Below are 56867 nucleotides of genomic sequence, written 5' to 3' on the forward strand. Positions count from 1 at the left end.
CGACCACCCGACGAGCCACGGCGTCGGCAGGCCGCGGTCGACGACCTCGGTGACGGCGGCGCGCAGGTCGAAGCCCTCGGAGACGCCGTCGCCGAAGGTCCCCTCGGAGGTGCCGCGCGGGGACGTCACCGACCGGAAGTTGAAGCGCAGGACGGCGATGTCCGCGAGGGCGGGCAGCCGGGCTGCGGCCTTCTTCAGCACGTGCGAGTCCATGAACCCGTGCGCCGTGGGCAGTGGGTGCAGCGTCACGATCGTGCCGCGGGCCGGACGGTCGAGGGGCTCGGCCAGTTCGCCGACCAGGGTGAGGTGGTCGTCGGTGACGAGTTCGACGTCGGTGCGCAGCGCCGGTAACTCGGTGGCGGAGCGGATCTCGGTGTCGGTCATGCGATGCTCCAGCAGTGGTTGTGCCAGTGCCGGCGGGACGCCAGGTCGGCGGCGTCGCCGAGGACGCCGTCGGTCCGCCACACCACCACGTGGGCGGTCCCGGGCAGGACCGTCCCGCCGCAGCCCGGGCAGACGTACTCCTTCTGCGCCGACGCGGCCGAGATCGGCTGCACCTGGTACTCGCGCCCCCGACGCACCTCGGTGCGCCGCCAGGAGCTCATCAGGCGGTCGAGACCGGACTCCTCGTCAGGCACGACCTCGCGGCCACGGGGACGCCGCGGCCGGTTGCTGCGCGGCACCCGAACTGCCGATCAGTACCAGTTGACGGCCTGGCTGTGACCCCAGGCAGCACACGGGGTGCCGTAGACACCCGCGATGTAGTTGAGACCCCAGGTGATCTGCGTGGCGGGGTTGGTCTGCCAGTCGGCACCGGCCGTCGCCATCTTGCTGCCGGGCAGCGCCTGCGGGATGCCGTAGGCACCGCTCGGGTTGTAGGCGTTGACCCGCCAGCCCGACTCCTTGTTCCACAGGGAGACGAGGCAGTTGTACTGGTCGGTGCCCCACCCGCGTGCGGTGACCTGCTCGAGGGCGATGGCCTGCGCGCTGCCCGGGTCGGGCGTCGCGGCGACCGCGGCCAGGGTGTTGCCGGCGGAGACGGGCTCGTCGGCGGTCTCGGCCGGGGCGTCCGTCGTGGCCTCGGCGTCGTCCGTCTCCTCGGCGTCTTCCGCCGGAGCCGGCTTGACGACCTTCGGTGCGGGGACGGTCACGCCGTAGCCGTCGCGGTCGGCGACCACGGCGTCCGCGCCGTTCGCCGTGTACTGCTGCGGCGAGGGGGTCTTGACGAGCACCGGGGTGTCGACGGCCGCACGGGCGACGTCGGCCTGGAGCGGGTTGAAGAGCGAGGCACCGACGAACAGGAACACGCCGACGAACGCGAAGGTCGGCACCGAAGCGCGCTTGCGGGCGAAGGTGTTCACCGCGGCGACCCCGCCGAGCGCCTTCGGTTCCACCGTCGCACGGCGCTGCTGCACGGCGCGGGGGGCGACCGGTGCGCTCGGGACGTCGTGCGCGTAGGCCGCGACGCGTTCGTCCGAGACGCGGTTCGCCGCGACCGACTTCGGCATGGCGACCGGACCGGTGGTCACGGCCGGAGCCTGCTCGTCCGCCCGGATCACCGACGTCGCCGTCGTGCGGGTTCGCTGCATTGCCGCGCGACGCTCACCGGCAGCCTGGAGGCCGAGGTGCTCGCGGGATGCGCGGTCGGAGCTGATGTCTGCCGTGTGCCTGCCCATGAGTAGGACCAGGGTAACGGAACGATCACGGAAAGCGAAGCACCTCGTGCCCGCGCGTCGTCTAGCGGACGGCGAGCATGACCTCGACGACCGCGTCGAGCAGGGCGTCGACCTGTGCCTCGCGGTAGCCGCCGTGCTTCGGACGGAACACGATCGAGCGCACCTCGGTCAGGCTGAGCGGCTTGCCCTCGCGGAAGTAGCCGGCGAGCCGGGTCGCGAAGGCGTCGACGTCCTTCGGGTGGTACCCGGTGCCGAGCACGCTGACCCGGCTGAAGCGCTGACCGTCCGGCCGCTCGAGTCGAGCCACGACGTCCGACGCCTTCGTGCGTGCCTCGGCGTACCAGGCCTTCTTGCCGACCTCGCTCATCTCACGCTCGCGCTCACGGGCTGCGAAGGCGTCCTCCAGCCGTTCGAGCGCCGCGTCGACGTGCGACGTGGAGTAGCCGCCCTTGCGCATCGAGAACGCGGTGGCGCGGATCTTCGCCGCCTCGATGCCGGGGGCGCTGTCGTCGGCCGAGTACGCGCGACGGGCGTCCTCGAGGAAACGCTCGACCTCGTCGACGTCGTATCCGAGGGCGGAACGGGCTGCGGTCGGGAAGGTGGTGGCCACGGCGTCATTCTGCCAGTCCCGCACCATGGCACAACCTGGACGCGCTGCGGACCTGCGGCCTCCCGTTCCCGCTCCTGCGCGGACGGGCGTCAGTGGTGGACGATCAGGTACAGCACGTAGGCGACGGCCGCCGACGGCAGGATGCTGTCGATGCGGTCGAGCAGCCCGCCGTGCCCGGGCAGGAACGACGAGATGTCCTTGATGCCGAGGTCGCGCTTGATCATCGACTCGGTCAGGTCGCCGAGGGTGGCGGACCCGGAGATGAGCACACCGAGCACGATGCCGGTCCACCAGGGCAGGCCGAGCATGAGCCAGGTCACCAGGATGCCGACCAGGATGCTCGCCGCGACGGACCCGGCGAAGCCCTCCCAGGTCTTCTTCGGGCTGATGCGCGGCGCCATCGGGTGCTTGCCGAGGTTGAGCCCCGTCGCGTACGCCCCGGTGTCCACCGCGACCACCACCAGGATGAACCCGATGACCCACAGCTGCCCGTCCGGCTGTGCTGACAACAGCACCACGCAGGCGCCGAGCAGCGAGACGTAGGCCTGGGCGAACAGGCCGTTCGTCAGGTCGCGGACGACGTTGCCCGCCGGCGGACGCTGCCGCGACAGTCCGACCTCGACCAGGCGCCACGCGCTGACGACCACGATCCCGCCGAGCAGCGTGAACAGCGCCGCTGCCTGACCGACCAGGAACGCCGCGGGCACGATCGCGATCGCCACCGCGACGCTCGGGATCCGCGGGACGTCGCGCCCGGCGAAGCGCATCGCGCTCGTGAGCTCGTACACACCCACCCCGAGCAGGAACGCCGCCACGACCATGAACGACGGCGTCCAGATGAGCAGCGTGCCGAGCATGACGACGGCGAACGCGAGCGCGATCCCGATCGCCGCCGGCAGGTTGCGGCCGGTGCGGGCGGTCAGGGCCTGGTTCCGCGCGCCGAGGTCGGCCTTGCGCTGCCGGAGCTGCGCCTCGAAGTCGACGCGGGCCGCTCGGGCGCGCGCGTCGAAGTCCTGGCGGAGCCCCTTCTTCACGGGCCCGCTCGACGCGGGCCCGTGCTCTGCTGTGGGGCGGTCACCGCCCTGGTCGGGACGACGCATCAGACCTCGAGGAGTTCGGCTTCCTTCTTCTTCAGCGCGTCGTCGATCTGGTCGACGTGCTTCTTCGTCAGGGACTCCAGGTCCTTGTCGCCGCGCGAGATCTCGTCGTCCGAGATCTCACCCTTGAGTGCGTCGAGGTCGTCCTTGGCCTTGCGGCGGATGTTGCGGATGACGACCTTGTGGTCCTCGCCCTTGCCGCGCACGAGCTTCACGAACTCCTTGCGGCGGTCCTGGGTGAGCTCCGGGATCGTCACACGGACGATCTCGCCGTCGTTCGACGGGCTGGCGCCGAGGTTCGGGAACGTCGCGATGGAGCGTTCGATCTCCTTGAGCGCCGACTTGTCGTACGGCGTGACGATGAGCGTGCGTGCCTCGGGCGTCTGCAGGGACGCCAGCTGCGCGAGCGGCGTCGGCGTGCCGTAGTAGTCGACCGGGATCTTCTGGAAGAGCGCGGCGTTGATCCGGCCGGTGCGGACGGTCGAGAAGTCGTCCTTGGCGACCTCCACGGCCTTCGCCATCTTCTCGGTGGCTTCGGTCAGGACATCACTGATCACGGTGTTACTCCTTCGGTACTGGCGTCGAGTCTAGTCAGCGCCGGGGGTCAGTTGCTGACCACCGTGCCGATGCGCTCCCCGCGGATGGCGGCCTGGACGTTGCCCTCACCCTCCATCCCGAAGACGTGCATCGGCATGCCGTTGTCCATGCAGAGCGAGAACGCGGTGGCATCGACGACCTTGAGCCCCTGCAGCAGCGCGTCCTGGTAGGTCACGTGGTGCAGCTTCTCGGCGGTGGCGTCCTTCTTCGGGTCGGCGGTGTAGACCCCGTCGACGCCGTTCTTGGCGACGAGGACCTCGTCGGCCTTGATCTCGAGCGCGCGCTGCGCGGCGACCGTGTCGGTGGAGAAGTACGGCAGACCCGCACCGGCGCCGAAGATGACGACCCGGCCCTTCTCGAGGTGCCGCTCGGCGCGCCGCGGGATGTACGGCTCGGCGACCTGGGTCATCGCGATCGCGGACTGCACGCGCGTGGCGGCACCGGCCTGCTCGAGGAAGTCCTGCAGCGCCAGGGCGTTCATCACCGTGCCGAGCATGCCCATGTAGTCGGCCCGTCCGCGGTCCATGCCACGCTGCGAGAGCTCGGCGCCGCGGAAGAAGTTCCCGCCGCCGACCACGATCGCGATCTCGACGTCCTGGGCAGCCACCGCGATCTCCTTGGCGATGGTGCCGATCACGTCGGGGTTCACCCCGAGGGAGCCGGCGCCGAACGCCTCTCCCGACAGCTTCAGCAGGACGCGGCGTCGTCCGGTCTTCTCGTCGGTCATCTGGTCCGCACCCTTCGTCGAATGTCTCGTGGGAATCTACCCGGCCGCAGCCGGTCCGGCGGAGGCGGGTCGCGCCTCCGGTCCGTCGTCACGCGCCGCAGCGCGCGAAAACGGGGCCAGGAACCGTATGGTCCCTGGCCCCGTCACGGGTTCGTTACGCGCCGACCTTGACGCGGGCGAAGCCCTGGATGGTGATGCCGGCGTTCTCGGCGGCCTTCGCGACGGAGATCTTGTTGTCCTTCGCGTAGTCCTGGTCGAGGAGCGACACCTGCTTGATGAAGGCGTTGACACGGCCCTCGACGATCTTCGGCAGGGCGGCCTCGGGCTTGCCCTCCTCGCGCGTGATCGCCTCGACGGTCGCGCGCTCCTTCTCGATCGCGTCGGCCGGGACCTCGTCACGCGTCAGGTACGACGGGTTCGCGAACGCGACGTGCTGCGCGATCGAGCGGGCCTCGGCGGCGTTGTCACCCTCGTAGGCGACGACGACGGCGATCTGCGGCGGCAGGTCCTGGCTCGTCTTGTGCAGGTAGATCTCGAAGGCCGAGCCCTCGACACGGCGGACCGTGCGGACCTCGAGCTTCTCGCCCAGCGCGGCGGCAGCCTCGTTGACGACGTCGAGGACGGTCTTGCCGTCCAGCGGCGCGGCGTTGGCGGACGCGACGTCGGTCGCACCGGCGGCGGCGACGGCCCCGAGCACCTTGTCGGCGAGGGTGGTGAACTTCTCGTTCTTCGCGACGAAGTCGGTCTCGCTCGCGAGCTCGACGACCGTGGCGGCGCCGTTCTCGGCGGTCGCGACGACGACGCCCTCGGAGGTGGCGCGGTCGTCGCGCTTGGCGACGGCCTTCGCACCCTTGATGCGGAGCAGCTCGACGGCCTTGTCGTAGTCGCCGTCGGCCTCGACGAGCGCGTTCTTCGCGTCCATCATGCCGGCGCCGAGGTCCTCGCGGAGCTTCTTCACGTCAGCAGCGGTGAAGTTTGCCATTGACTGGAGTCCTTTCTGGACTGTACGTGTGTGGAGAGTGGAGTCGCAGGCGCCGGACCCTGTCGGATCCGGCGCCTGCAGACGGTCACTCGGCGGGGGTGGTCTCCGCGGCCGCGGCGGCCTCGGCCGTCGGCTCCGCGTTCTTGGCCTCGTCGGCGATCGGCTCGCCGATCTCCTTCGCGGCGACCTGCGCATCAGCGTCATTCTCTTCGACGGTGCTGCCCTCGACCGGGGCAGCAGCCTCGGTCGTGGCGGCGGCATCGCCACCGAGGAGCTCCTGCTCCCACTCGGCGAGCGGCTCGGCCGGCTCGTCGTCGCCACCGTTGTGGCGGGTCTTCAGGCCCTCGGCCGCGGCGTCGGCGACGATGCGGGTGAGGAGACCGACGGAGCGGATCGCGTCGTCGTTGCCCGGGATCGGGTAGGTGATCTCGTCCGGGTCGCAGTTGGTGTCGAGGATGCCGATGATCGGGATACCGAGCTTCTGCGCCTCGTCGACGGCGAGGTGCTCCTTCTTGGTGTCGACGATCCAGAGCGCGCTCGGGGTCCGCGTGAGGTTGCGGATACCACCGAGGGTCTTGTGGAGCTTGTCCAGCTCGCGCTTCTTGATGAGGAGCTCCTTCTTGGTGAAGCCCTTCGTCGTGTCGTCGAAGTCGATCTCCTCGAGCTCCTTCATGCGCGCGAGGCGCTTGGAGACCGTCTGGAAGTTCGTGAGCAGACCGCCGAGCCAACGCTGGTTGACGTACGGCTGGCCGACGCGAGTCGCCTGCTCGGCGATGGAGCCCTGCGCCTGCTTCTTGGTGCCCACGAAGAGGATCGTGCCACCGTGCGCGACCGTCTCCTTGACGAAGTCGTACGCGCGGTCGATGAAGGCCAGCGACTGCTGCAGGTCGATGATGTGGATGCCCGAGCGCTCGGCGAGGATGAAGCGCTTCACCTTCGGGTTCCACCGACGGGTCTGGTGTCCGAAGTGGACGCCGCTGTCGAGCAGCTGGCGGATGGTGACGACGGCCATGTGCCGTCCTCCTTCTGTGTTCTCGGCGCGCAGCCGTGCTCTCGCACGTCGCTGCGGACCTGTTGCGGTTGTGTCGACCGCGACCGGAGGTCGTGGTCCCTGGTGTCCTGGCGCACGACCGCCCGCTCGTACGAGCGGGACCGGTGGTCGGACGCCGGGCCGGTGACGGCCTGGTGGACACGCGAAGTCAGCGCGCATCAGCGCGCTGCTGGATAGATGCTAACAGAAGGGAGGCCCGGATCACGCGCGCCTCGCGGCTTGCGTGATCCGGGCCTCCCGTCCGGCGATCCGTGTGGACGGACGCGGAGTGCGGCGGGCCGATCAGGCCTTGGCGTCCGCCGTGTCGCCGTCGGCGGAGATGCCCATCTCCTCGAGCGAGCGCCCCTTGGTCTCCGGGATCTTGGCGATGACGAAGAACAGCGACAGCAGCGCGAACAGCGCGTAGATGCCGTACGTGACGGTCAGGTTGAAGCCGGAGAGCACCGGGAACGAGATCGTGACGATGAAGTTCGCGACCCAGTTGGCAGCCGAGCCGACGCCGAGCGCGGTGGCGCGGATGCGGTTCGGGAACATCTCGCCGAGCAGCACCCACATGAGCGGGCCCCACGTGGCACCGAACGACACCACGAACAGGTTGGCGAAGACGAGGGCGATGATGCCCCACGCGCCGGGCAGGCTCGGGTTGCCGTCGACGATCGTCGCCTGCGAGAACGCGATGGCGACCATGGTGAGCGAGACGAACATGCCCGCGGACCCGGCGACGAGCAGCGGCTTGCGGCCGACCTTGTCGACCAGGAAGATCGCGACGAAGGTGACGGCGACGTTGACCACCGAGGTGATCGTGGAGATGAGGAACGAGTCCTCCTCCTTGAAGCCGACGGCCTGCCAGAGCGTCGTCGAGTAGTAGAAGATCACGTTGATGCCGACGAACTGCTGCAGCACGGCCAGGATGATGCCGACCCAGACGATGGGCTGGAGCCCGAAGCGGTTGCCCCGGATGGAGCCCTTCTTCTCGTTGGCTTCCTTCTTGATGCCGTCCTGGATCTCCTCCAGGCTCGTGTTCACGGTGTCGCGCGGCACGATCTTGCCCATGACCTCGCGGGCGTCGTCGTTGCGACCCTTCGTGAGCAGGTATCGCGGCGACTCCGGCAGGGTGACCGCCAGGATGCCGTAGACCACCGACGGCACGACACCGACCAGGAACATCCAACGCCATGCAGCCAGGCCCCAGATCTCGGCCGAGGCGCTGCCCGCGGTCACGGCGAACAGCTGGTCGGACAGGAGCGCGGCGAAGATACCGAGCGTGATGGCGAGCTGCTGGAACGACGCCAGACGACCACGGATGGCCTTCGGCGAGACCTCGGAGATGTAGGCCGGCGCGATGACGGACGCCGTACCGATGCCGAGTCCGCCGACGAGGCGCCAGATGACGAGGTCCCACGTGGCGAACGCGAAGGCCGAGCCGATCGAGCTCACGAAGAACAGGACGGCGGCCCAGAACATGATCCGGGTGCGGCCGAAGCGGTCAGCGAGGCGACCGGCGAAGTAGGCGCCGAACGCACAGCCGATCAGGGCCGAGGCGACCGCGAAGCCGCTGGCGGCGTCGGAGAGGTCGAACTCGCCCTTGATCGCGTCGACTGCGCCGTTGATGACGGACGAGTCGAAGCCGAACAGGAAGCCACCGACAGCCGCCGCGATGGCGAACAGGGTGACCTTCCCCTTGAAGGCACGGTCTTCGCCGTGCCCGGTGTTCGTGGTGGACACGATGCTCCTGGGTTCTGCCGCCGTGCAGTCGTGCAGCACGGTGCCCCGGCGGTCGGCTGGTTCGCCGTCCGAGCGGCGTTGCGGGGTCCGGAGCGGCCCCGACTGTACTCCTCGACGGGCGGGTGGTCATAACCGGGGTTCGCTCGGGTGGACACGGTGCGCGGGTGGTGTCGCTCGTGTGCGACGCTCGTGTCCGACGCGGAACGACGGTGTCGGTGTCGTGCGACACCGGTTCTGTCGCGGCGGGGCGGGGCGCGGGCGTGCGCGCCGTCGTGGACGCGGTCGCGGGCGCGGTCGTGCGCACCGGTGCGACAGCGTCGACGTCGTGCGACACCGGTTCTGTCGCGGCGGTCGCGCGCCGTTCCTCCCCAGCCTGGAGGCGCGGCTCCCCCTCCACAGGCCGCCCTTCCCCCGCCCCGTGGCCTCGCTCCGGAGCAAAGGCTGGGGGCATGCGATCGACTCCCTGCCCTGGACCCGTGGTCCTGCTGCTGACGGTGGTCATGGCCGTACTCGGGTCGGCACCCGTGGCGGGCTCGGCGCCGGCGTCGGCGTCGGCGTCGGCGTCGGCGTCGGGATCAGCTTCGAGGTTGGTGTCGGTGTGGGCGGCCGGGTCGGGGTCAGCGGCGGCTGGCTCGGGGTCGGGGGCGGGGTCGGCGTCAGCGCGGCCGGACCGTGCCGAGGCCCGGTGGGTCTGGCCGACCGGGTCGCGCGTGGTCGAGCGCGCGTGGGAGGCCCCGTCCTCCGACTACTCGGCAGGGCACCGCGGGCTCGACGTCCCCGCTCCCCTCGGAGCCACGGCCGTCGCGGTGGCGGACGGCACGGTCGCGTTCGCCGGCGCCGTGGGTGGTCGGAGCGTCGTCACGATCGACCACGGCGGCGGGCTGGTCAGCACTCTGGACTCGGTGGAGCCCCTGGTGTCCGCCGGTGACGAGGTCGGGCAGGGCGACGCCGTCGGTCGCGTCGCGGTCGGGCACTGTCCGGCGTCGGCACCCTGCCTGCACCTCGGCGCCCGGGTCGACGGTCGCTACGTCGATCCGATGCCGTACCTGCCCCCGGCGGAGTGGCCGGTGCTGCTGCCCGAGTCGGCGTGGCCCGACTGACCCGGGACCTGCCGTGCGGGTCGACAGCCGGGGAGGCCGGTCACCGAGGCCGCACGGGAGTCAGCCGCTCGGAGTCCGGTCCCGCCGAGGCCACTCGCGGAGTCGGCAGTCGGGGAGCAGGTCCCGCCGAGGCCGCTCGCGGTCAGGCGCGCGGGTGGGCCGTGCGGTAGACCTCGCGCAGGCGCGCCGAGGACACGTGCGTGTAGATCTGCGTCGTGCCGAGGCTCGCGTGTCCGAGGAGCTCCTGCACCGCACGCAGGTCGGCTCCCCCGTCGAGCAGGTGGGTGGCCGCGGTGTGTCGGAAGGTGTGCGGGCCGCTCGGCCCCTCTCCGGGCAGGTCGCCGAGCAGGCGAGCGACGACCCGGTACGCGCTGCGCACGCCGAGCCGCGCACCCCGGTCGCCGAGGAACAACGCCGTACTGGCCGCACCCTCCGCCCGGGCGGCGAGCGCGGGGCGTCCGCGTTCCAGCCACGCCTCGAGCGCGTCGCGTGCCGGCACCCCGAACGGCACGACCCGCTCCTTGCCGCCCTTGCCGAGCACCCGCACGGTCAACCGCCCGCGGTCGAGGTCGGTGACGTCGATCCCGACGAGCTCACTGACCCGGATCGCCGCCGCGTACAGGAGTTCGACGAGTGCCAGGTCCCGGAGCGCCGAGGGGTCGTCCGTGGCCGCGCGGGCACCGAGCCCGTCCAGCATTGCGCGGACCTGGTCGGCGGAGACCACCCGGGGCAGGTGTGCGCCACCCTTCGGTGCCCGCAGGCGGACCCCCGCGTCGGTCGGCGTCACCCCGGTCTCGCTCGCCCACCGGGTGAAGGCCCGCACCGACGCGGACCGCCGAGCGATCGTCGAGCGGGCGAGGCCGCGCTGGTCGGCCTCCCAGAGCCAGTCGCGCAGGAGTTCGAGGCCGACGTCGCCGACGTGCTCGACACCGTGACGGGCGGCGAACTCCACGAACTGGTCGAGGTCGTTGGCGTACGCACGCACGGTCTGCTCGCTGAGTCCGCGAGCACTCCGGGCATGTGTGAGGAACGCGTCCACCGAGGCCACGAGCCGTCGGTCGGTCCGCGATGCCTGGTCCGCCTGGTCCGCCACGACGTCAGCGTACGGCCGCCGACCCTCATGCCCGCGCCCACCCGCCGTTGCCCACCACGACGAGCCCCTGCAACTGCGCCAGGGCGAGCGCGTCGGTCACGTCGGCGACGGACATCCCGGAGCGCCGGGCGATCTCGCTCTCGGGCAGCGCCCGCCTGCCGAGAGCGTCGAGCACGCGCAGCACCTCGGGGTCCTCCCGGCCGGACAGCAGCGGAGTGTCCGCCGCTCCCGCCCGTCCGTCCGTGACGTCGGGGCGCGCGGCCGCGACCGGGTCCGCGGGGTGGACGACGATCTGCGCCCGCCCCTGCGCGATGAGGCGATGGCACCCGACCGAGGCCGAGGACGCGAACGCTCCCGGTACGGCGAAGACCGGACGGCCGAGCTGCGCGGCGTGGTGGGCGGTGTTGAGCGCACCGGATCGTGCACCGGCCTCGACCACGACCGTCACGTCGGCCAGCGCGGCGATCAGCCGGTTGCGGGCCAGAAACGAGGGAATGTATGCGTGAAGACTGAGACTCTGCCTGCCAGACACGTAGAACAGGACATGACCCCGAGAGCCGCCCTGTACCTCCGCCAGTCGGTGGAGCACGCCGAAGGCATCGACCGCCAGGACGCCCGCACCCGATCCATGGCCGCATCTCGTGGCTGGACGGTGGCGGGCGTCTTCGCGGATGACGGGCAGTCGGCCTCGAAGGACCGTGGTCCCAAGAGTGCGTGGCGTCAGATGCTGGCTGCCGCTGAGCGGGGCGACATCACCCACGTGGTTGCCGTGGACCTGGACCGCCTTCTCCGCTCACAGAAGGACTTGCTGACCTTAATTGAGTCCGGTCTGGCCGTGGTGACGGTCGATGGGGAGATTGACCTCGCGTCGGCGGACGGCGAGTTCCGCGCGTCAATGATGGCGGCAATGGCTCGCTTCGAGGTCAGGCGGAAGAGCGAGCGGCAGAAGCGGGCGAACGAGTACCGGGCATCCCAGGGCCGTCCTGTGCCAGGGCGTCGTCGCTACGGCTATGAGCGGGACAACATCACACCGAGACCCGATGAGGCAGCCGTGGTCCAGTACATCTTCCAGAGCTTCGTGGAGACAGCTTCGGTCCGTGGGGTCGCGCAGACCCTCAACGCCGAAGGCCGCTACCCCACTACCGGCACGCAGCTTTGGACGCCCCGTCGCATCCGGGACACGATCATGAGTCGCGCCTACATCGGAGAGGTCCCACACCTGGGCACCTGGACCAAGAGCGAGGCCCTGGTCCCCCTGGTGGGGCTACCCCTCTATAGGCGCGCAAACGAGATGCTTGCCGATCCCACTCGGAAGACCAGCCCCGGCGCGGAGGTCAGGCACCTTCTGTCCGGCATCACCTACTGCGGTGTCTGTGGCTCGCGCATGACCTTCATGCGGGACTATCGGTGCCGCGCCGACTCCAAGCACCCCGTCATCAAGAAGGAGAAGTTGGAGGGCATCGTCATGCGAGCCGTGACCTCAGCGCTCCTCCTGGGACCGTCCGCGATTCTCCCGGCGACGAGTGACGAGCAGGACACGTTGGAGGCTCTGGACGCCGCCCTGAGCCGCGTCCAGAAGCAGCGTGAGGGAATCATGGCTCTGGTCCGTGAAGGCCTCACAGACGCCGCAGCAGAACGCCCGACGCTCACCCGCTTGAAGGACGAAGAGCGCCGCCTCGTGGCACGCCGTGACCAGCTCGCGCAGTCAAGCGTGGCAGCGGAGGTCCTGGCTGGCATCAAGAGCCACTTGTTCGACGGACACCGCGTGAGCATCGAGAAGGCCGTGGAAGCCCGTCAGGCGATCCAGGAGCGTGTGGAGAGTCTGAGCCTCGCGAGGCACCGTGAGCTGGTCCAGCTCCTCGTGCATGTGACGGTGAACCCCGGTCGCTCTGAGGACCGCGTGGTCGTCGCTCACCGAGTCGTGGACTCCCTCAACGAGGATGCCGCGTGAGGGGCGACGTCGCGCCCGGTGACCTCGTGCACGGCTTCCGCGTCACGCGCAGCGAGCGGCCCCTTTACGGGACGAAGAGAGGTGTCTGGGTCGAGTGCCCATCGTGCGGCAAGGAGTTCAAGAGCATGCCGTCCAACCTCCGCCGTGTGAAGGGGTGCGGCTGCAAGCAGGGCAAGAACAAGTTCCCGAACAAGTACCCCATCGGGACGAAGCTCGGAGAGTTTGTCGTCATGTCTGGGCGGCGTGAATCCGTCCCGTACTCGGCAGCGCTCACCGTGCGTGTTCGGTGCCCATGGTGCAAGCAGCCATGGGATGCGCTTCCGGTCTCCATTCGGAAGGCCAGGTCATGCGGCTGCGCTCGTGGAAAGCTCCGCCGATATGACCGCCTCACAGCGGAGTTCTCGAAGGCACTGGCGATGGACTTCCGGTACGCGGAGCGAATGGCCCGTGAGGCAAATGACCTCATTAATGGCACGGGAGTCTACAAGTCGAAGCGAAATCAGGTAGAGTGAACACGTTGCTTCTGTTGGCTTTGAGACGTTGACTGAAAGTGCGAACACAGGCCCCCCGGCTCGTCACCGGGGGGCCACTTCTTTGTCCTAGTGAGGCTCAAAAGAAGTTCTTCACTCTGCTAGCTACCTGAGAATCGGACTTCCTGGCCGTCGAAACCAAGCGAAGGAAGCCTCAGGTATCGAAGATGTAGAAGACGTCTCAGTCATACCTAGAAAGAAGCACCGTGGCACTGCACAGTCTTACCTACTACTCCACAGGAGTAGTCCACATCTCCACGGACCTCGACACCGCACAGGGTCAGCAGGACATGGAAGACATCCTCTCAACGGAGTTGGATCACCAGCGGAAGCTGAACCTCCGGCTCCGCCAGCAGGGCGAGAAGACGAAGCAGTTCCCACGTCCTGCCTACGGGTGGAAGACGAAGAAGATGGACACCTACCTCTTCCGTGTCGGCAAGTACCTCAACTCCGTGGCGCTCCGCATGCTCAACGACAACGTGGAGTACGTCCTGGACCAGGACCGCACGCCCCTCCGGGGCCGTCTCCTGAGCAAGGACCAGCTCAGTGAAGCTCTCTACTACTTCGTCCACCACAAGGCGGCTCAGCACATCGTCTATGACCAGTACGACCACGTGGAGAGTGCACACCGGGCGCATGCGCTGATCCAGTCGGCACTGGCACATGAGTGTGACGACGTAGCCGCATGGGCACTGGACCAGTGGGACAAGGACGCACGTGCTATTGCGCGCCGTCGTGGGGCCGCTGGAGGCATGAAGAGCAAGCGCGGGGCAACCTACCGCCTGGAGGCGCTACTGGCGCTCCCAGAGGGCATGACGAAGGCGCAGCAGGCAGAAACCCTGGGGTGCAGCTTGGGCACCGTGGACAATCTCCGTCGCAAGGCGAGGACTGCTACCGCGTCACTCCCAGATGACAGCTACGCCCGAGTCCGGGCCACCCTGGTAGACGATATTGCCACCTCCAAGGAGTTCGACGTCGTGCCAGCCTTTCGAGACCAGTTGTCCGGCGAAGTCCTTGGGCGAGACGCCGTCCGGGACGACGACCTGACGAGGAGGCTGAACGGAAGGGTGGAAGAGCAAGACGGTATCCATGACTTGAAGGTAGCTCAGGGAACCGACACGGACCAGCCCGACGTGTTCGACAGGTTCTACGCGAACTTCCACGCATGGCAGAAGGACTGGGAGCGCCGTGCCCACGGTGAAGTGGACATCACCGACGAGCTGGAAGCACTCCTGGACGAGCGCCTGCCAGGTTAGTTTGTGCGCTCCGCACCTTAGTTTGCGCGTTGTCCGTTGCGGGCTGTCGGAGGTCCGACGTAGCTTGTGCATTGTCAGAAGTTCTTCTGACCCGAACAGAGGAGACACCATGGCAACACCGAAGGGCGGACGAGTGAAAGTCCGTGACGGCGAGACTCCGAAGCAGGCTCAGGAGCGGTTCATGACAGAAGTCCAGCGGCGACTGGACGGCAAGTCAGCAAGGCGGCAGTCCGATCCCGAAGAGGAGAAGGGCATCACTGACTTCATCAAGGCCGCGAAGAAGGGGCTGGGCAAGTGAGCATTAACATGGACAACGTGCCGGACGAGACGAAGCAGTGGCTGAAAGAGCACCCCGAGCACCGAGCAGCATTAGTCCAAATCGCAGAGAACCTGCAAGCCAAGCAGCGTCAGAGCTAATTCGCTAGACTGGTACAGCTCCTTCGCCCGAGTGTGGATAGGCCCCTCAGATTAAGTTCTGGGGGGCCTTCTTCATGCCCCTCCGAGATACTGCGGCGTTCGTAACAGTTCCGTTACCAAATGATTCGATTTCTGCAGCCGATCCGCCGATAGTAGGAGATGTAGGCGGGTGTTCCCGTCTTCTATCCCGGGCGAAGGAAAGGCTAAGAAATGTTTCGGCACATCATCGACATTCTCACTCCGCAGCGAGTGAAGGACGCACGTGCAGTCAGCCGTGCGAACCGTGTTCTGCATCTCGTGCTCACCGAGCGCCAGCAGTACCGCACCCACCAGAAGGACGCAGCATGAGCACCACTGACAACATCAACGCCACGATCAACTACACCGTGGGTCAGTCTCTCGACAACTACTCGCAGGAGGACTCCCTGGACCTCGTGCTGACCATGCTCCGTAAGCACGGCATCAGCCCGAAGTACTTCGAGTACGAGCCAGAGCGCGACGCACCGAAGCCCACCGTCCCTGACGTGGATGTCCTGGAAGAACGCCGCACGACTGAGTACGACTCGACCAAGGACGAGACCACGCTCTGCCTCCGACAGCTCATCAAGGGGTCCATCTAGTGGCGACTCGGCATGAGTGAGCACCACCGCACGACGAGCTGGAAGCTCATCCTCCGCACGACCAAGCCACGGGTCGCAGCAGCCCTCCCGGCACCGTGCGTCAACGGGTGTGGTCGCCTGGTCGAGCACGGCTCCACCTTCGACCTGGGACACATCGTGGACGTGGCAGCAGCCCGCCGCCTGGGCTGGACAGAGCAGCAGATCAACGACGCATCCAACCTGGGGCCGGCACACCCCAAGTGCAACCGCTCAGCCGGTGGCAAGGCAGGCCGCGCCATCCAGGTAGCAGCAAGCAAGCAGAAGCGGAGGCTCCCCTCGTGGTAGCTCGGAAGACCCTCACGACACTGGCCATCATCGCTGGTGCCCTCGTGCTCGCAGCCCTCGTGGTCATCACCTTCGCCACTCACTCCGGTGAGCGGACCGAAGACACCAGCAGCACGGTCGAGCAGTGCGCTGCCACGCTCCAGGCCGACTACCCCGACGAAGACCTTGCTGACCTCTGGTCGGCGTGCGAGGAGACGAGCAAGTGACGATGACCGCTTCTTTGACAGCAGCTTCGGAGTCCCCCGCCTTGGCAGCACATGTTTTCTATACCGAACGGTGGAATACCGTACGAGACTCCGGCATCCTCCCTCTCAACCAGTCGGAGTTGAACGAAGACCTGACCCTTCGAGAGGAGTTCCTGGAAGGTGCGCGGCTCCTGGGGGTGACCGGACGCAACAAGCACCCTCAGCCGCAGCAGCTCCGCCTCAGCGACGCCCTGAACGCTCGCTATCGGCGCGTGGCGATCCTGCTTCCCCGCCGCAGCGCGAAGTCCACCAGCATCTTCGCAGTGGCACTGGGGCGGTGTGCGAGTCGTGAGGACTACGCGGTCGCGTACACCCAGATGACCACGGGCCAGGATGCCCGCCGCCGCTTCCGGAAGGACGTCATCCAGGTCATGGAACGCCTCTTCCCGAACAAGGAGGAGAACCCGTGGAAGCTCTTCCGCGGCAGCGGCTCCGAGCGCATCGAGTTCGCAAACGGTTCCAGCATCTCCGTGCTCGTGCCCGAGGCCGATGCCTTCCGTGGTGACGCCTACGACATGGTGATCCTGGACGAGGCTGGAGCAGCAACGCCGGAGATGTCGGAGGACATCGTGCAGGGCCTCCTGCCGACGTTGGACACACGCCCGGGCGCGCAGCTCGTTATCGCCGGGACGGCTGCCGAGTACAGGCAGGGCAACATTCTCTGGGACTCCCTCCAGCGCGCTCGTGACGGGAAGACCGGAGCGGGCATCGTGGAGTACGCCAGCCCCGACGAGACCGACATGACCGAGCTGGACACATGGGAGGGCGCAAAGGCGCTGGTCCTCGCAGCGCACCCTGGCATCTCCACAGAGGCAGCACCGGACAATCTCACGGACCTGGACATCGCACAGGAGCGCTGGGAGGAGCTTTCGCACGGACAGTTCGCTCGTGAGTACTTGAGCCTCTTCGGCACCGAAGGCGCAGCGCAGTACTTCCTGGACCAGGGGCAGTGGCTGGCGCATGGCACGGATGACAAGCTCCCGGACATGCCCACGGACCGCACTGTCGGCCTCGCGGTCAGCGTGCACCCTGACCAGTCGTGCGCGGCGATCACGGCGGCATGGCGCGACGACAAGGGCCGTGCTTGCCTCCTCCTCGTGGACTACCGGTCCGGCACCGACTGGCTCGCGAAGCGCGCGAAGGAGCTGGCATCCAAGCTTCGCGCCACGGTCATCTACGACAACGCCGGTCCGGTCCTCGTGACGGTAGAAGCCCTGCAGCGCATGCGCCCGCGCCCGAAGCTGGCACCGCAGACCTGGGCTAACGTCAGCACCGCCGCAGCGCTCCTTGCCAAGGAGATCAGTGACGGACGCATCGTCCACTGGAATCAGCCGGAGCTGAACACCGCCGTGCAGCTCGTGACCAAGCGCGGGACGCCGACCAGCAACCGCTGGGCCTTCGGTCGCCGTGAACCGGGACACAGCATCATCGCCGCCGAAGGTGCGTCGCTCGCTCTCCGCTGGGCCGACGAGAACCCGAAGCGCGCAAACCTCCGCCCGAGCTTCGCAGCCTGATACAAGTAAAGAATTTGTAGCAAATATGCAGCTTCGCGAACCTGAGTATCCTTCGCAGATAGCACAAGCGCCGATACAATAGCGGCATGGGATTTCTGGACTGGCTTGGACTGAGCACGCAGCGCTCCAGCACCATCCTCCAGTCCACCAGCGTTGGCGTCTTGTCTCAGTACGCGGCACCCAGCGACCTGGGAACCATCGTCATCTCGGACGCTCTGGGCGTGCAGCTCCAAAACCTCCCAATGGGTCGCGGCGAAGCCATGAGCATTCCGTCCGTGGCGAAGGCGCAGCACCTTCTGACCAGCACCATCGCCCGCTTCCCGCTCCGTGCCATGGACGAGACCGGCGCGCTCGCAACGCAGCCGACGTGGCTCTACCGCAGCAACGGAGACGTGTCGCCGTACGCACGCATGGTCGCCACGGTCGATGACTTGATGTTCCACGGTCGGAGCCTCTGGCTCACCACCCGTGGTGCCTCGGGACAGATTCTGGAGGCCGAGTGGGTACCCATCGACCTCTGGCGTGTCCAGGACGGTGAGTTCTTCATCGAAGGACGGAAGACGCCGCTCCAGCGGGACGAGATGATCCTCCACTCCGTGCCGCTCTGGGATGGCCTCCTCAGCGTCGGAGCATCGAACCTCCGAGGGGCGAAGGACGTGGAGCGCGCATGGCAGGGCCGTGCCCGCAACCCCATCCCAGTCATGGTCCTGAAGGTCACTGACGACTCCAACCTCACTCAGGAGGAAGTGGACCAGTACGTCCAGGAGTGGTCTACCGCGCGCCGTGCAGAAGGCGGAGCCGTGGGCATGCTGCCCGCTGGTCTGGAGATGGAAGTCCACGGCGAAGTCAGCCCGGACCTCATGCTCCAGGGCCGCAACGCCGTCAAGACCGACGTCGCCAACTACACGAACGTTCCGACCACGCTCCTGGACGGCTCGCTGTCTGAAGCGTCGCTGACCTACACGACTAAGGAAGGCGAGCGGAACCTCTTCTACGACCTCTGCCTTCCGTACTGGATCGACCCGATCATGCAGCGCCTGAGCCAGGACGACTGCGTACCTCGCGGGACGCGCGTGCGCTTCGACATGTACGACGTCTACGCCCCGACGCCATCGCCCACTGGGCCGCTGGAGGAGGACTGACCATGACCGAAGTTGTCATCGATGCCGGAACGCTCACTGCGTCCGAGGAGGACCGCACCGTCACTGGCTTGCTGGTCCCCTACGGCGAAGACTGCCGCTCCAATCTCGGCAAGTTCAGCGTCGACCCCGGCGCATTCAAGCTCCCTCACCCGTCCGTGGTCGGCTTCAACGTCGAGCACGCGCGTGAGGACTCCGTGGGGCGCGCAACCGCGCTCCAGGAGACCCCGGAGGGCATCGTCGCGACGTTCTCCGTCGCCCCAGGTGAGGACGGCGACGCCGCCCTTGCTGACATCCGTTCCGGACGTCGGAAGCACCTGTCCGCCGAAGTGGCGCACGTCGTCATCAAGGCAGGCAAGGCAGTCGGCGGACGCCTGTTTGGAGGAGCCCTCGTGCAGACCCCAGCTTTCCCATCGGCAACGCTCCTCGCGGCTGCCGCAGACACCGAGGTTGAGCCGGTCCAGCCGGACGACCCCAAGGCAGAGACCGAGACCAAGACGGTCACGAACGCGGACGGCTCCCAGACCGTCACCGTGACCTCCACGCTCACCGAGACGGCGGCGGACGGCACCACGACCGTCACCAAGTCCGTGACCACCGAGACCATCGCCAAGCCGGAGGAGCAGCCCGCTCCCGAGGACCAGCCCAAGGAGGAGGCACCCGTGCCCACTGCAACCGCTCCGAGCACGCTTCAGGCCTCTGCTCCGAAGATCGAAGAGACGAAGGCGGCAACGGTCTTCGAGGCCATCCGCAACGCCAGCGTCAACCGCGCATCGTCCGACCAGGAGACCCTGCTCGCAGCTCTCGCGGACATCAAGACCTCTGGCACGGGTGCCCTTCCCGTCGATGGCGTCGTGCAGCCCGCATGGCTGGGTGAGGTCTGGAGCGCTCGCGCCTACGACCGCAAGTTCTGGCCTCTGGTCAAGAACGGCAACCTCACGAACCAGTTCGAGAAGGGCTTCAAGCTGGACCAGGGCACCGCCATCGTGCAGCCCTACGCCGGTAACAAGGCCAACGTCCCGACCGGCACCGGTTCGACTTCTCTCGTGGACAGCGTGTTCCAGCGCTGGGCGGTCGCCGTGGACATCGCGCGTGAGTTCTACGACGTGCCCGGAAACAACGAGGTCATTGAGGCCTTCGTGAAGGGCATCTTCAACTCCTACGCCAAGGAGACCGACCGTTGGGCGCTGGAGCAGTTCTTCGCTGCCGCTGGCACCCAGGTGGACGCTGACACCTTCCCGGCTCAGTACAACCCGAGCATCGGCAAGGTCCTGCAGGTCCTGGACGTCATCAACGACAGCGACACGGACGCCACGTCCATCGTCGTCGCCCGTGACGTCTTCAAGGAGCTGATGTACACCCCGAAGGACCTCATCCCCGAGTACATCTCGCTGAGCTTCGGCACGAAGGGTGAGGGCACCGGCGACGGCATCACCATCCTTCGCGACAAGTTCGACGTGCTGGGCGACGGTCAGGTCCTGGGTCTCTCCAGCGAGGCCGCTCACCTGAACGAGCTGTCCGGTGGTTCGCCTCTCACGGTGGACGCACTCGACATCGCTCGTGGCGGCATCGACAAGGGCGTCCACGGCTACACGCAGTTCATGACCGAGTACGCGGATGGCCTCGTGCTCATCGGTGACAAGGCCGCTGGCTGACCAAGCTGCACCACCCCGGGGGCCGGTCATGACTGACCTGGCCGGCCCCTGGATCAACTTCTAGAGAGGAGGCAGCCATGGCCGCTTTCATCGCGGGTGACCAGCCGGTTGCCGACTTCGATTACGACAAGCCAGACGAGCTGCCCCAGCAGGGCACTACGTCGCTGGAAGTCGTAGGGCAGACGCTCCCGACTGAGCAGACCGTGGACGCCTTCGTTGGCTCCTGGTCGGACCTCACGCTTCCCGAGGTCGGCACCTACAAGGTGTTCGGCGTCGTGACCAAGGACGGACGTTCGCAGCGCTCCTTGGTTGACACCCTCGTGGTTGTCGACCCGGACGACGAGTGGCACAACGTCATCACGGCCCGCCTGGAGTGGGACGGTGCCCCGGATCAGGACGGCACGCTCCAGCGCCTCCTCAGCGTCGCTCGCGATCAGGTCGAGGCGTACGCCCCGGAGCTTCCGGACGGCGCAGCGATCCCGGAGCGCTACCGGGCTGGCCAGCTCATGCAGGCCCGCAACACCTTCAACGCCTCCATCACGAACGGGGACAACAGCGTGGACTTGGGCGGCGGCCTCGTCATTAGCCCGCGCCCACTGGACTGGGCCGTGAAGCAGCTCCTCCGTCCCGCCCGAGCGAAGAAGGCGGTCGGCTGATGCCTACTCGAAAGAAGCCGACCCGCTACCGGGGCTGGGTCATGCAGAGCTTGAAGCCACTGCTGCCTCGCGGGTGGGACCTCATCCCCTACTCGCGGACGCCGGAGTCCATCGAGAAGACCACCGTCATTGTCGGCCTTCAGAACATCACTCGACTTCCCGAGGCACCCATGTCCTCGCACGTCACCGAGTACGTCGTCACCGTCGTCAGCCCGGTCTCAGACCTCGCGCAGGCAGACGCAGACCTGGATGACGACATCGCTGACTTGCTCCACGCCATCGACAACGCCCGGGACGACAAGGGCTTCCCTGTCCTCGGGTGGACTCGTGCAGAGCGCAGGGTCTACGGCGATTTCAACTTGGCCTTCGACATCACCGTCTCGGTCATCACCACCAGCACCCCAACCAAGGAGTAGAGCCATGGCTCAGGTATCCGTATCGCCCTTCATGATGTCCAACGCCTCCTTCAAGGTGGCCGCTGACAACTACGAAGCATCCGTATCGTCCGTCGAGTTCGCTCCCACGTCGGCTCAGGCCACGTGGAAGGGTCTGACTCCCGAGTCGGTCTTCACCTTCGCGCAGTCGCCCACCTGGGTCGCCAACGTCGCGTACGCCCAGGACTGGGAGAACGAGGACAGCCTCAGCCGCTACCTCTTCGACCACTCCGGCGAGACCATCGACGTCGAGTTCAGCCCGGTCAAGGGTGGCGCGACCATCTACGCCACCGTCATCATCGTGCCCGGTTCGATCGGTGGAGCGGTTGACGCCGTTGCCGCCGCCACGGTCGCACTGGGTGTCGTCGGCAAGCCGTCCTTCACGGCTCCGACTGCCTGAGCTTGGGGGGGTGCTTCAGGATGGCCGGTAGTGGTCGGATCAGTGTCTTCGCATCGAAGGACCTCCGGACGCTTCTCGGTCTCCTGAAGCAGGTCCCCAAGGACATCCAGAAGAACGTCCGCGCCTACACGAAGGCCGACGCTCAGCCCATCTGGCAGTCCGAAGTCCAGAGCCGGGTGCAGTCCCGTCTGGACCAGCGCGTCCTGGGGAACACCGCTCGAGTCCGGGTCTCCAATCAGAACGTCCTCTTGGAGTCGGCCCGCATCGGCAAGAGCCTTCAGCACGGCGTGAAGCCATCTCAGCTCTCCGGTGGCGTCGAGTTCGGCGCGAACCGCGACGAGCGCATGACGTACATGACCACTTCCAAGCGGGGCAAGCGCTACGCCGCCACCCGGCACACGAAGCGCCAGCTCCCGTCCCGCAACACCAATGGGCGGATCATCTTCCCGTCCAGCCGCAAGTCCGTTCCCCGTCTGGCATCGCTCTGGTACCAGACCTCCATGCGAACGCTTCTCGACGCGTTCGACAAGGCCAAGTAGGAGGCCCCAGTGGCTGGTGGATTCAGCATCGGCGTAGCTGCCGACACCCGCGCCTTCGAGTCGGCAGTCAAGTCCGGCATCATCGACCCGCTGGACGACGCTCAGGACGCCCTGGAGGACTTGGGGAAGTCCGGCGAGAAGGCCGGTAACGGTCTCTCCGACTCGACCAAGGACGCGGAGAAGAGTCTCGGCAAGCTGGGCCGTGAGGCCAAGGACGCCGGGAACGATGTAGAGCGCGGCATGAGGGACGCCGAGCGCGCCACCGACAAGCTCGGCAAGGCGGGCAAGGAAGCCGGGGATGACCTGGAAGCCGGTCTGAAGGACGCGCAGCGCCAGACCAACCTGACAGCCGACGACTACAAGGCCATGACCGCCAAGATCAAGGCGGAGACGGCGAAGCTGAAGAGCGAGGGCAAGGAGGCCTTCAACCCCGCAGCCGAGTCCAGCAAGGCGTTCAAGGACGAGGCAGTCTCCAACCTGTCTGAAGTTGCGTCCTCCTTCGACGGCTCCGCGCAGAGCATCACGGACCTGTTCCAGGGCACTTTGGGCGGCATCATCACCGAGCTGGGTCCGCTGGGCCTCGTGGCCGGTACCGCAGCCGCTGCCGGCATCGGCATCATCGGCGCTGCCTTCGCGCAGTCGGGTGAGGACGCCGAGGCGTTCAAGGAGCGCGTCAAGTCCATGACCGACGAGCTGGTCTCCGAGTTCGCGGACTCCGGCGACGCAATCTCGACCCTGGACCGGAAGCTCCGTGAGTGGGCCTCCGACACCGAGAAGTACGGCCTCAGCCTCGCTCAGCTCCAGAAGGACGCGAAGAGCGTCGACCGGTCCTTTAAGGACTGGGCGCAGACCATCGCTGGAGGCACGACCAAGGAGCTGAAGAAGCTCCAGAGCCAGGTGGAGGACACCGAGGCCGAGCAGCGCCGTCTGGCTGCCTCCGTGGACACCACGGCGGGAGCAGACCGTTCCGCATCGCGGGAGGCTGGCAAGAAGGCCGAGACCCTGCAGAAGGACGTCCTCCCGGCGATCAAGCAGCAGATCGAAGCGAACCAGAACGCCAAGGACGCAGAGGAGGCGCTGGCCGCTGCCAACGGCAAGTCCGTCAAGGAGTACCGACGCTACGTCGAAGCGCAGAACGAGGCCAAGGAGGCCAACGACAGCTTCGCGGACTCCATGCAGTCGCTGGCCGAGCAGAGCGCCGAGTCCACGTCGGACATCCTGGACAACTCTTCGTTGAGCGCTGAGAAGTACATCCGGGACATGGGCAAGCGTCAGGCAGCCGATGGCCAGTACTACGCGAACCTCTCTGCGGTCGGCAAGGAAGTCCCGAGCGACGTCCTCAACTTCCTGAAGGAGCAGGGCGACGCCTTCTCCAACGAGCTGGCTACCTACCTCTCCGCAACGCCCGAACAGCAGGCAACCATCCTGGAGGGCTGGAAGAAGGCCGCTGGCTCCGGAACCGACATCGAAGGCCCCACGGTCAAGGCCAAGGGCGACACGTCCGACGTCGACAAGAAGACGGACGAGAAGTCCAAGGAGACCAAGGCCGGTCCCACGTCGAAGCTGAAGGCAGATGCCAAGGACGTCGACAAGACCACCGCAGCGAAGGGCCGTGAGAAGAAGGACGGCCCCACGCTGAAGTTCGGGGTCGATGACGACGCCGTAGAGAAGGCGCTGGCTCGGTACAAGAACAAGTCCGTGACTGGCCCCACGATCAAGTTCGGAGTCGACACGTCTGCCGTGGACAACGCAGCGGCGCGCATCCGAAACAACCCCATCATGCAGACCGTGAACCAGAAGCTCGGAAAGCGGGTGGCGTAGCCATGTCCACGATCATCACGTCCTCTGACAGCACCCAGACCGCGCCGCTCCTCGTGGACGGTTGGGAGGAGTCCGCCGAAGGAAAGAACATCGTCAACCCGATCATGGGCGGCGGCGTGGACGTCACGCTCCAGGCGGCAAGCAAGCGCACCGGTTCGTTCGTTCTCGTGTACACCGACGAGTCCGACGCTCAGGCTGCCTTCGAGATGCACCGCAAGGCCGCTGTTTTTACGCTCAGCGACAGTGAGCGCCCGAGCGTCGCTATGACCTACGTGCTCGCTGGCGATCTCACCCGCGCTCTGGACGACGAGTCCCGTGAGTTCTGGCTGGTCACCGTCAACTTCCAGGAGGTATGACATGGCGATCCTTTCTGACGTGACGTGCACCGTGAAGGTCGGAAGCACCGCGCTCGACGTTGCCGAGGATGCCGTCACGCTCACCTTCGATGAGGGCAACAGCCCATGGATGACGGCGACCGCTGTCGTCGTGCGCCCCGCAGACGCCACGCTGGCGCTCCTGGAGCCGGTGGCGAAGTCCACCATCGTCCTGACGTTCAACGTGGCAGGGGTGCCGCTGGCACTGTCCTTCCAGGTCATCGACTGGGGCTTCAGCCCGGATGAGGACCGCGTCGCGCTCGCGCTCGCATCGTCGGAGTACACGCTCCAGACATACGCACCGCCCTCCAACATCAACTACAACACCACGGACCAGGGCAGCCTTCGTGGCCTCTGCCAGAAGGTCCTCACGAAGGCTATGGGGAAGACCACGACAGTCACGGTTGGGTCCGGTGCAGACGTCGCACTCCCGACCACGCGGGACGTCACTAACTACATTCCGGGCGGCAGCTTCGAGACCTCTACTGGCCTCTGGACGGGTATCGGAGCCACGGTCACCCTCGTGACCGGCTGGAAGCAGTTCGGCAGCTACTCCTTGAAGATCACACCCAACAGCTCCTCCACGCAGAGCTGGGCCTCTGTCGTCGTGCCCGTGGCAGCCGGTGGCACCTACACGCTGTCCGCGTACGTCCGAGTCCAGGCCGTACAGACCGGCACGCCTCAGAGTTCGGCACGCACCTTCCAGGCAGTCGCGACGTTCCAGGACGGCACCGCCGTCAGCAACGTCATCATCGGGCGCAGCGACCAGGCCCCCAACACGGGCTTCACCACCACCCGGGTGAGCATGACCTTCACCGTGCCGCAGAACGCCACCAGCGTCGCCGTGCGTCTGGTGAACGGTGCCTCCAACTTCGCGGACAACTCCATCTACGTCGATGGCGTCCTCCTCGTGGAAGGGAACGGCAAGGACACCAACGGCACGGTCATGGACTACTTCGACGGCGACGTCACGGACACCGCCCTGTACCGCTACGACTGGACGGGAGACGCTGGCCTGAGCACCGCAACCCGCACCGCACTGGGTGCCGATGAGGACTCCTTGCTCTGGACCGCGGGGACCACGGCTGACGAGTTTCTTCGCCCTGTCGTGGAGGCAGCGGGCTTCCGTCTGTTCCAGAACGAGACCGGGGCATGGCTCCTTGCGAACGCGGACTACGCCGTCCCTGGGGATGTGGCTTTGCGCGCCGGATCGAACCTCTACGAGGGCAGCGAGACCACCAGCGTGCAGGCCGAGGACGTGGACGGCTTCCCACTCAACGCGGACTCCGTGATCGTGAAGTACTCCTGGACCGACTACCTGGGGAACGAGCGCTCCGCAGTCGATGTCGCAGCTCCCACCGGCTCCACGCGCCCCTACGTGTTGGAGAAGGACGGCACACCGTTCCCCGGCAAGGGGCAGGCTGCCTACCTCTTGAAGCGCCTCCAGGCTCGCACGCGGCTCATCGAGACCACCGGTCGCCCGGACTGGTCGGCTCGCCCCGGCATGGGCGCAACCGTGGTCCTTCCGAACCGCCCACTCGCGACCGGATACGTCGAGGCCCTGACCTTCGACTACGCCACCCGGACCATGGCCCTCAGCACCAAGGGCCTCGTCACCACCCCGTCCTCCGCTTGGAGTCAGCTTGCCGCTGGCGTCGCGTGGAGCGCATCCCCTGTCGGCGGCTCGTGGGCCGCAGAGACCGTCTGAGAGGACACATCATGGCAATTGGCGACGCAGCCGCAGCAGCGGGCCTCGCGACCTGGACCAGCACCCAGGACCGACGTCTCGGGTACCAGAACGACAATCAGCGGGGTGACGAGCTGGCAGCCGCCCTGGCGCGCATCAAGACCTTGGAAGGCGTGTCCATCGGCGTCCCGAAGTTCTCGGTCGCCAAGAGCACCAACGGACAGACGGTCCAGTCGGGCAACCCCACGTTCTTCACGTCCGCAGCGTGGGGAAGCCCGGTCCTGAACAAGGGCGGTTGGGGCTGGAGTGGAGGCGTGCTCACGGTGCCGAAGACCGGCGTCTACATGGTGGTCGCAAGCATGAAGCTGGCACCTACGGACTTCTACTCGCAGTACGTCGGCGTGACCCGCAACGTGTCCAATCCCGCCAACCTCACGGCCGGTGCCTTCATTGCCCGTGGCGTCGTCTACCCCGGCGACCGCGCGTCGAACCAGTCCAGCAGTGTCGGACCGTCCATCACGGCGACCCGGCTCCTCGTGGCGCTCAACCAGGGTGACGAGCTTCGGGTCGCTGGGTACCAGACGAACTACGGCGCGAACACGGTCGGCGTCGATGAGGGCGCGACGTCCCTCACCTTCGAGGTCATCCTGCAGGACCTCTAGAGCTACCTGAAGGTCTGGACGATCGTTGCGATGGCAGCGAGAACACCGAGGACGGTGGCGATGGCGGTCCAGGCCTTCCGAGTACGAGTCCACCGGGGCCGTGCAGTGCTCGCATCCGACGTTTCCATGGGCAAGGGAGACGGCTCCACCTTGATTTCGTAAGGAACGGTCTTCGGCTCCGGAGATGTCAGAGGCTTCATCATGCGGTCGAAACGAGAGGCAAGACCAGAGACGAGGCCCTCGTCACCGCTACTGAACTGCACCAGGATGTCGGTGTCGTGGTCCCACATGCTGAGACCGACCGTGTGTTTGCCGACATGGCCAAGCCGAAGCATGACGAGCGTCAGGTTTGAGGTCAGGTGGTCCTCCCGCATCTCACGTTCCGCTTGGGCGAGGGTTTCGGTCGATACGTCCGCACCTTCGTGGGTCGTGATTCGTACGCCTTCTTCAAGGGGAAGCGCGCCTGTCGCATGAGTCCGGAGCACCTTCCGGGCTTCAGCATCGAGCGCCCGGAACGCGTCGAGGCGCTTTGACGAGTCATCGAAGGAGTAGCGCCTCTCGGGCGTGTACGTGCGAGCCACGCTCAGATCCTAACCGGACGCATCGACTTGACATTCTGGGCGAGGAAGCGCCACCGCGTCGGTCGCGTCCCCGGTGCCGACTCGGCGAGCAGCGCACCCTGCCGCGCCACGTTGTGGAGCAGCTGCGCGTTCCCCGCCGGGTAGAGCTGGTCGATGCCCCCGGCCAGGACCGCCACCGTGGGCGTCCCGGCGGCGATGGTGACCCGGTGCGCCACTGCGTCGATGCCGTACGCGCCCCCGCTGACGATGGTGCACCCGGCGTCGGCTGCGGTCGACGTGATCTCCGCCGCGGCTTCGGCCCCGGCGACCGTGTTCGCTCGCGATCCCACGACGCCGAGTGCCGGAGCACCGCCACCGAGCTGCGCTGCCGCACTGCGCGCCCAGAGGACCACCGGGGCGTGCGGCCCGAGGTCGTCCATCGCCGAGGGCCACTCGTCGCTCTCGGGGACCAGCAGACCGGCACCGACCGCGCCGGCCGCGGCGAGGACGTCCCCCACGTTGATCGTGGACAGCCGGGGCGTCCACCGTTCCACCGCGGCCTTGAGCCCGTGGAGCAGCGCCGCGGGGTCCTCGGCGCCCGCCACCTCTGCCTCGACACATCGCCCCAGGAGCGTGTCGAACCCGTCGTCCGCCGCGAGCAGCACGGCGCCGAGCGCGCGCTCCGGGCCGAGTCCGCTGAGGAGCTCGCCCGCGACGGAGTCCCCCGGCTCGACGACGGCCGACCACGCGACCCTCGCGGCGGCCTGCGCCGGGTCCACCGCGCCACCGCTCCGACCGAGCAGCCGCACGACGGCGTCGAGGAGCTCCGTGCCCACCGGGGTCACAGCGCGCTCCGCAGCGCCAGGGCACCACGCACGTGGGCTCCGGTGGGGCGGTCGGCCGCGTCCAGGTCGGCCAGCGTCCACGCCAGACGCATCACCCGGTCCCAGCCACGCATGGTGAGCGTGCCGAGGTCGAGGGCGTGGTCGAGGTCCGCGGTCGACCCCGGTTCGATGCGTCCCTCGGCGCGGAGCCACGTCCCGGTGACCTCCGCGTTGCGCGACCAGCCGGTCCCCCGCAGCCGCTCGGCCATCCGCGCCCGGGCCGCCGCGACCGCCGCTCGTGCGTCCGCTGTCGTCGGGGTGCTGTCGTCTGCCCCGCGCATCCGCCCGGTCGTCACGCGGGGCACGAGCACCCGGATGTCCATCCGGTCGAGCAGCGGGCCGGACATCCGACCGAGGTAGCGGCGGACGGTGCTCGCGGAGCACTCGCACGGCTGCCCGTGGGCGCCACCGGCGTTGCCGCACGGGCAGGGGTTCGCCGCGAGCACGACCTGGCAGCGTGCGGGGAACTCGGCGGCACCGGCCGCCCGGTGGATCGTGATGCGACCGGACTCGAGCGGTTGCCGGAGCGCGTCGAGCACGGCCCGCGGGAACTCCGGCGCCTCGTCGAGGAACAGGACGCCCCCGGTGGCACGCGACACGGCTCCCGGGCGGAGCACCCCGGAGCCGCCGCCGATCAACGCCACGGCGGACGCGGAGTGGTGCGGTGCCTCCCACGGGGGCTTCGTGCTCCACGAGGCCGGTCCGAGGCCCGCGACCGAGCGCACCGCGGCGACCTCGAGCGCGGTCGCGTCGTCGAGGTCGGGCAGCAGCCCGGGCAACCGTTCGGCGAGCATCGTCTTGCCTGCTCCCGGTGGGCCGAGCAGCAGCGCGTGGTGCCCGCCCGCCGCCGCGGCGACGATCGCGCGCACGCCGACCGGGTTGCCGATCACGTCCGACAGCTCGGCGACGGGTCGTGGAACCACGGGCACCGGGGCCGGGAGCACGGGGTCCACCTCGACCGGCGGCAGGAGTGCCCCGGCGTCGATCGCTGCAGCGCGCAACGAGTCCACACCCCGGACCGGGACGTCGGACACCACCCGGGCCTCCTCGAGGTTGCCGACCGGCAGGACGACGCGGTCTGCGCCGGCGTCGCGGGCGGCGAGCAGCATCGGGATCACCCCGGGGACGGGCCGGACGCGTCCGTCGAGCCCGAGCTCGCCGATGTAGACGATCCGCTCGGATGCCTGCGGCGCGAGACCGGCACCGGCCAGCACCGCCATCGCGATCGCCAGGTCGAAGCCGGACCCCCGCTTCGGGATGGCTGCCGGCGTGAGGTTCACGGTGATCCGGCGGGCGGGCAGCGGGCACCCGGCGTTGGCGGCGGCGGCACGGACCCGCTCACGTGCCTCGCCCAGCGAGGTGTCCGGCAGCCCGATGATGGTGAAGGCGGGGAGCTGGCTGGTCAGGTGCGCCTCGACCTCGATGCGCCTGCCGGTGACGCCGAGCAGCGCGACGGCCGCCGCCCGGCCGATGTCCGTCACAGCACACCCGGCAGGTGCTCGACGACGGTGCGTTCGCCGTCGACGTGCACCGCCACGGCGTCGATCCGCACCGATCGGGCAGAGACCCGGGGATGCGCGTCGAACCACTCGGGCACGAGCCGCCGCATGCGGGCCAGTTTCGTCGCGGTGATCGCCTCGAACGGGTGCCCGGTCGACGTGCCGGAGCGTGTCTTCACCTCGATGAACGCGAGCGTGCAGGAATCCCAGGCGATGATGTCGATCTCACCGCGTGCACATCGCCAATTCCGTTCGAGCACACGGAATCCCCGTGCTTCCAACCAGGCGACCGCCCGTTCCTCGCCGAACCGTCCGAGTCGCCCGTTCCGCAGTGATCCTCCGGTCGAGCCGTGCGATTGTCGTTCCATGTCGTTGCCTCCACGGCAACGATCCCGTCCGAGTCAGCGACTCGGTGCGCCGTGCCGGGATCTGTGGAGACCATCGTTCCGGCTCGGCGCTGTGCAGGAATGACGAAGGACCCGGGCGATCGGAATCACCCGGGTCCTTCCTGGTCACTGCGACTCAGTGTGCTGCTGCGTACGCTTCCTGCACCTGCGTCGAGATGCGTCCACGCGACGAGACCTCGTAGCCGTTCTCCTTGGCCCATTCGCGGATCTTCCCGAGCTCCTCGGAGTTCCCACGCTTGGGGGCGGACTTCGGAGCGGAACCGCCACCGGTCCGACGGCCGGAGACCTTGCGGGCCGCGGCGATGTAGTCGGAGAGCGCCTCGCGGAACTTGTCGACGTTGTCGTTCGACAGGTCGATCTCGTACGACGAGCCGTCGAATGCGAATTCGACGGTCCGGCCTTCACCGCTGGTGATGGGGGAATCATCGAGATCGTCGACGAGCTGGACGGTGACCTTCTGTGCCATGGAGTGCTCCTGTTCGTGGGGCGGGAAATCCCCACCAGAATAGCGCGGTCAATTGCTGCTCGGTTCCACACACCGGCGATTCCCTCGACAAAGCGGCAGAAGAAGAATTGACGATCACTCGTCGAGTGCGAGTTCCTTCGGCAGTTCGAGTTCCCGCGTCGTGAGTTCTTCGACGTTCACGTCCTTGAACGTCAGGACGCGCACGCCCTTCACGAACCGGTCGGAACGGTAGACGTCCCACACCCAGACGTCGTTCATCGTCAATTCGAAGTAGAAGTCGTGTTCCGTGTCCCGGCGCACGAGTTCGACCTCGTTCGCCAGGTAGAAACGTCGTTCCGTCTCGACCACGTAGCGGAACTGCGAAACCACGTCGCGGTACTCGCGGTACAGGGCCAGCTCGACCTCGCGGTCGTAGTCGTCGAATTCGTCCTCATCCATCGCGCCCACAGTCTACGGCGACGGACAGCCGAACGGACGACACCGCCGACCCGTCCCCAACAGCCGAACGGACGACACCGCCGACCCGTCCCGAACAGCCGGACGGACGACACCGCCGCCCGCCTCAGCCCGCGACGGCGTCCAGTTCCTCGAACCCGTCCAACGCCACGCTCGACGCCTGGTGCAACCACGACTTCCGGTGCAGCGCGTGCGCCCCGACGGCCCGGATGGCGTCGTAGTGCGCGGTGGACCCGTACCCCTTGTTCGACGCCCAGCCGTAGTGCGGCACCTCGTCGTGGGCGGCGATCATCACCGCGTCCCGGGCGACCTTCGCCACCACCGACGCAGCAGCCACGGACGCGCAGTCACGGTCGGCCTTGACCCGCACGACCACCTCGAGCGGATCCGCCGCGGGCCGGAGCGACGCGGGCACCGCTCGGCTCAACCAGTCGAACGACCCGTCCAGCACCACCACGGCGCCGTCGAGCGACACCCCCTGGTCGACCAGGGCCCCGAGCGCCTGGGCACCGGCAGCGCCGAGCGCCGGCACGATGCCCTGCTGGTCGACGTACTCGGCCGGGGCCATGCCCACCGCCGTGCGCGCCCAGCGCCGCACGACGGGCACCAGGTCGGTACGCCGCGTCTCGGAGAGCAGCTTGGAGTCGGCGAGGCCCTGCGGCACGCGGCCGATGTCGAGCGTCACCGCGGCGACCCCGACCCCGACGGGCCCGGCGATCGCGCCGCGACCGACCTCGTCCATCCCGATGACCGTGACGCGGCCCTCGGCGAGCAGACGCTTCTCGACCCGCAGGGACGGGCAGACGGCGGTCACTCGTCCCGCTCCTCCACACCGGCGAACACCTCGGGGTGGTCGTCGAGCCACGTCCAACGACTGGAGGGCCACGAGATGACGAACGCGCGGCCGGTCACGTCGGACAGCGGCACGAAGCCCTTCGACGGGGTGTCCCCGTTGTAGCGGGAGTCCTTCGAGTCGTTGCGGTTGTCGCCCATCACCCAGATGGTGCCCTTCGGCACGGTGACGGAGAAGTCGGTGGCAGAGGCGGGCGCACCGGGCGGCAGCTTGAGGTACGGCTCCTTGATGGGCACGCCGTTCACCGACATCTGGCCCAGGTCGTTGCAGCACGACACCTTGTCACCCGGCAGGCCGATGACCCGCTTGATCAGGTGGTCGTCACTGTCACCGGTACCGAGACCGACCTGGGTGAGGAGCCAGTCGATCGCCTTGGCCGGCTGCGTGTCCGGCGTGACGCTCGGCACCCCGGAACCCGTGAGCCACCCGCCCGGGTCCTTGAACACGACGACGTCGCCACGCTTGAGCGACACGACGTCCGGCACCAGCTCGTTGACGATGACCCGGTCGTTGATCTGCAGCGTGTTCTCCATCGACGCCGACGGGATGTAGAACGAGCGGATCAGGAAGGTCTTCACCAGGAACGACACGAGCAGTGCCGCGAGGAAGATGATGACGAGGTCGCGGAGGAATGTGAGGACGCCGTTCCGTTGCTTCTCGGCTCGGGGCCTGCGCACGGGTTCCTCTGTCGTGTCCGTCATTTCCGCTCTCGTTCACACCGTGTCCGGCCAGATGGAACGAACACAAAGGGAAAGCCCCCCGTCGATGCACAACCGTACATGGACGAGGGGCCCGTAGCGGCGTCCGGCTCGCGGACGCTCACTGTGAAGGCGATCAGGCGTCGCGCTTCTCCTTGATCTTGCGGCGGGCGGCCTTGCCGCGCAGCTCGCGCAGGTAGTAGAGCTTCGCACGGCGGACGTCACCCTTGGTGACGATCTCGATGTGGTCGATGATCGGCGAGTGCACCGGGAACCAGCGCTCGACGCCGACCTGGAAGCTCACCTTGCGGACCTTGAAGGTCTCGCCGATGCCGTGGCCCTGACGGCCGATGACGACACCCTGGAAGACCTGGATACGCGAGCGCGTGCCTTCGACGATGTTGACGTGCACCTTGATGGTGTCGCCGGGGCGGAAGTCCGGGACGTCGGTCCGCAGCGATGCTGCGTCGACGTTGTCGAGGAGCTGGCTCATGGTGGGTTTCACTCTCTGCGGACGCACACGGGTCGCCGCGGATCGAAGGTTCGGAAGGTGGTGGTGCGTGCCCGGTGTCGGCGACTCCCCCGTGGCAGAGTCCAGCCAGGGCACAGCGATCCATACTGCCACAGAGAGCGCGCGGGACAAAACGACGAGGATGGACCCATGATCGAACTCCGCACCCCTGCTGAGCTGGACGGGCTGCGTGTCGCCGGCCGGTTCGTGGCCGACGTCCTCGACGCACTGCTCGAGACGGTCGACGTCGGCGTCAACCTGCTCGACCTGGACCGCGTGTCGGCCCGGATGATCGCCGAGCGCGGCGCGGAGAGCTGCTACGTCGACTACCACCCGTCGTTCGGCAAGTCCCCCTTCGGCAAGAACCTCTGCACCTCGGTCAACGACGCCGCGCTGCACGGCCTCCCCCACGACCGCGTCCTGCAGGACGGTGACCTGGTGAGCCTCGACTTCGCCGCGAGCGTCGACGGCTGGGTCGCCGACTCCGCCGTCAGCGTGCAGGTCGGGACGCCCCGGGACGAGGACCAGGCCCTCATCGCGACGGTCGAGCGCGCACTGGCCGCCGGCATCGCCCAGGCGGCGCCGGGCAACAAGCTCGGCGACGTGTCGCACGCGATCGGGCACGTCGCGCGCCAGGCCGGTTACGACGTCAACCTGCAGTTCGGCGGCCACGGCGTCGGTCGCACGATGCACGGCGACCCGCACGTGCCGAACGACGGCCGTCCGGGGCGCGGGCTGAAGCTCCGCCCCGGGCTGGTCGTCGCGATCGAACCCTGGCTCATGCAGTCGACCGACGAGCTGTACCAGGACGACGACGGCTGGACGCTTCGCAGCGTCGACGGCTCGCGTGCCGCGCACGTCGAGCACACCGTCGCGGTCACCGAGGCCGGCCCCGAGGTCCTGACCCTGCGTCGCGCCCAGCGCGCCAACGCAACCACCTGACGGACGGGAGGCACGGCGCGGGCCCGCCCCGTGCCTCCAGGCCGACACGGCGGAGCCCGGTTTCGTGCTCAGCGACAGTTCACGGGGAACACACCGCGAGGAGTGTCGCTCAACGCGAAACTCGTGCAGCGGGCGCGAGCGCGAGCGCGCCCTACTCGTCGGGCAGCAGGTCCGGGCGGACGCGCCGCGTCCGCTCCACCTGCTGCTCGTGCCGCCAGGCACCGACGCGGGCGTGGTGCCCGCTGAGCAGGACGTCGGGGACGTCGAGGCCGCGCCACGACGCGGGCTTGGTGTACGAGGGGTACTCGAGCAGCCCGTCCTCGTGGGACTCCTCGACCAGCGACTCGGGGTTGCCGACCACACCGGGGACGAGTCGACCGACGGCCTCGATCATGGCCATCGCCGCGACCTCGCCGCCGTTCAGCACGTAGTCGCCCAGTGAGAGCTCGACGACGGTCGCGCGCGACGCCGCCCACTCGAACACCCGGGCGTCGATGCCCTCGTACCGCCCGCAGGCGAAGACGAGGTGCTCCGACGTCGACGCGAGCGAGCGCGCGATCGACTGCGTGAAGGGCGTGCCGGCGGGCGTCGGGACCACCAGGGTCGACGAACCGTCGGGGCGGAACAGCGCCTCGAGCGCCTGTGCCCACGGCTCCGGCTTCATCACCATGCCGGCGCCACCGCCGTACGGGGTGTCGTCGACGGTGCGGTGCCGGTCGGTGGTCCAGGCGCGCAGGTCGTGCACGTGCAGGTCGAGCAGGCCGCCGGAGCGGGCCTTGCCGAGCAGGGACACGTCGAGCACGGAGAAGAACTCCGGGAAGATCGTGACGATGTCGATCCGCACGGCAGCTAGTCCGTGACCGTCTCGGGGCGGGACGTGTCCTCGGGGTCCTCGAACAGCCCCTGCGGCGGCGTGACCGTGACGGTGCCGGCAGCGATGTCGACCGCGGGCACGATGGCCGAGACGAACGGCACGAGGACCTCGCCGCGGGAGGGCGTGTCGATCGCGAGCAGGTCCTGCGCGGGCATGTGGTCCACGCGTGCGACGGTGCCGACCTCGACGCCGTCGCGCAGGACCGTCAGCCCGACGAGCTGGTGGTCGTACCAGGCGTCGTCCTCGCCGGTCTCGGCGTCGGTGTCCTGTTCGACCCAGAGGATGACCCGGGCCAGGGACTCAGCCGCGGTGCGGTCGTCGATCCCGCCGAAGAACGCGACGGGGTGACCGTTGTACCAGCGGAGCTCGTCCAGCTCGAGGGTCTTGCCCGACCACGGTGAGTCGTCGGGGACCTGGAGCGTGAAGGTGGCACCCGGGGTGAACCGACGATCCGGGTCGTCGGTGTAGAGCTCGAGCTTGATGCCGCCCTTGAGCCCGTGCGCCTTCGTGATGCGACCCACCCGGAGCTGGGTCGTCTCCCTAGGAATCGGTGTCCACCACGTCGACCCGCACCCGCTTGCCGTCGGCCAGGGCCGTGACGAGGGTGCGGAGCGCCTTGGCGGTACGCCCGGCGCGACCGATCACACGGCCGAGGTCCTCGGGGTGCACACGCACCTCGAGGACCTCGCCGCGTGGGGAGGTGCTACTGGCGACGCGCACGTCGTCAGGGTGATCGACGATCCCCTTGACGAGGTGCGTCAGCGCGGATTCGAGCAAGGACTACGCCTCGGTCGTCTCGTCGGCGGTCTCGGCGTCGTCGGCCTTGGCGGCGGGAGCCGTCTTCTCCGACTTCGGCTTGAGGACGGCCTTCTTCGACGAGTCGGCCTGGAACGGCTGCTTCGGCTCGGCGACCTTGACCTTGGACTCGGTGTCCTTCTCGCCCTTGAACTTGGCCCAGTCGCCGGTCAGCTTGAGGAGGGCCGCGACCTGCTCGGTCGGCTGCGCGCCGACGCCGAGCCAGTAGAGCGCACGCTCGGACTCGATCTTGATGACCGAGGGCTCCTCGGTCGGGTGGTACTGACCGATCTCCTCGAGGACACGACCATCGCGCTTGGTGCGCGAGTCGGCGACGACGATGCGGTAGTAGGGCGCACGGATCTTACCGAGACGCTTCAGACGGATCTTGACAGCCACAATTGCTCCTGTTTGCTTTCGTTGTGGTTGAACTGGAACCGCGGGCGTGGGGGCACACACGGTGAAAGCTCGAGAGAGATCGCTCACAGCTGGATAGAGGGTCGAGCTGCGGCGATTCGACCGTTCATTCTTACAGATTCCCGGCCCTGATGCGAGCCGACGCGCTACGGCGCGAGTCGCCGGACGGCTTCGAGGGCCTCGGACGTCGCGCGGACCGCGTCCACGCTCCGCGCGTCCCGCGCTCCGCCCACGACGGCGAACGGCACGCCGGCGGCCTGGAGGCCCGTGGCGAGTCCGTCGGACACGTCGCCGCCGCCGTCGCTCGCCCGCTCCTGCCCGGCGCAGACCACCACGGTGTCCGCCGGCACGCCGACCTCGTCCCCGTGCTCGTCGCGGATCCAGAGCACACCGGGTTCGATGCGCAGGTACTCCTGCACGCCGCCGACCATCCGGACCCCGGCGTCACGCAGCCGGCCGACGGCGACCCAGCGCGAGGTGATGCCGATGCCCTGGCCGAACTTGCCCGTCCGCCGGAGCACCGTCACCTGGGATCCCGGACGGGTGGTGCGCGGCGCGGCGGGCAGCCGCTGCGGGACGTCGCCGACGAGCTCGTCCGACACGTCGAGGTCCCAGCGGACGGCGAACTCGGCGGCGCGGACGGCCTCGTCGGGCGACTCGGTCAGGAACGCCGCGGTGTCCACGCCGATCCCGCCGCCGCCGATCACCGCCACGGTCCCCTCGGGCACGCCGTCGCGGAGCGCCTGCTCGTAGCTCACGACGTGCGGCAGCTCGGCGCCCGGGACGTCGATCGCACGCGGCACCACCCCGTGGGCGAGCACGACGGCGTCGCTGCCGGCCAGGTCGGCGGCGGTGGCACGTCGGCCGAGGTGGATCGTCGCCCCGCGCTCGTCGAGCTCGGCCCGGGCCGACCGGACCGTGGCGGCGTAGTCCTCCTTGCCGGGCACCATCGCGGCGAGGCCGAACTGCCCGCCGAGCTGCTCGTCCGCCTCCCACAGCGTGACCCGGTGCCCGCGACGGGCGGCGTCCACCGCGGCGGCGAGACCGGCCGGCCCACCGCCGACGACGTCGACACGCTTCGGTTCGGTGGTCGGACGGGATGGGAACGCGACCTCGCGGGCGGCCCGCGGGTTCACCAGACAGGACACCGGTGCGCCGACGATCGAGCGGTCGAGGCACGCCTGGTTGCAGCCGATGCAGGTGTTGACGAGGGCGAACCGACCGGCCAGGGACCGTTCGACCAGCGCGGGGTCGGCGAGGAACGGCCGGGCGAGGGCGACGGCGTCGATCAGCCCGTCGGCGAGCACGGCCTCGCCGTCGCGCAGGTCGGTCATCCGGTTCGACGCGATCACGCGGACGTCCGGGTACGGCGAGGCACGCACCACCTCGGCGATCCGCGCCGCGTACGCGAGCCAGGCACCGTGCGGCACGGCGGCCTGCACGGTGGGGGTGCGGGACTCGTGCCAGCCGATGCCGACCGAGATCCCGTCGAGTCCGAGCGGCAGCAGGTCGTGCACGAGCGCGTCGACCTCGTCGTCGGTGGACGACCCCGGCATCAGGTCGGCGCCGGACAACCGGATCGTCACGGCCAGGTCGGGCACCGCGGCGCGCACGGCCCGGACGACCTCGACCGCGAAGCGCCGACGACGGACGGCGTCACCGCCCCACTCGTCGTCGCGCAGGTTCGTCAGCGGCGACTGGAACTGGTTGATGAGGTACCCCTCGGACCCCATGATCTCGACACCGTCGAACCCGATCGCACGGGCGCTGCGCGCCGCGGCCGCGAAGTCCTCGATGGTGCGCTCGACCTCGGCCGACGTCAGCTCCGTCGGCACCACCCCACGGGCCGCGGCCCACGGCAGGGCCGACGGTGCGACCACCCGCTGGGGTGCGCCGTCGCGGTCGACCATCGCCGACGCCAGCGCGTACCGGCCGGCGTGGAACAGCTGCGCGAGGATCGTCCCGCCTTCGTCGTGCACGGCGTCGACCGCCACGCGGAACCGCTCGTCCGCTCCCCCGACCCCGAACACGGCGAAGTCGGGACCCCCGCGAGCCTCGTCGTTCACCCCGATGCCGCCCGTGATGATGCACGACACGCCGCCCGCCGCACGTTCGCGGTAGAACGCCGCCATGCCCGCGCCGCCGTCGTCCTGCACCTCGAGCCCGGTGTGCATCGACCCCATGACCACCCGGTTGCCCAGGCGCAGGGGCCCGAGGGTCCAGGGGGAGGCGACCGTCCGGAGGGCGGTCGGCACGGTGGGGGCGGAAGCGACGCTGCTCATGTGCTCCATTCTGCGGTCTCCGTCCGCGAACCGCCCGACGGACGGACCGGACACCGCTGCCGGGCGTTCCGGGGACCCGCCGGGCAGGATGGACGGCATGGACATCCGCTTCACCGAGTCCCGCCCGTCGACCATCGGCGTCGAGTGGGAACTCCCGCTGGTCGACCGCTCGACCGGCGACCTCACGCCCCGCGCCCCCGCCGTCATCGCCGCCGTGCACGAGCGGCTCGGCGACCACGACCGGGTCACCGAGGAACTGCTCACAAACACCGTCGAGGTCGTGTCGAGCGTGCACGAACGCGTCGGTGCGGCGACGAGCGAGTTGTCCGGCATCATCGGCGAGGTCATCGACGCCGCCGAGCCGCTCGACGCCCAGGTGATGTGCTCCGGCACGCACCCGTTCGCCCTCTGGGACCAGCAGGAGATCACCGCGGACAGCGAGCACTACACGACGCTCATCGACCGCACCCGGTGGTGGGGGCGCCAGATGCTCATCTGGGGCGTCCACGTGCACGTCGGCATCGACGACCGCGACAAGGCCGTCCCGATCATGAACGCGATGCTCGCCTACGTCCCGCACCTGCAGGCGTTCACCGCGTCGAGCCCGTTCTGGGGCGGCACGGACACCGGCTACGCGTCGAACCGCGCGCTCATGTTCCAGCAGCTCCCGACCGGTGGACTCCCGCCGCAGCTCGGCGCGTGGGCGAACTTCGAGGAGGTCGTCGGCGACCTCACGCACACCGGCGTCATCGACGGCGTGAAGGACCTGCGCTGGGACATCCGCCCGTCGCCGGGCTGGGGCACCCTGGAGAACCGGGTCTCCGACGGCATCTCGACCCTGCACGAGGTCGGCGCCGTCACCGCGCTCGTGCAGTGCCTGGTCACCGCCTGCTCGGACCGGCTCGACGCCGGCGAGACCCTGCCCACGATGCAGCCGTGGTTCATCCGCGAGAACAAGTGGCGCGCGGCCCGCTACGGCATGGAGGCCGAGATCATCACGAACGTCGCCGGCGACGAGCGACTGGTGACCGACGAGGTGCACGACCTGGTGCAGCGACTCGACCCGATCGCCGAGCGGCTCGGCTGCCAAGACGAGCTGCACCACCTCGACACCATGATCGAGCGCGGCGCGTCGTACCAGCGACAGCTGCGGGTCGCGCAGGAGAACGGCGGCGACCTGCGCGCCGTCGTCCGCCACCTGGTCACCGAGTTCCGCGAGTCGCTCTAGACGCGGCCTGTGGACGGACAGGAGGCCCGTGGCGGGATCGCCACGGGCCTCCTGTCCGTCAGGGGGTCGGGCCTAGCGACCCAGGAACTTCTGCAGGCTCGCGAGCTCTTCCTCGGTCGGCGCCTTGGCGCCCTTGGCACCACCGAGGCCGAGGCCGGACCCCTTCGGGGCCTGCTGCGGTGCCGCCGCGGCGCCGGCCGCGAGGGCGGCACGCTTGGCGGGGTTGCCGACCTTCGACTTCTTCTTGCCGCCGCCCTGCTGCTGCTTCTTGCCACCGTGCATGCCCGGGATCGGACCCATGCCCGGCATCTGCGGGACACCACCGCGGGCGACGGTCTTCATCATCTTGGCGGCCTGCTCGAACCGGTTCACCAGGGCGTTGACCTCGGTCACGGTCGTGCCGGAGCCCTTGGCGATGCGGAGTCGGCGGGAGCCGTTGAGGAGCTTCGGCAGCTCGCGCTCCTGCTTGGTCATCGACTGGATGATCGCCTCGGTGCGGACGATCTCGCCCTCGTCGAAGTTGTCGAGCGCCTCGCGCATGCCCTTCGCGCCGGGGAGCATGCCGAGCATGCCCTTGATCGACCCCGCCTTGCGCAGCTGCTGCATCTGCTCGAGGAAGTCGTTGAGCGTGAACGAGTCGCTCGCGATCTTCTCGGCGACCTTGCGCGCCTCGTCCTCGTCGAAGGCCGACTGCGCCTGCTCGATGAGGGACAGGATGTCGCCGAGGTCGAGGATGCGGCTCGCCATGCGGTCCGGGTGGAACGGCTCGAAGTCGTCGAGCGACTCACCCGTCGACGCGAACATGATGGGGCGACCCGTGACACTGGCGACCGACAGGGCCGCACCACCGCGGGCATCGCCGTCGAGCTTCGACAGGACGACACCGGTGAAGTCGACGCCCTCCTGGAAGGCGCGCGCGGTCGTCACGGCGTCCTGACCGATCATCGCGTCGATGACGAACAGGACCTCGTCCGGGTCGACGGCCTTGCGGATGTTCGCGGCCTGCTTCATCAGCTCGGCGTCGACGCCGAGCCGACCGGCGGTGTCCACGATGACGGTGTCGTACTGCTGGTCGACCGCGGCCTTGATGGCGTTCTTGGCGACCTTGACCGGGTCGCCGACGCCGTTGCCGGGCTCGGGTGCGAAGACGTGGACGCCGGCCTGCTCGCCGACGACCTGCAGCTGCTGCACGGCGTTCGGACGCTGCAGGTCCGCCGCGACGAGCATCGGGGTGTGGCCGTCCTTCTTGAGCCACTTGCCGAGCTTGCCGGCGAGGGTCGTCTTGCCGGCACCCTGCAGACCCGCGAGCATGATGACCGTCGGCGGCTTCTTCGCGAACTCCAGGCGTCGCTGCTGCCCGCCCAGGATGCCGACGAGTTCCTCGTTGACGATCTGGACGACCTGCTGCGCCGGGTTGAGCGCGCGGTTGACCTCGTCGGAGAGCGCACGTTCGCGCACCGAGGCGGTGAACGCCTTGACGACCTCGAGCGCGACGTCGGCGTCGAGGAGCGCCCGCCGGATCTCGCGGACGGTGCCGTCGACGTCGGACGGAGTCAGCCGACCCTTGCTCCGCAGGTTGCGGAAGGTCTCGGTCAGCCGATCGGAGAGTGAACCGAATTGCGCCATGATCCGTCGATTCTACCGGTAGACGAGCAGATCACCGGATCCGGGGTCCAGCGCTCGGTATCGTCGAGGCATGCGCGCCGTCCCCGAGGAGCTCGACCCCGCGGTGGTCGCCGAGATCGACGGGCGCCTCGCGCGTCTGCAGACCGAGCTCGGCGTGACGATCCCCTGGGCGATCGAGAGCGGCAGCCGCGCCTGGGGCTTCCCGTCCCCCGACAGCGACTACGACTGCCGGTTCCTGTACGTGCGACGGCCCGACGACTACCTGTCGCTCTGGCCCAGCCGTGACGTCATCGAGACGCCGTTGGACAAGGTCTTCGACGTCAACGGGTGGGACCTCGCCAAGACGGTCCGCCTGGCGGTGAACGGGAACGCGACGGTCGGCGAGTGGCTGCGGTCACCGATCGTGTACTCGGGCGACGAGGGCTTCCGCGACCGCCTGCTGGCGTTCGTGGCGAGCGTGGCCGACCGCGGGCGCATCGGCCGGCACTACCTGCACGTCGCCGATCGGCAGTACGAGCGCGAGGTCACGCTGAAGCGCTTCTTCTACGTGCTCCGCACCGCTGCCTCGCTCCGCTGGCTGCGGGAGCACCCGGAGAGCGCCACGCCGCCGATGGACCTGCCGACGCTGCTCGCCGAGTCGACGGTCGACCGCGCGGTGGCCGACGCCACGGCGGAACTCATCGCGGTGAAGGCACGGACGCGCGAGGTCGGCACCGGCACCCCGCCCGGTGTCCTCGTCCGTTTCGTCGACGCGGAACTCGACCTGGCACGGTCCTTCGACGACCTGCCGCCCGAGAACTCCTCCGCCGACGCGCACGCCCGAGCGGATGCGTACTTCCTCGGCGAGCTCGACCGGCTGCGCTGACCAGGACGGGGCCCGCGAGGGCTGTCCTGATCGTGGTCCTCCTGGTTGTTGGACGCCGTCCAGAAACTGTCGTACGCTCGCCGCATGCCGGAACTCGAGATCCTGCGACCGACCGGGCTGCTCGACCACGCGGACGGGGTCCGCCTGCAGCAGGCCCTGCGCGCCGACGTCGTCGCCGGCCGTTCCCCCGGAGCCCTCGTGCTGTGCGAACACCCGTCCGTGTACACCGCCGGCCGTCGCACCGAGCCGTCCGACCTGCCGACCGACGGCTCCCCCGTGGTGGACGTGGACCGTGGCGGACGCATCACGTGGCACGGACCCGGACAGCTCATCGCGTACCCGGTGCTCCGGTTGCCCGCGCCGATCGACGTCGTCGCCTGGGTGCGCGACCTCGAGCAGGTCGTCATCGACGTCGCAGCCACCGTCGGGGTGCACGCCGAGCGGATCGCGGGTCGGAGCGGCGCGTGGGTGCCGGGCGTCGACGGCTCCCCCGCCGCCAAGGTCGGCGCCGTCGGCCTGCACGTCGCCGACGGGGTGACGACCCACGGCATCGCGATCAACTGCGACAACGCGCTCGACGCCTACGCCGCGATCGTGCCGTGCGGCATCGCCGACGCCGGGGTCACGACGCTCAGTGCGGCGGCGGCCCGCACCGGCGGCGGACCGGTGACGGTCGACCTCCTGGCGCCGCTCGTCGCGCGCCGCGTGCAGGACGCCGTCGACGGCATGCACGCGGGCCGCCGGATCAGCACCGCCGCCCCCAGCACCGCGCCAGCACGTCAGGAGACCCTCGTATGACACTCGCCCCCGAAGGCCGCCGCATGCTCCGGGTCGAGGCCCGGAACGCCGAGACCCCGATCGAGACGAAGCCCGCGTGGATCAAGACCCGCGCCACGCAGGGCCCCGAGTTCCGCGACCTGTCGGCCCTGGTGCGGGAAAAGCAGCTGCACACCGTCTGCCAGGAGGCCGGCTGCCCGAACATCTTCGAGTGCTGGGAGGACCGTGAGGCCACCTTCCTGATCGGTGGCTCGCAGTGCACCCGCCGGTGCGACTTCTGCCAGATCGACACCGGCAAGCCGGAGCCGCTCGACCGCGACGAGCCCCGACGGGTCGCCGACTCGGTCGCGTCCATGGGGCTCAAGTACGCCACCGTGACCGGGGTGGCCCGCGACGACCTGCCCGACGGCGGCGCCTGGCTCTACGCCGAGACCATCCGCCAGATCCACGAGCACTCCCCCGGCACGGGCGTCGAGATCCTGGTGCCGGACTTCAACGGCCGTCCGGACCAGCTCGGCCAGGTGTTCGACGCCCGCCCGGAGGTCTTCGCGCACAACGTCGAGACGGTGCCGCGGATCTTCAAGCGCATCCGCCCCGCGTTCACGTTCGAGCGCTCCCTCGACGTCATCACCCAGGGCCGGGACGCTGGGCTCGTGACGAAGTCGAACCTGATCCTCGGCATGGGCGAGGACCGCGCCGAGATCGAGGACGCCCTGCTGCGCCTGTACGACGCCGGCACCGACATCATCACGCTGACGCAGTACCTCCGCCCCTCGCCGCGGCACCTGCCCGTGGCGCGCTGGGTGGCGCCGGACGAGTTCGTCGCGCTGCGCGAGGTCGCCGAGCAGATGGGCTTCGCCGGTGTGCTCGCCGGGCCGCTGGTGCGGTCGTCCTACCGGGCGGGCCGGTTGTGGGCCCGGGCGACGGTGGCCCGCGGTGGCTCGGTGCCCGAGCACCTGTCCTACCTGCTCGATGCAGCGCCGGGCCGCCAGGCCGTCTGACGCTCCGGACGCTCCGGACGCTCGGCCGGATCGCACGACGCGGCCGACACTTCGCGCCAGGCGACACCTCACGGGCCGGGGAGCACGTGGACTGTCGCTCAGGCCGAAAGCCCGCGTCCGGCCGACACCGAGACGGACGGGAGGCGCGGTGCCAGCCGGCACCGCGCCTCCCGTCCGTCAGCTGGGGACGACTACTTCGCGTCGGCCTCGACCGTCTCCTTCGGCTGGCCCGAGGGCGTGAGGCCACGCTCCACGCGCTTCTTCGAGACGACGAGCGACGCGACCGTGGCGACCGCGATGGTCAGCGCGATGAAGCTCAGCGAGAACCAGATCGGGATCTCCGGCGCCCACTCGATGTGCTCGCCACCGTTGATGAAGGGCAGCTCGTTGACGTGCATGGCGTGGAAGACGAGCTTCACACCGATGAACGCCAGGATGACGGCCAGCCCCTGACCCAGGTAGATGAGGCGCTCGAGCAGGCCGGCGATCAGGAAGTACAGCTGGCGCAGACCGAGCAGCGAGAACGCGTTCGCGGTGAAGACGATGAAGGCGTCCTGCGTCAGCCCGAAGATCGCGGGGATCGAGTCGAGCGCGAACAGCACGTCGGTCAGGCCGATCGCGACCATGACGAGCAGCATCGGCGTGAACAGGCGCTTGCCGTCGACGCGGGTGGTCAGACGGTCGCCGTCGTAGTGGTCCGACGTCGGGATGATGCGCTTGAGGATCCGGATGAGCCGCGAGTCGCCCTCGTCGCCGTGGTCGTTGCCGCTGCGGGCCTGCGACCAGGCGAGCCAGAACAGCAGCGCACCGAACAGGTAGAAGACCCACGAGAAGTTCTCGATGATCGTGACGCCGAGGGCGATGAAGACACCGCGTGCGACGAGCGCGATCGCGACGCCGACCAGCAGGACCTTCTGCTGGAACTCCTTCGGCACCGCGAAGCTCGACATGATGATGAGGAAGACGAACAGGTTGTCGACCGACAGTGCCTTCTCGGTCAGCCACCCGGCGAAGTACTCACCGCCGGCCTGTCCGCCGCCGAACACCAGGATGCCGACACCGAACAGGATCGCCAGGCCGATGTAGAACACCGACCAGAACGCCGATTCACGGATGTGCGGGACGTGCGGCGTGCGCACGTGCGAGTAGAAGTCGAACACCAGCAGGGCCAGGATGCCTGCGATGGTGATGAGCCAGACGAAGAGTGGGACGTCCACGGTTTCCTTCAGGTAGGGCGTCGCACGGGACACGTGCTGCGTGTCGCGCGGGTACGCTGAGGCCTGAAGGTCTCTTCCGTCGCGCTGCACCGGAACCGGTACGGCACGACCGGCGCCCCGGAGCCGGATCGTTCCGGCCCGTACTGACGGGGACACCGAGAGGGAATACTCCCCTTCGTGTCACCGAGCATACCGGGCACGGCGGACATGTGCCGCGCTCTAAGCTGGGAGCATGGCGAGTTCCTGGTCACTGTCCTCACGGCTGCGCGGCCTGTTCCAGCGCAAGACGATCGACGAGACCACGTGGGAGGACCTGGAGACCGCCCTGATCGGCGCGGACTTCGGTCCCGACGTCTCCGAGGCGATCATCGAGGACCTGCACGCGCGCGTCGACCGCTACGGCACGACGGACCCCGCGGACCTGCAGCGCATGCTCCGCGAGGTCCTCGAGGAACGGCTGTCGAAGCTCGACACGACCCTGAAGCTCAGCGCTCGGCCCGCCGTGGTGCTCGTGGTCGGGGTGAACGGCGTCGGCAAGACCACCACCATCGGCAAGTTCGCCAAGTTCCTGAAGACCTACGACCGCACGGTGCTCGTCGGGGCGGCGGACACGTTCCGCGCTGCAGCGGTCGAGCAGGTCGCCACCTGGGCCCAGCGCGCCGGCGTCGACGTCGTCCGGCCGTCGCAGCCCGGGCAGGACCCGGCGTCGGTGGCGTACCAGACCGTCGAGAAGGCGATCCGCGACCAGACCGAGATCGTCGTCATCGACACCGCGGGTCGACTGCACACCAAGGCCGGCCTGATGGACGAGCTCACCAAGATCAAGCGCGTGGTCGAGAAGCAGACCGAGATCAGCGAGGTGCTCCTCGTCCTCGACGCGACGACCGGGCAGAACGGGCTCGCCCAGGCCCAGGCCTTCATCGAGGGTGCCGGCGTGACCGGCCTCGTCATCACGAAGCTCGACGGTTCGGCCAAGGCCGGCTTCGTGCTCAGCGTGCAGGAGAAGACCGGCATCCCGATCAAGCTCATCGGGCAGGGCGAGGGCATCAACGACCTGACCGGCTTCACGCCGCACGTCTTCGTGCAGAACCTGGTCGGCTGAGCGAACGCGATCGCACCCCGAGGAGTAGCGTCTCCGGCGGTCCGGGCGTCTGCTCGGTCTCGTTCCAGGGATAGGAGACCCTCATGCCCGCACTGCTGATCATCGCGATCATCGTCGGCCTCGTCCTGCTCTTCAGCGGCATCTTCGTCGGTGCGCTGAAGTTCCTGCTCTGGGTGGGCATCGTGCTCATCCTGCTGGCGGTCATCGGCTGGTTGCTCCGGAGCATCCGCGGTCGCGCGTAGCGACCCGGCGTCCGCTCCGGACGCACGAACGAACGGGAGGCGCGGTGCCAGCTGGCACCGCGCCTCCCGTCTGTCGTCCGGTCGCGTCCCGGCGTCGCGGGCGTGACCGGTCCTCGGGCTGACCGACACCTCACGCAACCGCGGGCGCGTGAAGTGTCGGTGAGCGCGTGAGCACGCGGGCGCCGCGCAGGCGATCGCGCTACGCGACGGCCCCGGCGCGCTGCTGCACCCGCTGGCCGACCACGGCGGAGACGCCGTCCTGCCGCATCGAGACCCCGTACAGGGCATCGGCGATCTCCATCGTGCGCTTCTGGTGCGTGATGACGATGAGCTGGGACGACTCGCGCAGCCGCTCGAACACGGTCAGCAGGCGCCCGAGGTTGGCGTCGTCGAGTGCTGCCTCGACCTCGTCCATGATGTAGAACGGCGACGGCCGCGCGGTGAAGATCGCGACGAGGAGCGCCACCGCGGCCAGGGACCGCTCACCGCCGGACAGCAGCGTCAGGCGGTCGATCTTCTTGCCGGCGGGCTTCACCTGCACGTCGATGCCGGTGCCGAGCAGGTCGGTCGGGTCGGTGAGCGTGATCGACCCCGAGCCGCCCGGGAACAGGATCGGGAAGATGACGTCGAAGGCGTCCTTCGTGTCGTTGAACGCCGACTCGAAGATCGTCTGCATCTTCGAGTCGAGTTCCTCGATGATCGTCAGCAGGTCCGTCCGGGTCTTCTGCAGGTCCTCGAGCTGCTCGGCGAGGAACGCGTGCCGCTGCTCGAGCGCCTGGAACTCCTCGAGCGCCAGCGGGTTCACCTTGCCGAGCTGCCCGAGGTCGCGCTCGGCCGCCTTCAGCCGGCGCTCCTGCTCGGCGCGGACGTAGGGCACGGTCTCGACGTCGGCCGGGTCGACCTCGTCGGTGGTGTCGAACTCGGGCAGTGCGGGGCCGCCGGGCAGGGTGGACTCGGCGTCGACGAGGGCCACGTCGTCGGCGTCGTCGGCGTCGGTACCGTCGTCCGGACGGGCGGCGCCGTCTGCCTCCGTGCCTGCGTCTGCGTCTGCGTCCGGTACCGGGACGCCCGCCGCCTCGGCAGCCGCTGCCGCCGCCGCCCGCTCGGCGGCACGGTGCTTCCGCGCCAGCACCCGGGGGTCCACGAGCACGTCGACGGGCACCGGCACGTGCGGCCCGTACTCGCGCACGAGCACGGCCTCGGTCAGCCCGAGCTCGCTCAGCGCCCGGTCGAGCACGCCGGACACGTGCAGCTTCTTCTCGTAGATCTCCATCTCGAGCGAGTGCACGCCGTCAGTGATGGTCTGCAGCCGGTCGCGGAGCTCGCGTTCCTCGGTGCGGATGGTCTGCAGCTCGGTGTTGCGCTTCGACCGCTCGGCTTCCTCGGTGGCCAGCTGGACGCGGGCCTCTGCGAGCGAGCGGTCGACGGCGCCGAGCAGCCCGGGCAGGTCGGCGAGGACCTCCTCGGCGGTGCGGATCTGCCCGCGGCGGATCACGGCGAGCCGGGCGGCCTCCTCGGCGGCGGCGCGCTCGGCCTCGAGCTGGCGTTCGAGCTGGTCGGCACGGCCCCGTTCGGCGCGGACCCGCTCGCGCACGGTCTCCACCTGGACGCGCTGCTCGACCTCCGCCGCACGTGCGGTCTCGAGCGCGTCCTGCAGCGCCGGACGCTCCGAGGCGTCGACCACCGGGCGCTCCTGCTCGGTGAACGTCCGCGACGCGGCTTCCGCCTCGGCCAGGGCGGCGTCGGCCGCCTCGACGGCACCGTCCGTCTCGGCCAGGGCAGCCCGCAGTCGCTCCACCTCGGCAGCGGCGTTCTCGGCCTTCGCCCGGGTCGACGCGCTCGTGCGGTCGTACTCGGCCGTCGCCCGCGTGTACGCGCGCGACGCCGCGTCGGCCTCGTCCGCACGGCGGCGTGCGTCCTCGACGGCGCTGCGCGCGGCCTGGAGGCCCGTGGCCGCGTCCTCGGCGTCCGTCGCGATTGCGTCGCGCCGGGTGACGGCGTCGTCGCGTTCGGCGGCGAGCTCGATGCGCGAGGTCACGCGCTCCCCGCCGCCGGTCACGCGGACCGCACGGACCAGGTCACCGGACCGCGTGACGACCGTGGCCTGCGGGGCGGCGGTCAGCAGCGCCTCCAGGTCGACGTCGGCGGCGTCGCTCGTGCCGTCCGCGACGAGCGTGTCGTGCAGGATGGCGGCCAGTGCCGGCGGCCCCTGCACCAGGTCGACCGCACGACGGACGCCCGCGGGCAACCGGTCGGGCAGCTGCGTGGGGGTCGTCGGTGCGTCCGCGACCACGACGTCGATGCGACCGAGGTCGGCTTCGCGGGCGTGGTCGACGGCGTCGAGCGCAGCTCCGCGGTCGTCGGCGAGGACGGCGTCGGCGAGACCCTCGAGCGCCGTCGCGATCGCGCCCTCGTACCCGGCGTCCACGGTCAGGCTGTCCGCCAGGCGGCCGACGATGCCGGCGCGGCTGGCGTCGATCAGGGCCTGCGAGCCGTCGCGGACCTCGATCGACATGGCGAGCGCCGTCACGCGGGCGTCCAGGGCGTCGCGTTCGCGTTCCAGGGCGTGCAGTCGGTCCCTGCGCTCGTCGCGGGAGGCCTGCGCGCGTTCCAGGTCGCCGCGGGCCTGCTCGAGGTCCCGTGCCAGCGCGGTCTCGTCGACCCCCTCGGACGGGTCGGTGCCGAGTTCGGCGAGGGCGGCCGCGGCACGTTCGGCGCGCTCCCCCGCCTCGCTCAGTGCACGCTCCCGCCGCTCGCGGTCGGCGACGGCGGAACCGCGCCTCGACCGGGCGACGTCGACCGCGCTCGACAGCCGCTGCGCCTCGAGGTCGTGCTGCGAGACGCGTGCGGCCTGCGCGGCGATCCGTTCGTCCAGGGCGTCGAGCGCGGCACGGGCGTCCTGCACCGCGCGCGCGGTCTCCGCCGACCCGCCCTGCATCGCGTCGGCGCGGGCGGCCAGGCGGTCCGCTTCGGCACGGACGCCGGCGACCTGCTCGGGCGTGACGGAGGGGCCCTGCTGCGGGGCGTCGGCCTGCTGCGCGAGGAACATCAGGCGCTGGTTCGCCAGACTCGACAGGCCGCGCAGGCGTTCCTGCACGCTCTCGAGCCGGTGCACCACCGTGCGGGCGCGGTCGACGTCGTCGCCGACCATGCTCTGCTCCACGTGCTGCTGCCGCGCCCGGGTCTGGTCGAGCCGCTCGGTCAGGACGATCCGCTCGGACTTCCGGCCGGCCTCGACCTCCTGGTGGTCGTGCAGCTCGCGGCGCAGGCGCACCACGTCGTCGGCGAGGATGCGGGCCTTGGCGTCGCGGAAGACCGCGGCGACCGACTGCGCCTTGCGGGCGACCTCGGCCTGGCGTCCGAGCGGCTTGAGCTGCCGCCGGATCTCGCCGGCCAGGTCGGACAGGCGGGTCAGGTTCGTCTGCATCGCGTCGAGCTTGCGGAGGGTCTTCTCCTTGCGTCGACGGTGCTTCAGGATGCCGGCGGCCTCCTCGATGAAGCCACGGCGGTCCTCCGGGGTGGCGTGCAGCACCTTGTCGAGCTGTCCCTGCCCGACGATCACGTGCATCTCGCGGCCGAGGCCGGTGTCGCTCAGCAGCTCCTGCACGTCGAGCAGTCGGCAGTTCTCGCCGTTGATCGCGTACTCGCTGCCGCCGTTGCGGAACAGGGTGCGCGAGATCGTGACCTCGGAGTACTCGATCGGCAGCAGGCCGTCGCTGTTGTCGATGGTCAGCAGCACCTGGGCGCGGCCGAGCGGCCCGCGGGTCGAGGTACCCGCGAAGATGACGTCCTCCATCTTGCCGCCGCGCAGGGTCTTCGCGCCCTGCTCCCCCATCACCCAGGCGAGGGCGTCGACGACGTTCGACTTGCCCGAACCGTTCGGACCGACGATGCAGGTGACGCCCGGCTCGAACGCGAAGGTCGTCGGCTGCGCGAAGGACTTGAACCCCTTGATGGTCAGGCTCTTCAAGTACATGCGGTCTCCGGGTGTGCTCGCTTGCGAGTGCTGGCCCGCTGCTGGGTTGTGCTGCTCGGCGTCAGGCTAACGCGTAGGCGCGCCGAGTCTCGGCAACTGGACCGAGTCAGACACCAGTCGGCACACCTCGAACCAGACACCGTCGATCGCGCGATGCCCGATCGGCGCGCTGAAGACCCCGACGAACTGAAATCCCCTTCGGCCAATCGCATCCTTCGTGCGGACGAAGGTGATGCGTCGGGCCCCGTCCCAGCGGTGACCATCGGGGGTCCAAGCGACCGGCTCCCGGTCGATCGAGCTCTCGAACTGGGCAGCGACATCGGCGGGGACTCCGTACTCCCATGCGGGAAGTGGCTTGGCTTTGGCGAGAGAAGCCGCTTTACGGCGAGCAGCTGATGCCTCGCTCGGCGCCGCCTGCCCAATGAGCACCTCATCGCCTTCAGTCATGATCCAGTTGAGCCAACCCGCGGTGTTGGTCGTTCGGAAACCGGTCTTGGGGTCGTGAACAGCGAGAGTCGGACACCAAACGACGTCACTAGAGCCCGTCAGCTCGATGTTTGTCGTGAAGTGGTCGGACCCGGTGCCTGTCCCATTCCCTCGACCGAACAATTCACGCACCTCACCGTTTGACCGGAAGAAGAATCCATCGGCGGCGCGCAATGCACCGGCCCGGAGCGCGAGCTGCCAGTCGGGCACGTCCAGGGGCCAGGCCACCGGCCCAGCGAGGGCCCACTCGAAGTCCCCGCGCTCCACCTGGCTTTTTCGCTCCCTAATGATTGCAACAACCTTATCGATGCGTTCTAGCACTGTCGCCGGAGATACGGCCTTTCCCGTTTCGTCGGTCTGCACTCGAACACGCTCTTCACGGTAGCCAGGGATGGCGCGCTCAATGTCCTGACGCCGGGCGTCGTCCGCGGCTTCGGGGTCTTGAGCGTCATGCTGCGCCTCGTCACATTCGATGCCGAGGCGAAGCGCCGGGAAGTAGAGGTCGATGTATGCACGCTGCTTGCTCTCGGCGAGCGTGCGTTCCGGAGCCAGATTCACCAGCGCGAGACCGTCGCGCTGAACCCGACGATTCACGTACTGCTGCGTGACGGGACGAAGGGTCTCATCGCTCAACGCGTTCCAGATTGCATTAACAACGTAGTTCTCGTACTTCTTCCCGGTCGTACGCCTGGAGAGCGTGGCCACGAGATACTCGAAGTTGTCGCGCGTCGCCTGCCGCAGGTCCGTCAGCGGAGCGGCATCGGTGGACTCATGTGTCCCCATCACACTGTCAATCACCATTTCAGGCTAACGCGTGCGGGCGCGGGGGCGCGGCTGGCACACGGGGCAGATGTGGCTCGACCGGTTCATGAACGCCTCGCGCACGATCGTCGTGCCGCACCGCGGGCAGGGCTTCCCCTGCTGCCCGTACACGTTCAGGCGCTGCGAGAAGTACCCGGATTGCCCGTTGACGTTGACGTACTGCGCGTCGAAGCTCGTGCCGCCGTCCTCGAGCGCCCGCCGCAGGACACTGCGGACCTCGTCGAGCAGCCGGCGCAGGTCGGCGCGGGTGAGCCGGTCGGCCGCGCGGTCGTAGTGCAGCTTCGCGGCCCACAGGGACTCGTCGGCGTAGATGTTGCCGATCCCGCTCACGACGCCCTGGTCGAGCAGCACCCGCTTGATGCCGCTCGAACGCTTGCGGGCCATCGCGGTGAAGCGGTCGTCGTCGAACGCGGGGTCGAGCGGGTCGCGGGCGATGTGGGAGACCTGGCCCGGCACCCAGCGGCGCCACGCGGCATCCGGGTCGGCGTCGTCCACGTGTCCGGCGAACCCGGCGGGCGCGCCGTCGACCGTCGGGACCATCGCGTCGATCGCCATCGAACCGAACGTGCGCTGGTCGACGAACTCGAGCTCGACGCGGGCTTCGGCGTTCCCGGTCCGGTCGGCCCCCGCCGGCTGCACGTCGATCAGGATCCGTCGGTGCCTGGCCGCCGGTCGACCGCGGCCGAGCAGGATCTGTCCGCTCATGCCGAGGTGTGCGACGAGGGCCTCGGGGCGGTCGCCGTCGTGCTCGGGCTGCAGCGGCATCCAGAGGAACTTGCCACGGCGGACCGCGGCGGCGATGGTGCGGCCGGTCAGCCGTTCCGCGAAGTCCTCGGACGGGCCGTCGTGCCGGGTGAGGGCACGGTCGTCGACGACGTCGACGTGCAGGACCCGCGCGCCGCTGACCGCGGGTTCGAGGCCGGCGCGGACGACCTCGACCTCGGGGAGTTCGGGCACGCGGTCAGGCCGCTCGACCGGACAGGCGGGTCCAGGCGTCGAGCGCGGCGGCCATCTCGGCGGCCTTCTTGCTCGATCCGGTCCCGGTGGCGACGTCCTCGCCCTGCAGGACGACGGTTGCGCTGAAGGTCTTGTCGTGGTCGGGTCCGGTCTCGGTGACGCGGTACGCCGGGTTGCCCAGGGACTGGCTCGACGCGAGCTCCTGCAGGCTCGTCTTCGGGTCCATCGCGGCGCCGAAGCGGTCCGGGTCGATCATGAGCGGTTCGACCAGCCGCAGCACGAGCTCGGTCGCGGGGTCGGGACCGGCGGACAGGTAGGTCGCGCCGATGACTGCTTCGACCGTGTCGGCCAGGATCGACGACTTGTCGCGGCCACCGGTCTGCTCCTCGCCCTTGCCGAGGCGCAGGTAGCTGCCGAGCCCGACCATGCGGGCGATCTCGGCCAGTGCCACGGTCGACACCAGGCTCGCTCGACGCTTCGCGAGGTCACCCTCGTCGAGGTCCGGGAAGGACCGGTAGAGCTTCACGGTCACGGCCTGGCCGAGGATCGAGTCGCCGAGGAACTCCAGGCGCTCGTTGTGCTTGATGCCCCCGTGCTCGTAGGCGTACGAGCGGTGCGTCAGGGCGAGCTGGAGCAGCTCGAGGTCGATGTCGACCCCGAGGATGCCCTGCAGACGAACGACGTCCGGCCCCACGGGGCGAGACCCCGCAGCGCCGGACGTCGTCGACATGCGTTCGGTCCGATCAGACGTCGGCGACCTTGCGGCCCTTGTACTCCATGTACAGGGGGGTGCCGGCCGAGTCCTCGACGACCTTCGCGCGGTGCGGGAGGCTGTAGGTGACCTGACCGTTCTCGATCGTCTTCACGAGCTGGATCGGCGTGGCCTTCCACTGCGAACGACGGGCGTGCGTGTTCGCACGGGACTGCTTGCGCTTGGGAACGGCCATGGTGAATCTCTTTCGGTTGGTCGGTGGTCGGTTCGGGGGCTGGCGGTGTCGGGGCCTACTCGGCCTCGGCCCGCTCCTCGCCCTCGGTGGTCTTCGGTGCGGTGGTGTCACCGTCGGTCTGGTCTGCGGCGCGGTCTTCTGCATCGCTGTCGAGCTGGACCGCGCTGAGCGCCGCCCACCGCGGATCCAGGACCTGTCGAGCGGGCTGCTCGCCGAGGTCGGCCAGACGCTCACCCGTCACCGGGTCGAGTCCTGGGCAGTCCGGTCGGCAGACCGGCTGGAACGGCAGCGACAGCACCACCGCATCTCGAACGACCTGTTCGGTGTCCACGTGGTCATCGCGAACGAAGAAGTCGAAATCCTCCGAGGCATCATACGCGAACAGCTCGGCGAAATCGACCTCGATGGGTTCGCTGATCTCGATGAGGCAGCGCGAGCACTCCCCCGTCGCGTCGGCCGAGGCGTGGCCGGACACGAGGACGCCCTCGTGCAGCCCCTCGAGCTTGACGTCGATCCGGAGCTCGGCGCCCTGTCGGACGGCGATCAGACCGGCACCCATCGCGTCGGGCACCGTGATGTCGAGCGTGTGCTCGCGCATCTCGCCCGGCCGGTGCGCGAGGTCGCGCACGCGCAGGGCGTAGGGGCTGTTCACGGGGGAAGACACGATCGACGAGCCTAGCGCGATCGGGACCGAGAGTCGAGGTGGCGACAGGCGTGTCCGGACGTGGTGGTGCAGCGAGCGTGCTCAGCGCGCCGCGAGGGCGTCCGCGACCGCCTTCGGCACGTACGGCGTCACGTCGCCCCCCAGGGTCGACACTTGGCGGATGAGCGAGCTCGACACGTGCGCTCGCGAGGCCTCCGGCAGCAGGAACACCGTCTCGACGTCGGCGAGGTGGCGGTTCATGATCGCCATCGGGGTCTCGTAGGCGACGTCCTCGCCGGACCGCACGCCCTTGACCAGCACCTTCGCACCGACCTGGCGGCAGTAGTCGACCAACAGCCCGGACGTCCACTCGCCCACGGTCACGGTGTCCGGCGCGCCGACCTCGACGAGCGACTCGCGGATGAGCCGTACGCGGTCGACCGCCTCGAACATCGCGGGCTTCTTGTCCGGGTTGTGGACCACCAGGACGTGCACCTCGTCGAACAGGCCCGCCGCACGCCCGATGACGTCGAGGTGCCCGAGGGTGACGGGGTCGAAGGAACCGGGGACCACCGCGATCTGCGCCATGCCAGCGACGATACCGCCAGCGCTGCGGTGGACCGTCGTCAATTCTTGCCGAGGAACGCCGCGTCGGACTCGTCCAGGCGCCGGGCCAGGGCGTCGCGGAGCGCCGGGGAGCCGTCGAGCTCCGGGTCGGGCTCGAGCACGCGCTCGGCTTCTTCGCGCGCGTCGACGATGAGGTCGGCGTGCTCCACCACCCGGAGCAGGTTGAGCGAGGACCGCCCACCGGACTGCCGTTCGCCGAGCACGTCGCCCTCTCGTCGGAGTTCGAGGTCGACCCGGGCGAGCTCGAACCCGTCGTCCGAGGCGGCCACCGCGTCGACCCGCTCACGCGAGGTGGTCTCGAGCTCGGCCGTCGTGACGAGCAGGCACACGCCCGCCCACTGCCCACGACCGATGCGGCCGCGCAGCTGGTGCAGCTGCGAGACCCCGAACCGGTCGGCGTCGAGGACGGCCATCATCGCCGCGTTCGGCACGTCGACCCCGACCTCGATCACGGTCGTCGCGACCAGCACGTCGAGGTCGCCGGCGGCGAAGGACGTCATCACGCGGTCCTTCTCGTCGGCGGTCATCCGGCCGTGCAGCACGGCGATGCGGCGCCCCTCGAGCACGGGCATCGTGCGCATCCGCTCGGCGGTCGCGAGCACGGTCGCCGGAGCGCGCCGCGGGGCGTCGTCCTCGCCCTCGGTCGCCGCGGGTTCGCCGTCGTCCTCGGTGTGGGCCTCGTCGATGGCGGGACACACCACGAACGCCTGCCGGCCCTTCGCGAGTTCCTCGGCCATCCGCGACCAGATCCGGGACTCCCACCCCGGGTGCTCGGCGAGCGGGACCGTGAAGGTCTCGACGCCGGCGCGGCCGGACGGCAGACCGGTGATGGTCGAGACGTCGAGGTCGCCGAAGACCGTCATCGCGACGGTGCGCGGGATCGGGGTCGCGGTGAGGACGAGCACGTGCGGCGGGGTCGCGCCCTTGGTCCGGAGGGCCTCGCGCTGCTCCACACCGAACCGGTGCTGCTCGTCGACGACGACCAGGCCGAGCTCGGCGAAGTCCACCCGGTCGCCCAGGAGCGCGTGCGTGCCGACGACCAGCCGCGAGCTGCCCGACGCCGCCGCCAGCAGGGCACGCCGGCGTTCGTCGGTGGACTGGGAGCCCGTCAAGATGACCGGTCGGAGCTCGGCGGCCAGGTCCGGTCCGAGGAACTTCACGATGGACCGCAGGTGCTGCGCGGCCAGCACTTCGGTCGGGGCGATGAGCGCGGACTGCCCGCCGGACTCGGCCACCGTGAGCATCGCGCGGATCGCGACGAGGGTCTTGCCGGAGCCGACCTCGCCCTGCACCAGCCGGTGCATGGGCCAGGTGCGCGCGAGGTCCTGGTCGACGTCGGCGCCGACGGCCCGCTGGTCGTCGGTCAACGTGAAGGGCAGCGAGGCGTCGAAGCGCTCGAGGATCCCACCGGGAGCCGCCACCCGGGGCGTCGCCGCGGTGCGCCGCGCTGCGATCCGGCGCTGCACCAGGGCGGTCTGCAGCACGAACGCCTCGCGGTAGCGCAGGGCGTCCTGCGCGCGCTTGAAGTCGGCGACCTTCTCGGGGCGGTGCAGCAGCTCGAGGGCGCGGCGGAACGGCACGAGGTCGAGTCGCGACCGCGCGGACGCCGGCACCGGGTCGGGCAGGTCCGGCAGGGTGTCGAGGACGATCCCGATGGACTTCGCGATCTGCCACGACGTGAGCGACGCGGTCGCCGGGTAGATCGGGATCGGCTGGCGCGACCACCGGATCGCTTCGTCGGAACCGGGCTCGGCGGTGGCGCGGGGGTCGTCGGGGTCGAACAGCTCGTAGTCCGGGTGGGCGAGCTGCCGGGCGCCCCGGTAGT

The 56867-nt window shown here is 69.1% G+C and carries 62 protein-coding genes (2 of these 62 cut by a window edge); 26 read left to right on the top strand and 36 right to left on the bottom strand.

The genetic code is table 11. The annotated features are described in order from the left end of the window. The 10 genes from I8920_RS09370 to I8920_RS09415 all read right to left on the bottom strand — a co-directional run. A protein-coding gene (locus I8920_RS09370; RefSeq protein ID WP_198656109.1) for an alpha/beta hydrolase crosses the window boundary here: on the bottom strand, window positions 1–384 show its 5' portion. The gene continues 348 nt to the left of window position 1, outside the view; the window shows 384 of its 732 coding nt (coding positions 1–384); the start codon lies at window positions 382–384; its stop codon lies off the left edge, out of view. After that, window positions 381–683 (bottom strand): hypothetical protein, encoded by a 303-nt coding sequence (locus tag I8920_RS09375; protein WP_198656110.1) that lies wholly within the window; start codon window positions 681–683, stop codon window positions 381–383. The genes I8920_RS09370 and I8920_RS09375 overlap by 4 nt, the downstream gene beginning before the upstream one ends. A 12-nt stretch (window positions 684–695) precedes the next feature. Then, a complete protein-coding gene (locus tag I8920_RS16195) occupies window positions 696–1415 on the bottom strand; it encodes a transglycosylase SLT domain-containing protein (protein WP_442873585.1) in 720 nt (239 codons plus the stop codon). Between the two features lie 322 nt (window positions 1416–1737). Further along, a complete protein-coding gene (locus tag I8920_RS09385; protein ID WP_198656111.1) occupies window positions 1738–2286 on the bottom strand; it encodes a DivIVA domain-containing protein in 549 nt (182 codons plus the stop codon). 89 nt (window positions 2287–2375) lie between these two features. Continuing rightward, window positions 2376–3320, bottom strand: a complete 945-nt coding sequence (locus I8920_RS09390; RefSeq protein WP_198656112.1) for a phosphatidate cytidylyltransferase — start codon at window positions 3318–3320, stop codon at window positions 2376–2378. A gap of 65 nt (window positions 3321–3385) precedes the next feature. Further along, window positions 3386–3940: a ribosome recycling factor gene (gene frr, locus I8920_RS09395; RefSeq protein WP_198656113.1), complete on the bottom strand. Its 555-nt coding sequence runs from the start codon at window positions 3938–3940 to the stop codon at window positions 3386–3388. A gap of 47 nt (window positions 3941–3987) precedes the next feature. Then, a complete protein-coding gene (gene pyrH, locus I8920_RS09400; protein WP_198656114.1) occupies window positions 3988–4707 on the bottom strand; it encodes a UMP kinase in 720 nt (239 codons plus the stop codon). A 154-nt stretch (window positions 4708–4861) separates the two neighbouring features. After that, window positions 4862–5689, bottom strand: a complete 828-nt coding sequence (gene tsf / locus I8920_RS09405) for a translation elongation factor Ts (RefSeq protein WP_198656115.1) — start codon at window positions 5687–5689, stop codon at window positions 4862–4864. A gap of 85 nt (window positions 5690–5774) precedes the next feature. Then, a complete protein-coding gene (rpsB, locus tag I8920_RS09410; RefSeq protein WP_198656116.1) occupies window positions 5775–6701 on the bottom strand; it encodes a 30S ribosomal protein S2 in 927 nt (308 codons plus the stop codon). Between the two features lie 321 nt (window positions 6702–7022). Then, complete coding sequence (locus I8920_RS09415) at window positions 7023–8465, bottom strand: sugar porter family MFS transporter (protein ID WP_225558743.1); 1443 nt, start codon at window positions 8463–8465, stop codon at window positions 7023–7025. 710 nt (window positions 8466–9175) lie between these two features. Between I8920_RS09415 and I8920_RS09420 the strand changes: the two genes are divergently transcribed. Then, on the top strand, window positions 9176–9565 hold the full coding sequence (locus I8920_RS09420) for a M23 family metallopeptidase (protein ID WP_198656118.1): 390 nt from the start codon (window positions 9176–9178) through the stop codon (window positions 9563–9565). A 142-nt stretch (window positions 9566–9707) separates the two neighbouring features. On the opposite strand, the gene I8920_RS09425 is transcribed toward I8920_RS09420, so the two are convergent. Together I8920_RS09425 and I8920_RS09430 are read right to left on the bottom strand one after the other, a co-directional pair. After that, window positions 9708–10658: a tyrosine recombinase XerC gene (locus tag I8920_RS09425; protein WP_232832709.1), complete on the bottom strand. Its 951-nt coding sequence runs from the start codon at window positions 10656–10658 to the stop codon at window positions 9708–9710. Window positions 10659–10683: 25 nt separating this feature from the next. Beyond that, window positions 10684–11247, bottom strand: a complete 564-nt coding sequence (locus I8920_RS09430) for a DNA-processing protein DprA (protein ID WP_332873157.1) — start codon at window positions 11245–11247, stop codon at window positions 10684–10686. Between I8920_RS09430 and I8920_RS09435 the strand changes: the two genes are divergently transcribed. The 18 genes from I8920_RS09435 (at window position 11161) to I8920_RS09520 (ending at window position 26882) form a co-directional block, all read left to right on the top strand. Further along, window positions 11161–12609 (top strand): recombinase family protein, encoded by a 1449-nt coding sequence (locus I8920_RS09435; protein WP_232832710.1) that lies wholly within the window; start codon window positions 11161–11163, stop codon window positions 12607–12609. The genes I8920_RS09430 and I8920_RS09435 overlap by 87 nt on opposite strands. Then, entirely contained in the window at window positions 12606–13121 is a 516-nt protein-coding gene (locus I8920_RS09440; protein ID WP_198656120.1) for a hypothetical protein, read from the top strand. The genes I8920_RS09435 and I8920_RS09440 overlap by 4 nt, the downstream gene beginning before the upstream one ends. Window positions 13122–13345: 224 nt before the next feature. Continuing rightward, window positions 13346–14395 (top strand): helix-turn-helix domain-containing protein, encoded by a 1050-nt coding sequence (locus tag I8920_RS09445; protein WP_198656121.1) that lies wholly within the window; start codon window positions 13346–13348, stop codon window positions 14393–14395. Window positions 14396–14504: 109 nt separating this feature from the next. Beyond that, on the top strand, window positions 14505–14693 hold the full coding sequence (locus tag I8920_RS09450; RefSeq protein WP_198656122.1) for a hypothetical protein: 189 nt from the start codon (window positions 14505–14507) through the stop codon (window positions 14691–14693). A 463-nt stretch (window positions 14694–15156) separates the two neighbouring features. Then, window positions 15157–15432 carry a hypothetical protein gene (locus I8920_RS09455; RefSeq protein ID WP_198656123.1) on the top strand — a complete coding sequence of 92 codons (276 nt, stop codon included), beginning with the start codon at window positions 15157–15159 and terminating at the stop codon, window positions 15430–15432. Between the two features lie 12 nt (window positions 15433–15444). After that, entirely contained in the window at window positions 15445–15756 is a 312-nt protein-coding gene (locus I8920_RS09460; RefSeq protein ID WP_198656124.1) for a hypothetical protein, read from the top strand. Next, on the top strand, window positions 15750–15962 hold the full coding sequence (locus I8920_RS09465; RefSeq protein WP_198656125.1) for a hypothetical protein: 213 nt from the start codon (window positions 15750–15752) through the stop codon (window positions 15960–15962). The genes I8920_RS09460 and I8920_RS09465 overlap by 7 nt, the downstream gene beginning before the upstream one ends. Continuing rightward, window positions 15959–17515, top strand: coding sequence for a hypothetical protein (locus tag I8920_RS09470; RefSeq protein ID WP_198656126.1), 1557 nt, complete (start codon window positions 15959–15961; stop codon window positions 17513–17515). Before I8920_RS09465 ends, I8920_RS09470 begins: the two co-directional genes overlap by 4 nt. Window positions 17516–17601: 86 nt before the next feature. After that, complete coding sequence (locus I8920_RS09475; protein ID WP_198656127.1) at window positions 17602–18657, top strand: phage portal protein; 1056 nt, start codon at window positions 17602–17604, stop codon at window positions 18655–18657. Window positions 18658–18659: 2 nt separating this feature from the next. Continuing rightward, window positions 18660–20309 carry a hypothetical protein gene (locus tag I8920_RS09480; protein WP_198656128.1) on the top strand — a complete coding sequence of 550 codons (1650 nt, stop codon included), beginning with the start codon at window positions 18660–18662 and terminating at the stop codon, window positions 20307–20309. Window positions 20310–20386: 77 nt separating this feature from the next. Then, complete coding sequence (locus I8920_RS09485; RefSeq protein ID WP_198656129.1) at window positions 20387–20965, top strand: hypothetical protein; 579 nt, start codon at window positions 20387–20389, stop codon at window positions 20963–20965. Window positions 20966–21006: 41 nt separating this feature from the next. Continuing rightward, window positions 21007–21381, top strand: coding sequence for a hypothetical protein (locus tag I8920_RS09490; protein ID WP_198656130.1), 375 nt, complete (start codon window positions 21007–21009; stop codon window positions 21379–21381). Window positions 21382–21385: 4 nt separating this feature from the next. Then, window positions 21386–21799 carry a hypothetical protein gene (locus I8920_RS09495; RefSeq protein WP_198656131.1) on the top strand — a complete coding sequence of 138 codons (414 nt, stop codon included), beginning with the start codon at window positions 21386–21388 and terminating at the stop codon, window positions 21797–21799. 20 nt (window positions 21800–21819) lie between these two features. Beyond that, window positions 21820–22338, top strand: coding sequence for a hypothetical protein (locus I8920_RS09500; RefSeq protein ID WP_198656132.1), 519 nt, complete (start codon window positions 21820–21822; stop codon window positions 22336–22338). Between the two features lie 9 nt (window positions 22339–22347). Beyond that, on the top strand, window positions 22348–24159 hold the full coding sequence (locus tag I8920_RS09505) for a hypothetical protein (protein ID WP_198656133.1): 1812 nt from the start codon (window positions 22348–22350) through the stop codon (window positions 24157–24159). 2 nt (window positions 24160–24161) lie between these two features. Beyond that, the gene (locus I8920_RS09510; protein WP_198656134.1) at window positions 24162–24515 is read left to right on the top strand and encodes a hypothetical protein; all 354 of its coding nucleotides are present in this window, start codon (window positions 24162–24164) and stop codon (window positions 24513–24515) included. 1 nt (window position 24516) lies between these two features. Then, window positions 24517–26241, top strand: a complete 1725-nt coding sequence (locus I8920_RS09515; RefSeq protein WP_198656135.1) for a carbohydrate binding domain-containing protein — start codon at window positions 24517–24519, stop codon at window positions 26239–26241. 11 nt (window positions 26242–26252) lie between these two features. Next, complete coding sequence (locus I8920_RS09520; RefSeq protein ID WP_198656136.1) at window positions 26253–26882, top strand: hypothetical protein; 630 nt, start codon at window positions 26253–26255, stop codon at window positions 26880–26882. Window positions 26883–26884: 2 nt separating this feature from the next. On the opposite strand, the gene I8920_RS09525 is transcribed toward I8920_RS09520, so the two are convergent. The 9 genes from I8920_RS09525 to rplS form a co-directional block, all read right to left on the bottom strand. Further along, window positions 26885–27463, bottom strand: a complete 579-nt coding sequence (locus tag I8920_RS09525) for a hypothetical protein (protein ID WP_198656137.1) — start codon at window positions 27461–27463, stop codon at window positions 26885–26887. Window positions 27464–27465: 2 nt separating this feature from the next. Continuing rightward, a complete protein-coding gene (locus I8920_RS09530; protein WP_198656138.1) occupies window positions 27466–28287 on the bottom strand; it encodes a DNA-processing protein DprA in 822 nt (273 codons plus the stop codon). Then, entirely contained in the window at window positions 28284–29807 is a 1524-nt protein-coding gene (locus I8920_RS09535) for a YifB family Mg chelatase-like AAA ATPase (RefSeq protein WP_198656139.1), read from the bottom strand. Before I8920_RS09535 ends, I8920_RS09530 begins: the two co-directional genes overlap by 4 nt. Continuing rightward, on the bottom strand, window positions 29804–30193 hold the full coding sequence (locus I8920_RS09540; protein WP_198656140.1) for a YraN family protein: 390 nt from the start codon (window positions 30191–30193) through the stop codon (window positions 29804–29806). Before I8920_RS09540 ends, I8920_RS09535 begins: the two co-directional genes overlap by 4 nt. A 154-nt stretch (window positions 30194–30347) precedes the next feature. Next, a complete protein-coding gene (locus I8920_RS09545; protein ID WP_198656141.1) occupies window positions 30348–30698 on the bottom strand; it encodes a histone-like nucleoid-structuring protein Lsr2 in 351 nt (116 codons plus the stop codon). A 114-nt stretch (window positions 30699–30812) separates the two neighbouring features. After that, window positions 30813–31136 carry a DUF2469 family protein gene (locus I8920_RS09550; RefSeq protein ID WP_017888251.1) on the bottom strand — a complete coding sequence of 108 codons (324 nt, stop codon included), beginning with the start codon at window positions 31134–31136 and terminating at the stop codon, window positions 30813–30815. Between the two features lie 124 nt (window positions 31137–31260). Next, window positions 31261–31968, bottom strand: a complete 708-nt coding sequence (locus I8920_RS09555) for a ribonuclease HII (RefSeq protein ID WP_198656142.1) — start codon at window positions 31966–31968, stop codon at window positions 31261–31263. Further along, window positions 31965–32708 carry a signal peptidase I gene (lepB, locus tag I8920_RS09560; protein WP_198656143.1) on the bottom strand — a complete coding sequence of 248 codons (744 nt, stop codon included), beginning with the start codon at window positions 32706–32708 and terminating at the stop codon, window positions 31965–31967. Before lepB ends, I8920_RS09555 begins: the two co-directional genes overlap by 4 nt. 133 nt (window positions 32709–32841) lie before the next feature. After that, window positions 32842–33198, bottom strand: a complete 357-nt coding sequence (rplS, locus tag I8920_RS09565; RefSeq protein ID WP_198656144.1) for a 50S ribosomal protein L19 — start codon at window positions 33196–33198, stop codon at window positions 32842–32844. A 168-nt stretch (window positions 33199–33366) separates the two neighbouring features. Here rplS and map point away from each other — a divergent pair, with 168 nt between their 5' ends. Beyond that, window positions 33367–34158 carry a type I methionyl aminopeptidase gene (map, locus tag I8920_RS09570; RefSeq protein ID WP_198656145.1) on the top strand — a complete coding sequence of 264 codons (792 nt, stop codon included), beginning with the start codon at window positions 33367–33369 and terminating at the stop codon, window positions 34156–34158. A 151-nt stretch (window positions 34159–34309) separates the two neighbouring features. Here the strand turns inward: map and trmD are convergent, their stop codons facing one another. The 5 genes from trmD to I8920_RS09595 form a co-directional block, all read right to left on the bottom strand. Then, window positions 34310–35002 (bottom strand): tRNA (guanosine(37)-N1)-methyltransferase TrmD, encoded by a 693-nt coding sequence (gene trmD / locus I8920_RS09575; RefSeq protein ID WP_198656146.1) that lies wholly within the window; start codon window positions 35000–35002, stop codon window positions 34310–34312. Window positions 35003–35007: 5 nt separating this feature from the next. Further along, window positions 35008–35553: a ribosome maturation factor RimM gene (rimM, locus tag I8920_RS09580; protein WP_198656147.1), complete on the bottom strand. Its 546-nt coding sequence runs from the start codon at window positions 35551–35553 to the stop codon at window positions 35008–35010. A gap of 19 nt (window positions 35554–35572) precedes the next feature. Continuing rightward, window positions 35573–35809 (bottom strand): RNA-binding protein, encoded by a 237-nt coding sequence (locus I8920_RS09585; RefSeq protein WP_017888258.1) that lies wholly within the window; start codon window positions 35807–35809, stop codon window positions 35573–35575. Between the two features lie 3 nt (window positions 35810–35812). After that, entirely contained in the window at window positions 35813–36226 is a 414-nt protein-coding gene (gene rpsP, locus I8920_RS09590; RefSeq protein WP_198656148.1) for a 30S ribosomal protein S16, read from the bottom strand. A 164-nt stretch (window positions 36227–36390) separates the two neighbouring features. Next, a complete protein-coding gene (locus tag I8920_RS09595) occupies window positions 36391–38526 on the bottom strand; it encodes an FAD-dependent oxidoreductase (RefSeq protein ID WP_198656149.1) in 2136 nt (711 codons plus the stop codon). Window positions 38527–38614: 88 nt separating this feature from the next. Between I8920_RS09595 and I8920_RS09600 the strand changes: the two genes are divergently transcribed. Beyond that, window positions 38615–39754, top strand: coding sequence for a glutamate--cysteine ligase (locus I8920_RS09600; RefSeq protein WP_198656150.1), 1140 nt, complete (start codon window positions 38615–38617; stop codon window positions 39752–39754). 72 nt (window positions 39755–39826) lie between these two features. On the opposite strand, the gene ffh is transcribed toward I8920_RS09600, so the two are convergent. Continuing rightward, on the bottom strand, window positions 39827–41380 hold the full coding sequence (gene ffh, locus I8920_RS09605; RefSeq protein ID WP_198656151.1) for a signal recognition particle protein: 1554 nt from the start codon (window positions 41378–41380) through the stop codon (window positions 39827–39829). A gap of 70 nt (window positions 41381–41450) precedes the next feature. On the opposite strand from ffh, the gene I8920_RS09610 reads away from it, so the two are divergent. From I8920_RS09610 to lipA, 3 genes are all read left to right on the top strand, one after another. Then, a complete protein-coding gene (locus I8920_RS09610) occupies window positions 41451–42245 on the top strand; it encodes a nucleotidyltransferase domain-containing protein (RefSeq protein ID WP_198656152.1) in 795 nt (264 codons plus the stop codon). A gap of 84 nt (window positions 42246–42329) precedes the next feature. Continuing rightward, window positions 42330–43043: a lipoyl(octanoyl) transferase LipB gene (gene lipB, locus I8920_RS09615; RefSeq protein ID WP_198656153.1), complete on the top strand. Its 714-nt coding sequence runs from the start codon at window positions 42330–42332 to the stop codon at window positions 43041–43043. Next, window positions 43040–44023: a lipoyl synthase gene (gene lipA, locus I8920_RS09620; RefSeq protein WP_198656154.1), complete on the top strand. Its 984-nt coding sequence runs from the start codon at window positions 43040–43042 to the stop codon at window positions 44021–44023. The genes lipB and lipA overlap by 4 nt, the downstream gene beginning before the upstream one ends. A gap of 191 nt (window positions 44024–44214) precedes the next feature. Here lipA and I8920_RS09625 read toward each other — a convergent pair whose 3' ends face one another. Beyond that, window positions 44215–45240 (bottom strand): TerC family protein, encoded by a 1026-nt coding sequence (locus I8920_RS09625; protein ID WP_198656155.1) that lies wholly within the window; start codon window positions 45238–45240, stop codon window positions 44215–44217. Window positions 45241–45472: 232 nt separating this feature from the next. Between I8920_RS09625 and ftsY the strand changes: the two genes are divergently transcribed. Next, window positions 45473–46342 (top strand): signal recognition particle-docking protein FtsY, encoded by an 870-nt coding sequence (gene ftsY / locus I8920_RS09630; RefSeq protein ID WP_198656156.1) that lies wholly within the window; start codon window positions 45473–45475, stop codon window positions 46340–46342. Window positions 46343–46425: 83 nt separating this feature from the next. Next, window positions 46426–46584, top strand: a complete 159-nt coding sequence (locus I8920_RS09635; RefSeq protein WP_137767577.1) for a DUF4175 domain-containing protein — start codon at window positions 46426–46428, stop codon at window positions 46582–46584. A 199-nt stretch (window positions 46585–46783) separates the two neighbouring features. Here I8920_RS09635 and I8920_RS09640 read toward each other — a convergent pair whose 3' ends face one another. From I8920_RS09640 to I8920_RS09675, 8 genes are all read right to left on the bottom strand, one after another. After that, on the bottom strand, window positions 46784–50560 hold the full coding sequence (locus tag I8920_RS09640) for an AAA family ATPase (protein WP_198656157.1): 3777 nt from the start codon (window positions 50558–50560) through the stop codon (window positions 46784–46786). Window positions 50561–50626: 66 nt separating this feature from the next. After that, a complete protein-coding gene (locus tag I8920_RS09645; RefSeq protein ID WP_198656158.1) occupies window positions 50627–51844 on the bottom strand; it encodes an AbaSI family restriction endonuclease in 1218 nt (405 codons plus the stop codon). Between the two features lie 9 nt (window positions 51845–51853). Continuing rightward, on the bottom strand, window positions 51854–52825 hold the full coding sequence (gene mutM, locus I8920_RS09650) for a bifunctional DNA-formamidopyrimidine glycosylase/DNA-(apurinic or apyrimidinic site) lyase (RefSeq protein WP_198656159.1): 972 nt from the start codon (window positions 52823–52825) through the stop codon (window positions 51854–51856). A 4-nt stretch (window positions 52826–52829) separates the two neighbouring features. Continuing rightward, entirely contained in the window at window positions 52830–53555 is a 726-nt protein-coding gene (gene rnc, locus I8920_RS09655; protein ID WP_232832711.1) for a ribonuclease III, read from the bottom strand. A gap of 13 nt (window positions 53556–53568) precedes the next feature. After that, a complete protein-coding gene (gene rpmF / locus I8920_RS09660) occupies window positions 53569–53772 on the bottom strand; it encodes a 50S ribosomal protein L32 (protein ID WP_017888273.1) in 204 nt (67 codons plus the stop codon). Window positions 53773–53827: 55 nt separating this feature from the next. Continuing rightward, window positions 53828–54436, bottom strand: coding sequence for a YceD family protein (locus I8920_RS09665; RefSeq protein WP_332873158.1), 609 nt, complete (start codon window positions 54434–54436; stop codon window positions 53828–53830). Window positions 54437–54517: 81 nt separating this feature from the next. Next, the gene (gene coaD / locus I8920_RS09670) at window positions 54518–55003 is read right to left on the bottom strand and encodes a pantetheine-phosphate adenylyltransferase (RefSeq protein ID WP_198656160.1); all 486 of its coding nucleotides are present in this window, start codon (window positions 55001–55003) and stop codon (window positions 54518–54520) included. A gap of 38 nt (window positions 55004–55041) precedes the next feature. Further along, window positions 55042–56867: the 3' portion of an ATP-dependent DNA helicase RecG gene (locus I8920_RS09675; protein WP_232832712.1), read on the bottom strand. Its footprint extends 403 nt past the window's final position; only the last 1826 of its 2229 coding nucleotides appear in the window; the start codon falls outside the window, past its right edge — the gene reads right to left on this strand; the stop codon is at window positions 55042–55044.

The organism is Curtobacterium sp. YC1 (assembly GCF_016267665.1).
Lineage (GTDB): Bacteria > Actinomycetota > Actinomycetes > Actinomycetales > Microbacteriaceae > Curtobacterium.

Bases quoted from the DNA above. Each gene is read 5' to 3' on its own strand.
- pyrH (WP_198656114.1), bottom strand. From the start codon at position 4,707: ATGACCGACGAGAAGACCGGACGACGCCGCGTCCTGCTGAAGCTGTCG.
- tsf (WP_198656115.1), bottom strand. From the start codon at position 5,689: ATGGCAAACTTCACCGCTGCTGACGTGAAGAAGCTCCGCGAGGACCTC.
- rpsB (WP_198656116.1), bottom strand. From the start codon at position 6,701: ATGGCCGTCGTCACCATCCGCCAGCTGCTCGACAGCGGCGTCCACTTC.
- I8920_RS09450 (WP_198656122.1), top strand. From the start codon at position 14,505: ATGGCAACACCGAAGGGCGGACGAGTGAAAGTCCGTGACGGCGAGACT.
- I8920_RS09455 (WP_198656123.1), top strand. From the start codon at position 15,157: ATGAGCACCACTGACAACATCAACGCCACGATCAACTACACCGTGGGT.
- I8920_RS09460 (WP_198656124.1), top strand. From the start codon at position 15,445: ATGAGTGAGCACCACCGCACGACGAGCTGGAAGCTCATCCTCCGCACG.
- I8920_RS09475 (WP_198656127.1), top strand. From the start codon at position 17,602: ATGGGATTTCTGGACTGGCTTGGACTGAGCACGCAGCGCTCCAGCACC.
- I8920_RS09480 (WP_198656128.1), top strand. From the start codon at position 18,660: ATGACCGAAGTTGTCATCGATGCCGGAACGCTCACTGCGTCCGAGGAG.
- I8920_RS09485 (WP_198656129.1), top strand. From the start codon at position 20,387: ATGGCCGCTTTCATCGCGGGTGACCAGCCGGTTGCCGACTTCGATTAC.
- I8920_RS09490 (WP_198656130.1), top strand. From the start codon at position 21,007: ATGCAGAGCTTGAAGCCACTGCTGCCTCGCGGGTGGGACCTCATCCCC.
- I8920_RS09495 (WP_198656131.1), top strand. From the start codon at position 21,386: ATGGCTCAGGTATCCGTATCGCCCTTCATGATGTCCAACGCCTCCTTC.
- I8920_RS09500 (WP_198656132.1), top strand. From the start codon at position 21,820: ATGGCCGGTAGTGGTCGGATCAGTGTCTTCGCATCGAAGGACCTCCGG.
- I8920_RS09510 (WP_198656134.1), top strand. From the start codon at position 24,162: ATGTCCACGATCATCACGTCCTCTGACAGCACCCAGACCGCGCCGCTC.
- I8920_RS09515 (WP_198656135.1), top strand. From the start codon at position 24,517: ATGGCGATCCTTTCTGACGTGACGTGCACCGTGAAGGTCGGAAGCACC.
- I8920_RS09520 (WP_198656136.1), top strand. From the start codon at position 26,253: ATGGCAATTGGCGACGCAGCCGCAGCAGCGGGCCTCGCGACCTGGACC.
- I8920_RS09540 (WP_198656140.1), bottom strand. From the start codon at position 30,193: ATGGAACGACAATCGCACGGCTCGACCGGAGGATCACTGCGGAACGGG.
- I8920_RS09545 (WP_198656141.1), bottom strand. From the start codon at position 30,698: ATGGCACAGAAGGTCACCGTCCAGCTCGTCGACGATCTCGATGATTCC.
- I8920_RS09550 (WP_017888251.1), bottom strand. From the start codon at position 31,136: ATGGATGAGGACGAATTCGACGACTACGACCGCGAGGTCGAGCTGGCC.
- lepB (WP_198656143.1), bottom strand. From the start codon at position 32,708: ATGACGGACACGACAGAGGAACCCGTGCGCAGGCCCCGAGCCGAGAAG.
- rplS (WP_198656144.1), bottom strand. From the start codon at position 33,198: ATGAGCCAGCTCCTCGACAACGTCGACGCAGCATCGCTGCGGACCGAC.
- map (WP_198656145.1), top strand. From the start codon at position 33,367: ATGATCGAACTCCGCACCCCTGCTGAGCTGGACGGGCTGCGTGTCGCC.
- I8920_RS09595 (WP_198656149.1), bottom strand. From the start codon at position 38,526: ATGAGCAGCGTCGCTTCCGCCCCCACCGTGCCGACCGCCCTCCGGACG.
- I8920_RS09600 (WP_198656150.1), top strand. From the start codon at position 38,615: ATGGACGGCATGGACATCCGCTTCACCGAGTCCCGCCCGTCGACCATC.
- ffh (WP_198656151.1), bottom strand. From the start codon at position 41,380: ATGGCGCAATTCGGTTCACTCTCCGATCGGCTGACCGAGACCTTCCGC.
- I8920_RS09610 (WP_198656152.1), top strand. From the start codon at position 41,451: ATGCGCGCCGTCCCCGAGGAGCTCGACCCCGCGGTGGTCGCCGAGATC.
- lipB (WP_198656153.1), top strand. From the start codon at position 42,330: ATGCCGGAACTCGAGATCCTGCGACCGACCGGGCTGCTCGACCACGCG.
- lipA (WP_198656154.1), top strand. From the start codon at position 43,040: ATGACACTCGCCCCCGAAGGCCGCCGCATGCTCCGGGTCGAGGCCCGG.
- ftsY (WP_198656156.1), top strand. From the start codon at position 45,473: ATGGCGAGTTCCTGGTCACTGTCCTCACGGCTGCGCGGCCTGTTCCAG.
- I8920_RS09635 (WP_137767577.1), top strand. From the start codon at position 46,426: ATGCCCGCACTGCTGATCATCGCGATCATCGTCGGCCTCGTCCTGCTC.
- I8920_RS09640 (WP_198656157.1), bottom strand. From the start codon at position 50,560: ATGTACTTGAAGAGCCTGACCATCAAGGGGTTCAAGTCCTTCGCGCAG.
- rnc (WP_232832711.1), bottom strand. From the start codon at position 53,555: ATGTCGACGACGTCCGGCGCTGCGGGGTCTCGCCCCGTGGGGCCGGAC.
- rpmF (WP_017888273.1), bottom strand. From the start codon at position 53,772: ATGGCCGTTCCCAAGCGCAAGCAGTCCCGTGCGAACACGCACGCCCGT.
- coaD (WP_198656160.1), bottom strand. From the start codon at position 55,003: ATGGCGCAGATCGCGGTGGTCCCCGGTTCCTTCGACCCCGTCACCCTC.